The organism is Achromobacter sp. UBA4530, from assembly GCF_002388205.1.
In the GTDB taxonomy this organism is placed as follows: domain Bacteria; phylum Pseudomonadota; class Gammaproteobacteria; order Burkholderiales; family Burkholderiaceae_B; genus Achromobacter; species Achromobacter animicus.
In genome coordinates this window covers 332,702-390,246 of record NZ_DGMA01000025.1, presented here as the reverse complement: position 1 = coordinate 390,246, position 57,545 = coordinate 332,702, and the positions used below count along the sequence as shown (strand labels likewise).

Genomic DNA, 57,545 nt, shown 5'->3' with positions numbered 1-57,545 from the left:
GCTGGATGGCCTGACGTATCCCGAGATCGCCGAACGCCTCGATGTGTCGTTGAGTTCGGTGCAGCAGTACATGGTGCGCGCAATGTCCGCCTGCTATGCGGCGATCCATGCCTGACGCGGCCAACGGCGCGCCTGTGGACGCCCGCCCGTCCGATGCCGTGGTGCGCGAGGCCATCGCGTGGTGGGCGCGCCTGCAATCGGGCATTGACGATGCGCGCGACCACGAATCCTGCCGGGCCTGGTTGGCCCAGGACCCCGCGCACCGCGTGGCGTGGGATCGGCTGCAGGACATCGGCCGCAATGCGCGCCGCGTGCCGGCGGCCCTGGCGCACACGGCGCTGAATGCGCCTGCCTCGCACGGCCGGCGCGCCGCGCTACGCTGTCTGCTGGCCGGCGGGGGCATCGCTGCCACCGGGTGGGCGGGCTACCGCCATGCCCCGTGGCAACGGCTGGTCGCCGACTACAGCACCGGCGTGGGCGAGCGCCGTGCGCTGGCGCTGGCGGACGGGCTGCGCGTCACGCTGAACAGCGATACCGCGGTGCGCGTCAACGTCAGCGGCAGCGCGCGCGACATCGACCTCCTGCGTGGCGAGATGCTGGTGCAGGCCGAGCCGCGCCCGGGCGTGCAGGCGCTGCGTGTGGATACCGGCTACGGCGAACTGCGGGCCGAGCGCGCGCGGTTTGACCTGCGGCGCACGGCGGACGGTTCGCGCGTGGGCGTATATGAAGGCAGCGTCGCGCTGCTGCGCCAGGGCGTGATGACGCAACTGAGCGCCGGTGAACGGCTTGCCTACGCCGACGATGGCGAGGTCCGCCGCGCCGCGTCGGACCCGGATCGCCTGGCGTGGGTGGACGGGATGGTGGTGGCCAAGGAGTGGCGGCTGGACGATTTTGCCGAGCACCTGGCGCGCCAGCGGGTGGGCGTGATCCGCGTCGATCCTGCGGTGGCGGCATTGCGGCTGTCGGGCGTGTTTCCACTGGACGACGCCGAGCGCGCGCTCAAGGCGCTGGAACACACCTTGCCCATCGCGGTGACGCGCCGCACGCAGTACTGGCTGCAGGTTGGCCCCAGCGGCGCCTGAGTTACAAATTTTCTTGCCGGCGCATTGCAGGTTTTGCATCCCCGTACGGAAAGCAGAAAGAAACCACCGTACAGGGAGATGTTTGTGTCCGCTTCAATCCACCCGCGCCTGCGCACACCGATGACGGCCGGCCGTAAAGCTGTGCTGGCCGCGACCTGCGCCGGGGCGCTGTTTGCCGGTGCGCCGGCGGCTTGGGCGCAGCCGGCGCCTGCCGCAGGTGCGCAAGCCACCGCCAATGGCCAGCGCAGCTACCAGATTCCCGCAGGGCCGCTGGCCGACGCGCTGACCCAGTTCGCGCGTAGTGCCGGGGTGGTGCTGTCGTTCGACCCGGCGCTGGTGCGCGGCCGGCGTTCGGATGGGTTGAGTGGTTCTTACACGGTGGGCGCGGGCTTCTCGCGCATCCTGGCGGGCAGCGGCCTGCAGGCCCGCGCGCAGTCCGGCAACACCTGGACGCTGGCGCCCGCGCCGGTCTCCACGGGCGACACGCACACGCTCGCGCCGGTGACGGTGACGGGCATGTCGGACAGCGCCTTTGCGCCCACGGTGGGCTATGTGGCCACCGCCAGCGCCAGCGCCACCAAGACCGACATCCCGTTGATCGAGACGCCGCAGTCGGTGTCCGTCGTCACGCGCGAACAGATCACCGAGCAGGGCGCGCAGACGCTGAACCAGGTGCTGCGCTACACGGCGGGCGTTGCCACCGAGTCCCGCGGCGCCACGGCGACCCGCCTGGACCAGTTCAACGTGCGCGGATTCTCGGCGTCCACCTATCTGGACGGGCTGCGTGTGTTCGGCGGCCGCGATGCGCTGCCGCAGGTCGACGCCTTCCGCCTCGAGCGCGTCGACGTCCTGAAGGGCCCGGCGTCGGTGATGTACGGGCAGGGCGGCCCGGGCGGCGTGGTGAACCAGGTCAGCAAGCGTCCGCTGGAAGAGCCGCTGCGCGAAGTGGAGTTGCAGGTCGGCAACTACGACTTCCGCCGCGCCAACTTCGACTTCGGCGGCCCCATCGACGAAGAGGGCAAATACCTGTACCGCCTGGTGGGCTCGGGCTACATGTCTGACGGCCAGGTTCAGGACACCAAGGAGCGCCGCTACTTTGTGTCGCCGGCGTTCGCGTACAAACCCAATGCGGACACGTCGCTGACCATCCTGACCAACTTCCAGCACGATCCCGACATGGGCTCGTACGGCGCCGTGCCGGCGATGCGCACGCTGCTGCGCGCGCCCGACGGTTTCCGTCTGCCGGCCGATTACTACGATGGCGACGCCAATTTCGAAAAGAGCGACCGCAAGAGCTATTCGCTGGGCTACATCCTGGACCATCGCTTCAACGACACCTTCAAGGCGTCGCAAAGCCTGCGCTGGACGCATTCGGACGCCAAGTACCGTAGCGTCTACGGCGCGATGACCAACTATTACGGATACACCGACCCGACCTACCTGTATCACCAGCGCGCCTCCATCGCGACGGACGTGGACGTTGGCGCGCTGACGATCGACAACAACCTGCAGGCGCGGTTCAACACGGGCAAGATTGGCCACAACGTGCTGGTGGGCTTTGACTATCAGCACGTCAAGACCGACACGCTTTCGGGCTTTGGCTCGGCGCCCCCGCTGTACGTGAAGAACCCAGACAATTTCCAGAACATTCCGGTGCCGGCGTTCTCCAGCGACGCGTCCACCACGCAGTACCAGACGGGCGTGTACTTTCAGGACCAGATCAAAATCGACCGTCTGTCGTTCCTCTTGGGCGGGCGCTACGACTGGTCGCGCAACGTGGGTGAAACGACCACCATCGCTTCCGGCCGTGTCACCCCGTCCAAGCTGAAAGCGGAAGCCTTTTCGGGCCGGATCGGCGCCATCTACAACTTCGACAATGGCGTGGCGCCGTACTTCAGCTATTCGGAATCCTTCGAGCCGCAGTCGGGCACGGGCTGGAACAACACGCCGTTCAAGCCGATCGAAGGCAAGCAGTACGAGGTGGGCATCAAGTACCAGCCGCCGGGTTCGGCCACGTTGCTCACGTTCGCGGCGTTCGACATCCGCCGCGAGAACATGACGACCACCGATCCGGATCCGACGCACGTGTGCGGCACGGCCGGCGGCCGCTGCTCGATCCAGGCGGGCGAGCTGCGCACGCAGGGCATCGAGCTCGAAGCCAAGACCGAGCCGATGCGCGGACTGTCGCTGATTGCCGCGTACTCGATCATGAACAACGAGTACACCAAGGCCTATCCCAATGCGGCCGGCTTCGACTTGACCGGCAAGACCCCGGCCGCGCTGCCGTCGCAACAGGCGTCGGCGTGGGCGCGCTACCAGCTTCAGGAAGGGCCGCTGGCCGGCCTGGGCGTTGGTGGTGGCGTGCGCTACATCGGATCGTCCTATGCGAACGAAGCCAACACGCTGAAGGTGCCGAAGGTCACGCTGGTGGACCTGATGCTGGACTACGACCTGGGCCGCGCCTCGCCCGCGCTCAAGGGCATGCAGGTGGCGCTGAACGTGCAGAACCTGTTCGACAAGGAGTACATCGCGTCGTGCTCCGGCGAATCGTGGTGCTGGTTCGGCTACCAGCGCTCCATCAAGGCCAGCTTGCGGTATCGCTGGTAAGCAGCGCCAAAAGGCGGCTCCCCGGCGAGCCGCCTTTTCTTTGGTCCGAGACTGCCGTTCCTGACTTAACGAGAATCGTTATAATTCAGGCCTTATACAGGGAAAGGCGGATAAGCTCGGAAACCCCGTCCCCACCCCGGGTCCGCCACGGACCCGCCACCACCTAGAACTCCCGTGAAAGCTCCCGCAGCCGGCGCAGGCATGATGCGCTACAGAATGGCCGTTTTCTCTCGCGCGACGGCCGCCATCCTGGGCGGCTACGCCCTGGCTTCGGCGGCGGCTGCCTGTCTGGCGGTCTGGCTGCCCATGGGGCGCGCCGACGCCGTGACCGCGGCGCAGATGCTGTCCTTCGTGGTCTACGCCTGCGGCGTGATCTGGGTGTTCGCCACGCGCAGCGCCTGGCGCGCCTGGGCTGGCATCCTGGGCCCGGCCGCGCTGCTGGGCGGTTTATTCCTGGCGCATCGGCTGGTGGCGGCATGAAGGCGGCCAAGCACAAGCATCCCGGCGAAGAGGGCATTCGTCAGTCCATGTCCTGGCTGCACACGTGGGCAGGCCTGATCTTCGGCTGGGTGCTGTTCGCCATGTTCCTGACGGGCTCGCTGGCCTTCTTCCGGCCCGAGATCACGCGCTGGATGCAACCTGAGGTTCAAGCGCAGCCGGCGCCGGCAGTGCAGGCCGTTGCCACGGCGCAGCGCTATCTGGCGGAACACGCGCCGGACGCCAAGCGCTGGTTCATCACGCCGCCCTCGGATCGCGAGCCCCTCATCCAGCTGCTGTACCAGACGCCCAAGCCCAAGCCGGGTGAACGCGGGTTCGTGCGCGTCAAGCTGGATGCGGCCACCGGCGAGCCCGTGACGGCGCGCCAGACGCGCGGCGGCGACTTCTTCTACCGCTTCCATTTCGAACTGGAGACCGCGTTTCCGTGGGGGCGCTGGCTGGCCAGCATCGCGGGCATGTTCATGCTGGTGGCGATCATCAGCGGCATCATCACGCACAAGAAGATATTCGCGGACTTCTTCACCTTCCGGCCGGGCAAGGGCGGGCAGCGCGCCTGGATGGACGGCCACAACGTGCTGTCCGTGCTGGGTCTGCCGTTTCACCTGATGATCACCTTCAGCGGCCTGGTGCTGTTCATGGTGATGCTGATGCCGGCGGGCATCCAGGCCGTGTACGACAATCCGCGCCAGTTCACGAGCGAGGTCTTCAAGGCCAACAAGATTACGCCGCCGCAGAACCAGCCGGCGCCGCTGGTCGACATCGCGCCGCTGGTGGAACAGGCCCAGCAGCATTGGCAGGGCCGCCTCGGGCGGGTGACCGTCAACAACCCCGGCGATGCGGGCGCCACCATCACGCTGGTGCGCAACGTGGGTGACGGCGTGTCGTACGGGCTGCTGGCGCCCTTCATGCGCTTTGACGGGGTGACGGGCGCGCTGCAGGAGGCCGAGGACGATCACAGCGCCACCGTCGTGACCACGGGCGTCATCACCGGCCTGCACCTGGGCCTGTTCGCCGAACCGCTGCTGCGCTGGTTCTATTTCATCGTCAGCCTGGCCGGCACGGCCATGGTGGCCACAGGCCTCGTGCTGTGGATCGCCAAGCGCCGTCAGAAGGCGCGGCAGGGCGACGCGCGGGAAGCCTTCTCGCTGCGTCTGGTCGATGGCCTGAATGCGGGCACCATCGCGGGCGTCGTGTTCGGCGTGGCGGCTGTGTTCCTGGCCAACCGGCTCCTTCCGGCCGACATGCCCGGCCGCCAGGTCTGGGAAGTGCGCGCCTTCTTCATGGCATGGGGGCTGTCGCTGGTCTACGCGTTTCTGTTCCAGCGGCGCAAGTGGCAGGACCTGCTTGCCATCGCCGCCGTCGCGCTGGCGCTGGTGCCCGTGGTCAATGCGCTGACCACCGACCGGCACCTGGGCGTTTCCCTGCCGCAGGGCGACTGGGTGATGGCGGGCTTTGACCTGACGTGCCTGGCCAGCGCCGTGTTCTTTGCCTGGATGGCGGTGAAGGCCGCCCGCGCCCGCAAGGCGCCCGCCAGAACGGCGGGCAAGCCGCGCGCCGCGCGCAACGAAGCGGTCAAGGCCGCCGTCGCCGCCACTGCCCATATCCCGACAACCGCCCCAGCCCCCGCCCACGAACCCGCCGTCCCGGCCGCCGTGCACCGGACCGCTTTTGAACCGCGAGGTGATACGCCATGACGCTTGCCGCCTTCTGCCTGGCCTATGCAGGGTTTTCCGCCCTGTGCCTGGGCATGGACCGTCACTACGAAGACCTGTTCGACCGCGCCCTGCCGCGCCGCCATCGGCTGCCGCTGCGGCTGTTCGGCTGGGCGTCGCTGGCGCTGTCGTTGTGGGCCTCGGCGGCGGTCTGGGGCTGGAGTTACGGCACGGTCGAATGGATCGGCATCCTCAGCATCGCCGGTCTGCTGCTGATCTGGTTCCTGACCTTCCGGCCGCGCGCCGCGCTGACCGCGGGCGGCCTGTGCGCGCTGGCGGCGCCAGTGCTGGCGGTGCTGTAAACACGGGGCCTCGAGTCTTTCCGGGGCGGGGCCGGGCTGCGGCACGTTACACTCAGGGCTTCCCCTAGCAACCGCCTTCTCGCCTCATGAACACCCGCGTCCTTACCGGCATCACCACGACTGGAACTCCCCATCTCGGCAACTACGCGGGCGCGATCCGTCCGGCGGTGCAGGCCAGCACGCAGCCTGGCGTGGACGCATTCTTCTTCCTGGCGGACTACCACGCGCTCATCAAATGCGACGATCCGGCGCGCGTGGCGCGCTCCCGTCTTGAGATCGCCGCCACGTGGCTGGCGGTGGGCCTGGACCCCGAGCGCGTGACGTTCTACCGCCAGTCGGACATCCCTGAGATCCCCGAACTGAGCTGGCTGCTGACCTGCGTGACCGCCAAGGGCCTGATGAACCGGGCGCATGCCTACAAGGCCTCGGTGGACCAGAACGTGGCCAAGAACGTGGATCCGGACGACGGCATCACCATGGGGCTGTTTTCGTACCCGATCCTGATGGCTGCGGACATCGTCATGTTCAACGCCAACAAGGTGCCCGTGGGCCGCGACCAGATTCAGCATCTGGAAATGGCGCGCGACATCGCGCAGCGCTTCAATCATCTGTATGGCCGCGAGTATTTCTCGCTGCCGGAGGTGGTCATCGAAGAAGATGTGGCGACGCTGCCCGGGCTGGACGGCCGCAAGATGTCCAAGAGCTACAACAACACGATTCCGCTTTTCGAAGGCGGCAAAAGCGCATTGCGCGCCTCGGTGATGCGCATCGTGACTGACTCGCGCGAGCCGGGCCAACCCAAGGACGCCGAATCGTCCCATTTGTACACGCTGTACCGCGCATTTGCGACGTCCGAGCAATCGACGGCGTTCCGCCAGCAGCTCGAGGCCGGCATGGGCTGGGGCGATGCCAAGCAGGCGCTGTTCGAGCACCTGGAAAACCTGCTGGCCCCGATGCGCGAAAAGTACGTGGACCTGATGGCCAACCCGGGCCGCATCGAAGACATCCTGCAGGCGGGCGCCGCCAAGGCGCGCAAGCTTGCCGTGCCGTTCATGCAGGAACTGCGCGAGGCCGTGGGCCTGCGCACGTTGGGCGCCGCCGCTACGGCGGGCAAGAGCGCCCAGGGCAAGAAGGAAAAGTCCAAGGGCGCGCGTTTCGTCAGCTTCCGCGACGAGGACGGCGGCTTCCGCTTCCGCCTGCTGGCGGCCGATGGCGAGGAACTGTTGCTGTCGCAGCGCTTTGCCGATCCCAAGGAAGCGGGCGCGCTGATGCGCCGCTTGCAGTCCGAACCCGCCGACAGCGTCCTGCAGGCACATGCCCAGGGCTATGCGGTGGTGATCGACGGTGTGACGGTCGCCACCGCGCCCGAAGGCGTGCAAGGCGAACCGGCTGCGGGCATCGCGCGCACGCGCGAAGCGCTGCTGTCGCTGGCGCAGGAATAACCGGTAGCGGGTAGCGGATGGACAAAGACGGCGCGGGCAATCCGCGCCGTTTTGCATTCAGTTCAGGCGTGCGCTGGCGACGATGCGCCCGTCGCGCACCTGAAAGCGCTGCACGCGGCCTTGCCCCGCGATTTCAAGCTGGTCGCCGTCCGAATAGCCCGTGACGTGGGGACAGTCCAGCCATTGCGGATTGATGAACGGAAAATACTTCAGCGTGCCGCTGCCCTCGCTGGCGAAATCGAACGTGGTGTTGGCCACGACTTCGGGATCCCATTGGCTGGCGTCGTAGGTGATCACGCAGCCGATGCCGATGCGGTAGACGATGCTGGCGCCCATGCTGGCAAATCCCAGCGCGCCCACATGCAGTTGCGCGCCATTGCGCAGTTCGATGACCCGGCTGCCCAGGCGTTCGAGTGTGACGTGCTTGAAGGTGACCGCGGCGCTGTCGACGATCAGATGCGAATACTGACCCAACGTCACGTCGCCGTAGACGCCGCTTGCCGTGGCGTCCTTGTCGGCGATGGTTGCGGTTTCGTTTGCGGCGAGCGTAATGGTGCTGAGCATGACGGAACGGATCTCCGGGCTATCAGGGGGCGCGCTCTTGTTCTGATGCTGCTCCCCGACAGGCGCTTCGCGCAGTAGCTCGCCTGACCGCGGGTGGTTGTGCCGCCGGTGAACGCTTTAGTGAAAGACAGCGTCATGCCGGTTTTTATTATTTAGACACAATTAGATATTTTCACTTATTTCTGTGGTGCCGAATTGCGGGAGCGCAACAAAAGCGCGTGATCTAGGGGTAAGCCCCTAGGTTGCAGGGGCGACCTGAAGGTGATCTGACGGGGCTGCCCAAAAGAAAATCCCGGCGCCTCGGACGCCGGGATTTCGGTAAAGCAGGGATGCCGAGGGATCAGCGGATCAGCGCTTCAACTTGGCAAACGCGTCGGCCATGGCGCTGTTCATCGACGCTGCTGCGCCGCCGCCTGCGTTGCGGCCGCCATCGCCCTGGCGGCGCGGGCGATCACCGCCCTTGGGCGCATCGGCGCTGCGGCGGGCGGGCGCGGCGGTGTCGTTCAAGCGCATGGTGAGCGCCACGCGCTTGCGCGCGGCGTCCACTTCCAGCACCTTGACGCTGACCGTCTGGCCGACGCGCACCACGTCGCGCGGATCCTTCACGAACTTCTCGGCCAGCGCCGAGATGTGGACCAGTCCGTCCTGGTGCACGCCGATGTCGACGAACGCGCCGAAGTTGGCCACGTTGGTCACCACGCCTTCCAGCACCATGCCCGGGTACAGGTCGTTCAGCGTTTCCACGCCTTCCTTGAACTGCGCCGTCTTGAACTCCGGGCGCGGATCGCGGCCGGGCTTTTCGAGTTCGGCGAAGATGTCCTTGACGGTCGGCAGGCCGAAGCGCTCATCGGTAAAGTCCGACGGCGACACGCCCTTCAGGGCTTCGCGCTGGCCGATGATCTGCTTCACTTCTGCCTTGATCTTGGCCACGATGCGCTCGACCACCGGGTAGGCTTCGGGGTGGACCGACGACGCGTCCAGCGGGTTGTCGCCGTTGGGGATACGCAGGAAGCCGGCAGCCTGTTCGAATGCCTTCTCGCCAAAGCGCGGAACCTTGCGCAGGACCTCGCGCGTGGGGAACGCGCCGTTTTCGTCGCGGAAAGAGACGATGTTCTTGGCCAGCAGCGAGTTCAGGCCGGACACGCGGGCCAGCAGCGCGGCCGACGCCGTGTTCACGTCCACGCCCACCGCGTTCACGCAGTCTTCGACCACGGCGTCCAGCGAGCGCGCCAGTTCGCGCTGGTTGACGTCGTGCTGGTACTGGCCCACGCCGATGGCCTTGGGATCGATCTTGACCAGTTCGGCCAGCGGATCCTGCAGGCGGCGGGCAATGGACACGGCGCCGCGCAGCGTCACGTCGAGGTCGGGGAATTCCTGGGCGGCGATTTCGGAGGCCGAATACACCGACGCGCCCGCTTCGGAAACGACGACGCGGGTGACCTTCAGGTCGGGGAAGCGCTCCATCATGTCGCCGACGAGCTTTTCGCTTTCACGCGAAGCCGTGCCGTTGCCGATGGCGATCAGGTCCACGTTGTGGCGCGCCACCAGCGCGGCCAGCGTGTTGATCGTGCCTTCGCGGTCGCGGCGCGGTTCGAACGGGTACACGGTGGTGGTGTCGACGACCTTGCCGGTCTTGTCGATGACGGCGACCTTGCAGCCCGTGCGGATGCCGGGGTCCAGACCCAGCACGGCCTTGGGGCCGGCCGGCGCGGCCAGCAGCAGGTCTTTCAGGTTGGCGGCGAACACGCGAATGGCCTCGGCTTCGCCGCTTTCGCGCAGGCGGCCGATCAGTTCGCTTTCGAATGCGGTCAGGAGCTTGACGCGCCAGGTCCAGCGGCAGACTTCGCCCAGCCAGCGCGCGCGCGGCGTGGCGTCCAGTGCGAACAGGCCGTTGCCGAGCTTCAGGAAGTTGGCGATACGGGCCACGCACGGATGCGGCGTCTGGGCTTCGAGGTCGGCTTCCAGGCCAAGGCGCAGCTCGAGCACGCCTTGCTGGCGGCCGCGCAGCAGCGCCAGGATGCGGTGCGAGGGCAGGGTGCGCAGCGGCTCGTTGAAGTCGAACCAGTCGCGGAAGTTGGCGCCTTCGGTTTCCTTGCCCTCGATCATCTTGGAGTACACCAGGCCGGTGGACCACAGGTGCTCGCGCATGTCGGCCAGCAGGTCGGCGTTTTCGGCGTAGCGTTCGGCCAGGATGTCGCGCGCGCCATCGAGCGCCGCCTTGGCGTCGTTGATGGCGGCTTCGGGATTGAGGTATTGCGCGGCCAGCGCGGCGGGATCGCAGGCGGGATCGGCCAGGATGGCGTCGGCCAGCGGTTCGAGGCCGGCTTCGCGGGCGATCTGGGCGCGCGTGCGGCGCTTTGGTTTGTAGGGCGCGTACAGGTCTTCCAGGCGCTGCTTGGTGTCGGCCGTGGCGATTTCCTGCTGCAGCTCGGGCGTCAGCTTGCCTTGCTGCGAAATGGATTCCAGGATGGCGCCGCGGCGTTCTTCGAGCTCGCGCAGGTAGCCCAGACGGACTTCCAGGTTGCGCAGCACGGTGTCGTCCAGGCCGCCGGTCGCTTCCTTGCGGTAGCGGGCGATGAAGGGCACGGTGGCGCCGTCATCCAGCAGTTCCACCGCCGCAGCGATCTGGGAGGCGCGGGCGCCCAACTCGGTGGCGAGCTGAGCGACGATGCGGGCGTTGTCGACGCCGGTGGCGACGTTCGTGATAGTGGAAGTTTCAGACATCTCTATACGACGGCAAAAAGGGAAAACGAGGGGCGGATTGTGCCATAAGCCGTTGTTACGGAACGTGGCCGAAGTGTCTGATCCGTCCCTCTGCCAAGGGCATTGCGGCAGGCCGCAAGCAGGAAACCGGCGCGCCAGCGGGTATCATTTGGGGCCCTACATTAGGCTGCTGTAATGCTGGACCTGGACATATCCGAATTCTTTGACGAGGACGGGCCGCTGGCCACGGCCTTGCCCGGCTACAAGCCGCGTCCATCGCAGGTGGAACTGTCGCAGGCCATTGGCCAGGCCATCCAGGACCGCGCCACGCTCGTGGCCGAAGCCGGCACCGGCATCGGCAAGACCTGGGCCTATCTTGTACCCGCCTTCATCCAGGGCGGCAAGGTGCTCATTTCCACCGGCACACGCACGCTGCAAGACCAGCTTTTCGCGCGCGATCTGCCGCGCGTGCGCGCCGCGCTGGCTGCACCCGTCACGGCCGCGCTGCTCAAGGGCCGCGGCAACTACGTGTGCCATTACCACCTCGAACGCCTTCAGGGCGACGAGCGCGCGCTCAAGTCCCGCTCCGAAATCCAGCAGCTGCGCCAGATCCAGGTGTTCGCAGGCATCTCCAAAACGGGCGACCGCAGCGACCTCGCGCAGGTGCCCGAAGACGCCGACATCTGGCAACGCGTCACGTCCACCCGCGAGAACTGCCTGGGCCAGGAATGCCCGCGCATCCGCGATTGCTTTGTCGTCAAGGCGCGCCGCCAGGCGCAGGAAGCCGACGTCGTCGTCGTCAACCATGCGCTCTTCATGGCGGACTTGATGCTGCGCGAAGAGGGCGTCACGGACCTCCTGCCTGAAGCCGACACCGTCATCTTCGACGAAGCCCATCAATTGCCGGACACCGCCACGCGCTTTCTGGGCAGCAGCGTATCCACGCACCAGTTGATGGACTTCGGCCGCGCGCTGGAAGTCGCGGGGCTGGCCTATGCGCGCGAAGCCGCTAAATGGAGCGACGTCAGCCGTCACATCGAAACCGCCGCGCGCGAGTTGCGGCTGGTCTGTGCGCCGCTCGACAAGATGCCGGGGCGCAAGGCCACGTTCGAGGCCATCCCCAATCCCGAGGAATTCGACGAGGCGCTGCTGTCGCTGCGCGAAGCCATCGACAGCGCCACCAAGGCGCTGGGCGCCGTCGCCGAAAAGCATCCGGATCTGCTCGCCGCTGCCCGCATGGGTGCGGAAATTTCGGTCAAGCTCAAGCGCTGGGCCACGCCCGGGCGCAGCAGCGGCGCGCACGACGACGAAGGCTGGGGCCGCGACGATCAGGCCCCCGTGCAGAGCCCGCTGGGCGACGGTCCGTCCACGCCCGCGGCATTGCTTGAAGGCGCCGCGCAGGCCGAACAATGGACGGGCCCGGCCGTGCGCTGGGTCGAACACGGCCTGCATCACGTGCGGCTGCATTCGGCGCCGCTGTCCGTGGCGCAGGCGTTCTCCAAGTTCCGCAAGCCCGGCCAGGCCTGGATCATGACCTCGGCCACGCTGTCGATCAACGGCGAATTCACGCACTTCACCAGCCAGCTCGGCCTGGATACCGCCCGCACCGGCAAATGGGAGTCGCCGTTCGACTACCCCGAGCAGGCGCTGCTGTTCGTGCCGCGCGGCATGCCTGAACCGCAATCGCCCCAATTCCTGGATCGGTTCGTCCAGACGCTGATGCCGCTGCTTGAGGCCAGCCCGGGCGGCACCCTGGTGCTCTGTACGACGCTGCGCGCCGTCGACAAGGTTGCCAACTTGCTGGCCGACGCCTTCGACGACGCGGGTCATGACTGGCCGTTGCTCAAGCAGGGCGAGGGCACTCGCCGCGATCTGCTGGACCGCTTCTGCAAGCTCAAGCATCCGGTGCTGGTCGGCAGCGCCAGCTTCTGGGAAGGCATCGACCTGCCGGGCGACGTGCTGACGCTGGTGGCGATCGACAAGCTGCCGTTCGCGCCGCCCGACGATCCCGTCATCGAGGCCCGCCTGCGCGCCTGCCGGGCGCAGGGCGGCAATCCGTTTGCCGAATACCAGTTGCCCGAAGCCGCGATCTCGCTCAAGCAGGGCGCGGGCCGGCTTATCCGTACCGAATCCGATTGGGGCGTGCTGATGGTGGGCGACGCGCGGCTGGTGGAAAAGCCGTACGGCAAGCGCCTGTGGCGCGGCCTGCCGCCGTTTGCGCGCACACGCGAGCTGGAAGAGGTGCTGGCGTTCTACCGGCGTAAACGCGGACCGGACGACGCGTAGCACGGCCCCTCGCGCGCCCAGCAGGCGAAAAAAAGCCCTTCAGAAATCTGAAGGGCTTTTCGCTTCCCATGCAGGCGGAATCAGTTGAAGGGATTCCACCAGCTCCTGTCGGCCTTCAGGCCCTGGGTCCGGAACGCGCTGTTCGGGAAGTTCTTGTCGTAGACGCGCTGGGCATCGTTCTTCAGGTCGGTCATGTTCAGTTTGTCGTACGACTGAACCATCAGGTAGAGGGCCTCTTCGGTGGCGGGGGCGCCTTCGAAGTCGGTGATGACGGTCTGCGCGCGATTGGCGGCGGCCACGTAGGCGCCGCGTTCGTAGTAATAGCGGGCGACGTGGACTTCGTTCATGGCGATGGTGTTGACCAGCCACGCCACGCGCTTTTCGGCGTCGACGCTGTACTTGCTTTCGGGGTAGCGCTTGATCAGCTCGGTGAAGGCGTCATAGGACGCGCGCAGACCCTTGGGGTCGCGCTCGGCCGGATCCTGGCCGGTGATGTTGCTCATGAAGGCGCTGGCCGGCGTGAAGTTGACCAGGCCCTTCAGGTAGAGCGCGTAATCGGTGCCGGGGTGATTGGGATAAAGCTGCTGGAAGCGGTCGATGGCGGCGAGCGCCTGCTCGTTTTCGCCGTCTTTCCAGTTGACGTAGGCCAGTTCAAGCAGCGCCTGCTGCGCGTAGACGCCGAACGGGTAGCGGCTTTCGATGGCGGTCAGGCGCTCGCGCGCTTCCTTCCAGCCGCCCGACGCCATTTCGGCCTTGGCGTCCGCGTAGAGTTGTTCTGCGCTCCAGTTGGTGGTCTTGTCGTATTTGCTGTCCGCCCCGCTGCAACCGGCGATGACGATGACGGCAAAAAGCGCGATGACCACGCGCAAAACCGACCCGCTGCGGGATGCGGGGTTCGAGGGAGCTGCAGGGTGGTGAATCACGAGAATCGTATCCTTGGTGTTAGCATGGCAGGCTGATTATATGATTTGTCTCCATGTCTGATACAGCCGCCCGCGCAGATCTTGTTTCCGACGATAGCGCCGACGAAAATCTCGACGAATCCGGCCGCGGGGAGCCGCAACTTGTAACCGTGCCGTCCGCCACGCGCGCCGACCGGCTCGACAAGATTCTGGCCGGCCTCCTGCCCGACCATTCCCGCAACCGCCTGCAAGGCTGGATCGAATCCGGCAACGTCCTGGTCAACGGGGCGCCAGGCAAGATCCGCCAGACGGTCGGCCCCGGCGACGAACTCACCATCTGGGCCCAACCCGCGCCCGACGCGCTGGCCTTCACGCCCGAACCCGTCGAGTTCGGCGTGGTCGCCGAAAGCCCCGACTGGATTGTCGTCAACAAGCCGGCGGGCCTGGTCACCCACCCCGGGGCCGGCAACTGGAGCGGCACGCTGCTCAACGGCCTGCTGCATCGCTACCCGGAGCTTGCGCAGGTTGCCCGCGCGGGCATCGTGCACCGCCTGGACAAGGACACCTCCGGCCTGATGGTCGTGGCCCGCAACGACATCGCCCAGACCCATCTCGTGCGCCAGCTTCAAGCGCGCAGCATGGGCCGCGAATACGTGGCCCTGGCGCACGGCTGGGTTGCCGCTGCGGGCAAGGTCGACCGCGCCATCGGCCGCGATCCGCGTGTGCCGGTGCGCATGAGCGTCGAACGGCCCGTCGCGCCCAAGCCGGCCATCACCAATTACGCGCCGGCCCGGCGCGGCTCGGTGGAACCCGGCGGCCGTGTCACCGAAGTGGTATGCCGCCTGGAGACGGGCCGAACCCACCAGATCCGAGTGCACATGGCCAGCCTGGGGCATCCGCTGCTGGCCGACACGATCTACGGCGGCAAGAACATTGCCGGGGCAGAGCGCCAGATGCTGCACGCCCGCGCGCTCCATTTCGACGATCCCGGCGGCAAGGGCGACGTCCACTTCGACGCGCCGGTGCCTGCCGACATGGCGCAGGTCCAGGAGAGCATTGCATGGAACGCCTGATTGCAGACCTGCCCGTCGTGACGGGACCCGACTGGAATGGCGTCAGCTACTTCTGCACGACCCGCGCAGGGGGCGTCGGCGTGGCGCCGCATGACACCCTCAATCTTGGCCTGCGGGCCGAAGACAACCCCGAGGCCGTGGCCGAGAATCGCCGCCGCGTGCGCGCGGCAGTGCCGGCCGCCCCCCTGTGGCTGCGTCAGGTGCATGGCAGCGAGGTCGTGGATGCGGACGCGATCGACGTGCCGGCCGAGCCTGCCGTGGACGCCAGCGTCACGGCGCAGCCCGGGCGCGTCCTGGCCATCATGGTGGCCGATTGCCTGCCGGTGCTCATCGCCGACACGGAAGGCAAGGTGCTGGGCGCGGCGCATGCCGGCTGGCGCGGCCTGGCGGGCGGGGTCCTGGAACATACGCTGGACGCCATGCGCGCCAAGGCGCCGCAGGCGGCCGGTTGGCGCGCCTGGGTCGGGCCCGGCATCGGCCCGCAGCATTTCGAAGTGGGGCAGGACGTGCTGGACGCCTTCACGGCGGACGACCCGGCCACGGCGCGCTTTTTCGCGCCACGTGCCGGCGCGGCCGGCAAGTGGCTGGCCGACCTCGCCGGATTGGCGGATTTCCGGCTGCGGCGCGCCGGGGTACAAGAGGTGTCCCTCAGCGGCGAATGCACGGTGACGCGCAAGGACCGGTACTTTTCCTACCGCCGCGACGGGGTGACGGGACGCATGGCAATGCTGGCCTGGTTGCATCCGGTTTGACGCCGCGCAAAGGCCGGCGCCGGCCTTGAGTCCCGCGGCAGCAGCCTCCTTGTATACCCGCATTGACAGCCCTGGACCCGGAATGCAACATCAATCGCGAAGTCTCGATAACAAGGTGTCGAAGTGAATGCCAATCTCTCCGCAGGTCCCATTCCGGTGAGCGTGGCACCGGAAGTCCTGGCTGACATCCAGGCAGAGTTCGCGCGCGAATGGCAACGCCTTTGCGACGATGCCCAGCGCGGCACGCTGGCGCCGCCGTCCGATCGCCGGTTCTCGGGCGATGCCTGGGCGGCGAACGCGTCGCATCTGTTGCTGGCGCATACCTATCTGCTGTCCGCCCGCGCCATGCAGCGCATGGTCGATGCCGCGCAGGTCAGCGAGCCCATGCGCGACCGCCTTCGATTCTCCATCATGCAGTGGGTCGACGCGCTGTCGCCCAGCAACTTCCTGGCATTGAATCCCGACGCGCAGCAATCCATCGTAGAAAGCGCGGGACGCGCGTTGAACGAAGGCCTTGCAAATCTGCTGGGCGACGTCCAGAAAGGCCGCATCACACAGACCGACGAGTCCCAATTCGAGATCGGCCGCAACGTGGCCACCACGCCCGGCGACGTGGTGTTCGAGAACAAGCTGTTCCAGCTCATCCAGTACGCGCCGTCGACCGGCACCGTGCACGAACGGCCACTGGTCATCGTGCCGCCGAACATCAACAAGTTCTACATCCTGGATCTGCAGCCCGAGAACTCGTTCGTGCGTCACGCGGTCGGGGAGGGCTTCACGGTCTTCCTGATTTCCTGGCGCAATCCGGTGGCGGCCGATACCGACGGCGTGGACCGCGCCACCTGGTCCGACTACCTTGACGACGCGGTGCTGCAGGCGCTGCGCGTGGCCAGCGACATCACGAAGCAGCCGCAGGTCAATGCGCTGGGCTTCTGCGTGGGCGGCACGATGCTGGGTGCGGCGCTGGCGCTGGCCGAAGCGCGCGGCGAGCATCCCGTGGCTGCGCTGACGCTGCTCACCTCGATGCTCGATTTTCACGACACCGGCGTCCTGAACGTCTTTGTCGACGAAACCCACGCGCTCATGCGCGACCATCAACTGGGCAACGGCGGCCTGATGGCGGGCCGCGACCTCGCCACCACCTTCTCGTTCCTGCGCCCCAATGAGCTGGTCTGGAACTACGTGGTCGGCAATTACCTGAAGGGTCAGAAGCCCCCGGCCTTCGATCTGCTGTTCTGGAACGGCGACAGCACGAACCTGCCGGGGCCTTTCTTTTCCTGGTATTTCCGCAATACCTACCTTGAGAACAACCTCAAGGTGCCGGGCCGCGCGCAGGCCGCTGGCCTGCCGCTGGACCTGACGCGGTTGCGCATGCCGGTCTATATCTTCGGTTCGCGCGAAGACCACATCGTGCCGTGGGTTTCGGCTTATGCATCCACGCAGGTCCTGCGCGGACCGCAGCGTTTCGTGCTGGGCGCATCCGGCCACATCGCGGGCGTGGTGAATCCGCCCGCCAAGAAGCGCCGCAGCTACTGGGTGGCCGATGCGCTGGAACAGGAAAGCCAACCGCTTCCCGGCGACCCCAACACGTGGTTTTCGCAGGCCGTGGAGCAACCCGGAAGCTGGTGGCCGGACTGGTCGGGCTGGCTGGCCGAGCATTCCGGCAAACAGGTCAAAGCAAGGACAAAGGCAGGCAATGCCAAGTACCGGCCGATCGAGCCGGCCCCTGGCAGATATGTAAAGATCCGGGCGGCCTGATACCGCGTATCGCGGTCCGATCCCCCGGGCAGGAAGATGTTTAATCAACGAGGCGTCCGTCGCACACAGGAGGAAGTCCAATGAGCGGAAAACTGGCTTACGTAACAGGCGGGATGGGCGGGATCGGCACCTCTATTTGCCAGCGCTTGGCCAAGGATGGCTTTCGCGTCGTGGCAGGTTGCGGCCCCAGCCGCAATTACCAGCAATGGCTGGATGAGCAAGCCGCGCAGGGTTTCACGTTCTACGCGTCGGTGGGCAACGTGTCCGATTGGGACTCCACCGTAGCCGCCTTCGAAAGGGTCACGGCTGACCTCGGGCCGGTGGACGTGCTGGTCAACAACGCGGGCATCACCCGCGACGGGCTGTTCCGCAAGATGACGGCCGACGATTGGCGCGCGGTCATCGACACGAACCTGAACAGCCTGTTCAACGTGACCAAGCAGGTCATCGACGGCATGGTCGAGCGCCAGTGGGGGCGCATCATCAACATCAGTTCGGTCAATGGCCAGAAGGGTCAGTTTGGCCAGACCAACTACTCCACGGCAAAGGCCGGCATCCACGGTTTCACGATGGCGCTGGCTCAGGAAGTGGCCAGCAAGGGCGTGACCGTCAACACGATCTCGCCGGGATACATCGGCACCGACATGGTCCGCGCCATCCGGCCGGACGTGCTGGAAAAAATCGTCGCCACGATTCCGGTGCGCCGCCTTGGCACGCCCGAGGAAATCGCGTCCATGACGTCGTGGCTGGCCTCGGATGAATCCGGCTTTTCGACCGGCGCGGACTTCTCGCTGAACGGCGGCCTGCACATGGGTTGACGTGACATGGGCCGCCCCGCGGCGGCCCACTGGCGCTGTACGGCTTCGGGCAGAGGGCCGTACGGCATTACACTCACATTATTCGAAGCCTAAAGAGATCGCCCGATCCGGGGACAACCATGACGCAAGCACAAACCGGCGCCAGCCTGCGCCTGATTAAAAAATACCCCAACCGTCGCTTATACGACACCCGGACCAGCACCTACATCACCCTGGCAGATGTCAAGCAACTGGTCCTGGCGAACGAGGAATTCCAGGTTGTCGATGCCAAGAGCAGCGAAGACCTGACGCGCAGCATCCTCCTGCAGATCATTCTTGAAGAGGAGAGCGGCGGCATGCCCATGTTCTCCTCGAACATGCTGTCGCAGATCATCCGTTTCTACGGCCACGCCATGCAAGGCATCATGGGCTCGTACCTGGAAAAGAACATCCAGGCCTTCATGGAGATCCAGCAGCGCATGGCCGAGCAGTCCAAGGGCCTGTACGGCAGCCAGTTCGGGCCGGAAGCCTGGACGCAATTCATGAACGTGCAGACGCCGATGCTGCAGAACATGATGAACAACTACATCGACCAGAGCAAAAACCTGTTCGTGCAGATGCAGGACCAGATGCAGGATCAGACGCGCGCGATGTTCTCGACCTTCCCGTTCACGCCGGGCAGCACCCCGGGCGCGGGCCGCAAGTAACCACCGCCGGACGCAGGGCCTGACCGGTCCGCGTCAATGCAAAAAAGCCGTCTTGGCGCATGCCAAGGCGGCTTTTTGCTGATTGAGCCAACGCAATGATCCGGCACTTTTAGTGCGGCCAGGTTCAGGGTTGTGTCAGCAAAATCCACTAAATTAATGAAAACGGTTCTTGTTTGTGTTTTGAGAGCCGCTATTTTCATTTGTGTCTCAAGGATTATGCACATGATCAAGAAAGCCTTGGCGCTGGCCATTGTCGCGTTGAGCGTGTCCGCCGCCCATGCGGCCGAATACCCCATCGGCAAGCCTGTCGAAAAGGGCGGCATGGAAATCGGCGCGGTGTATCTGCAGCCGATCGAAATGGACCCGCCCGGCATGATGCGTCCGGCCAAGGATTCCGACGTGCACCTGGAGGCCGACATCCACGCCACGGCCGGCAACAAGACTGGTTTTCCTGAAGGCGAGTGGGTGCCGTATCTGGTCGTGAATTACGAGATCCAGAAGGTCGGCAGCCAGAACGTGCAGAAGGGCACGTTCATGCCGATGGTCGCCAACGATGGCCCGCACTATGGCGAAAACGTGAAGCTCGAGGGCCCGGGCAAATACAAGCTCAAGTACACCATCCTGCCGCCGACGGCGAACAAGATGAGCCACTTCGGCCGTCACGTCGACAAGGAAACGGGTGTGGGCGAATGGTTCGAGCCGTTCGACCTGGAATATGAATTCGTCTACGCCGGCACCGGCAAGAAGGGCGGTTACTGATCGTGCGCCGCCTGCTTCGCGTACTTGCCGCAATGCTCATCGGCCTGTCCGGCGTAGCCGGCATGGCGCCTGCGCAGGCGGACGAACTGCCCACGTTCACCTTGCGGTTCAAGCCGGACGGCACGTTTGAGCCGGCCACGCTGGAAGTGCCCGCGGGCCGTTTCAAGATTGAACTCATCAACGAGAGCAACGAGCCGGTGGAATTCGAAAGCATTCCGCTGCGCAAGGAAAAAGTCCTGGGACCGGGGGTGAAGTCCTTCGTGGTCATCACCATTTCGCGTCCCGGCGAGTATCCCTTTTTTGACGACTTTCACCAGAGCGTGAAAGGCACCTTGGTCGTCAAGCCCAAGGAATAACGCGGCACCAAAGCATGGAACAGGTACTTTTCATCGTCTGGCGCGAAAGCGTCGAAGCCCTGCTCGTGGTGGGCATTCTGTATACGTGGTTGCGCGCCACGCCGGAAGGCAAGCGCGGGCTGCCGTACCTGTGGGGCGGCGTGGCGGCGGGCCTGGCGTTGGCCGTGGCGCTGGCGCTGGTGCTGCTGGGCGTGTCGTCCTGGCTCAGCGATGAAGGCCAGGAATGGTTCCAGGCCATCATGTCGCTGGCCGCTTGCGCGCTGGTCGTGCAGATGGTCGTGTGGATGAAGAAGCACGGCCGCACGCTCAAGGGCGAACTCGAAAGCGGGGCGCGCGCCTCCGTGGCAAGCGACAACTGGTGGGGCCTGCTCGTGCTGGTCGCCATCGCCGTCGCCCGCGAAGGCAGCGAGACCGTCGTGTTCCTGTACGGCACGGTGTCGGCGGGCGAGGGCGGCAGCGACATGCTGATGCTGGCCGTCGCAGGCGTGGCCGGTTTCGCGGTGGCGCTGCTGACGTTCTGGCTGCTGCAACTGGGCGGCAAGCTCATCACGTGGCGCCGCTTCTTCTTCGTGACCGAAATCCTGTTGCTGCTCCTGGCCGGCTCGTTGCTGGTGGGCGGCCTGGACCACCTGATTTCGCTGGATGTCCTGCCGACCATCGTGGACCCGGTCTGGGACAGCTCCTGGCTGCTGAGCGACAGCACGGGCATTGGCAAGGTGCTGGCCGACTTCGCGGGATACCGCGCATTGCCTGCGTTGTCCTCGCTGCTGTTGTGGGTGGCTTACTGGATCATCGTCTGGGCGCTGCTGCGCTGGGCGGGCGGACGGCCTGCGCCCGTGGCCGCTGCCCGCGGAGCATCCTGATTCCGGTGTTTTCTCCGGACTGATTTTCTTAAGGTTTGACCATGGCTGCTGCACTCGGGAGGGCAACCTCCCGCATCGCCGACTTCCTCCGTGACCATGCCCCGCTGTTGCGCAAGCTGCAGTGGGGCATTGTCGCGTTGTACGCGTTCCTCCTCATCGTGCCGGCGTTGCTGCCGCTGCCCGACAACGCGGCCTCGGTGTTCAACAACCTGACCGTCGTGGCGCAGTTTGCGTTCTGGGGCGTGTGGTGGCCGTTCGTCCTGATCTCGATGCCAATCCTGGGGCGCGCATGGTGCGGCTGGCTGTGTCCCGAAGGGATGCTGACCGAATGGGCCAGCGAGCGCGGCCAGGGCCGCGCCATTCCGAAGTGGATGCGCTGGGGCGGCTGGCCGTTCGTGGCCTTCGCGCTGACGACCATCTACGGTCAGCTGGTCAGCGTCTATCAGTACCCATTGGCGGTGCTGGCCGTCCTGGGCGGCTCCACGGTGGCGGCCATGATCGTCGGCTGGCGCTATGGGCGCAGCAAGCGCGTGTGGTGCAAGTACCTGTGCCCGGTCAATGGCGTGTTCAACCTGCTGGCCAAGCTGGCGCCCTGGCACTTCAAGGTCGACGAGGAAAAGTGGCGCCATCCCGTCATCCGCATCGAGCCCATCAACTGTGCGCCGCTGGTGCCGCTGCGCCACATGAAGGGCGCGGGCGATTGCCACGTCTGTGGACGGTGCAGTGGCTATCGCGGCGCCATTGCACTGACACCCCGCTCGCCTGAAGAAGAGATCGTGCACGTGGCCGATGGCGATCCGTGGCAGACGGCATTGCTGTGTTTCGGCCTGATGGGCATTGCGATCGGCGCGTTTCTCTGGAGCGCCAGTCCGTGGTTCGTGACGGCCAAGCAATGGGCCGCGACCTGGCTGGTCGAGCACGACATCCTATGGCCGCTGATGGACAACGCGCCGTGGTTCATCCTGACGCACTACCCGGACGTGAACGACAGCTTCTCGTGGCTGGACGGCGCCGGCATTCTGCTCTTTGTCGTCGGCGCCACGATATGCGTGGGCGGCGCGGCCTTCCTGTCGTTGTGGCTCGCCGACCGCATTGCGCCCGCCGCACCCGTGCCGCCGGCGCCCCTCAATTCCCATGCTGCCCATGCGCCCGTGTCGCGCTGGGGGCGGGCCGGCCTGCACAAGCTGGCGCAGGCGCTGATTCCGTCGGCTGGCATTGGCGTGTTTTTGGGCCTGTCCGCCACGACGATCACGCTGCTCAAGCATGAAGGCGTGCAGGCGGCATGGGCGACGCCGGTCCGGTTCACGCTGCTGACCCTGGCGGTGCTGTGGACCCTGCGTCTTTACGCGCGCCTCCTGAATGCGCGTCCGGTCGGCATGGCGCGCAAGGTTGGCGCAGGTCTTGTGCTGGCCGCGGGCCTCGCGCCATTCTGCATGGCGTGGGTGCTGTTCTTCGCGGTCTGGTAAGCGTTTGACGGGGCCGCTGCGATACAGTGGGGGCTTGTCCGGCGCCGCCGGCATTTTCCTCACTGCTATCCGCCATGGCTTCCTACGCTTTTCGCCTACTCAACGTTTTCGCCTCTTCCACCTTCAGCGGCAATCAGCTCTGTGTGTTTGAAGATGCACGCGGCATGGATGATGCCACCATGCTCAGTCTTGCGGCGCAATTCAATCTGTCCGAGACCACGTTCATCCTGCCTTCGGATCAGGCCGACGCGCGGGTGCGCGTCTTTACACCGGGCTTTGAAATGAAGTTCGCCGGGCATCCGGCCATTGGCACCGCGCAGGTCGTGCGCGACCTGCGGCAGACCGGCGACGCGTTGACGCTGGAATTTCAGGCGGGTGTCGTGCCGCTTACTGCCATTGGCGACGCGTGGACCTTCACCGCGCCGTGTCCGGGCGGGGTGCGCACCGCCGCACCCAAGTTGGATCCCGCCGGCATCGCCGGGCTGGTGGGCCTGGGCGAAAACGACCTGCTGGCCGACCCGATCTGGGTGGATACCGGCGCGGACCAGTTGCTCGTGCCGCTTGCCAGCGTGGACGCAGTGCGCCGGGCCAAGCCGGACGCGTCGCTGCTCAGCCGCTGGCAGACCAGCAGCCTCGAACGCAAGTCGCTCTATCTGTTTGCGTTTGACGAAGGCAATGTCCAGGCGGGCCGACAGGTCGTCGTGGCCCGCTACTTTTACGCCACGCCGGGCGGTGCGATCAACGAAGATCCCGGCACCGGTTCGGCTTGCGCCAATCTCGGCGGCTGGCTCCTGCATCGCAAGGCCGCGCTGCCCGCCAGCGTGCTGGTGGAGCAGGGCGACCAGACCGGCCGCCCCTGCCGCCTGCAGCTGGATGTGTCGACCGATGGCCGCATCCAGGTGGGCGGACGCGCGCTGGAAATCGGCCGCGGCGCCGTCACGCTATAGCAGAACGCAAATCCCAAAGCGAGCATGTAAAAGCCAGACGTGAAAACGGCGCCTGTTTGCACAGGCGCCGTTTTCAAATCAGGCGTCAACTACATCGATGCCTTGATTACTTGCGGTTCTTGGCCGGATCAACCTTGATGTTGTTCTTGACCTGCTTCACGCCTTCAACGCCACGGGCGACCTTGGCGGCGTGATCCGCTTCGGCAGCGGTGCCGACGGTGCCGGTCAGCGTGGCTTCGCCGTTGTTGGTTTCGACGGCGATTTCCAGGGCGCTCAGCTGCTTGTCGGCAACAAAGGCGGCCTTGACCTTCGTGGTCACGGTGGCGTCGGACGCGTACTCACCCACGGACTGTTTCGGCTTGCCGTCATCGGCGGCAAAAGCCATGGAAGTGAAGACAGCGCCCGTACCCAGTGCGGCGGCGGCGATCAGCTTGCGAATTTCCATAGTAATGCTCCTTTTTATTGGTGTTCAGCGCGTTCGTGACGCTATGACGATCTACTAAAGCTCAGATGCGGGTTCTATTTCTTGCGGAAGGCGCCGCCCAGAATGGACAGGAGAGCCAGGACCAGAAAGACGAAGAACAGGATCTTGGCAATCCCCGCGGCGCCGGCGGCGATGCCGCCGAACCCCAGGACAGCCGCGATGATCGCGATAACGAAGAAAACTACGGCGTAATGCAACATGTCAGCTTCTCCTGGTGGTTATGGGAATCAGGGATTGCGGTCGAAGAAGTCGCGGACTTCCTTTTGCGCCTCATCCTTGGTCTTGCCGTAGCGTTCCTGGATCAGACCAGCCAGACGCTCGGCGTTGCCTTCGGTGCGGGTCAGTTCGTCGTCGGTGAGTTCACCCCAAGCCGCCTTGGCCTTGCCCGTCAGTTGCTTCCACTTTCCGGCGATGATGTCGTTGTTCATGGTGACCTCTCTCTGGTTTCGTGCGGCGGCAGGTTCATGGCCTATGAAGCTGCCGGAACGCGGTGTGTTGGGAACTGATCAGCTAGGTTCTAAGCTACGAGTCGCCCCCTGGGGCTGTCAAACCACGCTGTGGAGAAATGTAACTGCGCCGCCTCTGAAAATGCCCCGGGTTTGAGACGAGAAAACGCGTTCCGGGCGCACGAAGGTCGAGTTACATTTGAGCAACCATTTGACCCCTTTTGTGCGTGGCTAGTAACCGATCCGCTCTCGAAACCCACTGCTGGCGCGGCTGGCCGGGCAGGGCGCATGCCGGTATAGTCCACACGGAACCGGCTGGCGGTTCGCCACGTAAAGGGAGAAAAGCTCGCATGACGAAACGACTTTGCAGCGCCATCTTGCTGGCGCTTGGCGCCATGGCGGCCGTGGGGTGCACGCACGTGACGGACCGGTATCAGGCCTCGGCGCCCATCGCATCCCCGCACGGCTGATGGCATCGCAAGACGAAAAAAAACGGGGCGCCTGAGCGCCCCGTCCGCATTTGCGCCGAGCCGTTCAGGGCTGGGCGATGCGCTTGGCGATGTGGTCCAGCGCTTCTTCCACCTGATCGACCAGGATCAGGCACAGATCGCCCGAATTCAGGCGCGCCAGCGCCGTGTCGATGGCCACGAACTCACCATGGATCTCGTCGATCTGCGTGGTGCGGCTGGCGCCCACCAGACCCTGCTGCAACAGGGCCAGCACTTCGCCGTCCGCGCGGCCGCGTTGGCACTGGTCCTGGTAGAGCAGCACGTCGTCGAAGGCGGCGCCCAGGATCTCGGTCTGCATGCGGATGTCTTCGTCGCGGCGGTCGCCCGCGCCACTGATGACGACCGAGCGGCGCTTGGCCGGCATGGCGTCCACGGCACGCACCAGCGCCTGGATGGCGTCGGGGTTGTGGCCATAGTCGGCGATCACCGTGGCGCCGCGGTAGTCGAACACGTTGAAGCGGCCAGGAGCCGTCTGCGCGTCGTTGACGAACGTGGCCAGGCCGCGGCGCACGACATCCCAGCCCAGGTCCAGCGCCCACGCCGCAGCAATGGAAGCCATCGCGTTCTCGACCTGGAAGGTGATCGTGCCGTTGCGCGTGAGGGGGATCTCGGCCAGCGGGAAACGCACCTCGTCGGCGCCTTGTGCCGCCACGATGGCATCGCCATCGCGGTAGACCGAACGCAGGCCCTGCGCGCGATGCGTGGCCAGCACGGGATGGTTGCGGTCTTCGGCAAAGTAGGTGATCGAGCCCGGGCAGCTTGCAGCCATCTCGGCCACGATGGGATCGGCCGCGTTCAGCACGGCCATGCCCGACGGATGCACGTGCTGCACGATGACGCGCTTGACGACGGCCAGGTCCTCGACCGTGCTGATGTAGCCGAGCCCCAGGTGGTCGCCCATGCCGATGTTGGTGACGATGGCGACGTTGCAGCGGTCGAACGCCAGGCCTTCGCGCAGGATGCCGCCGCGCGCGGTTTCAAACACCGCGGCGTCCACGTCCGGGTGCATCAGCACGCTGCGCGCGCTGCGCGGGCCGCTGCAGTCGCCGGTGTCGATGCGCAGATTGTCGACGTACACGCCGTCGGAGTTCGTCATGCCCACGCGGTTGCCGGCCGCGCCCAGCAGGTGCGCTGTCAGGCGGACCGTGGTGGTCTTGCCGTTGGTGCCCGCGACGGCCACGACCGGAATGCGGCCGTCGTCGCCGTCCGCGAACATGTTGGCGATGATGGCTTCGCCCACCGCGCGGCCCTTGCCGAACGAGGGGTTCAGGTGCATGCGCAGGCCAGGCGCGGCGTTGACTTCCACGACGCCACCGTGCTGCTCTTCAAGCGGGTATTGCACCGTTTCGGCCACCACGTCCACGCCGCAGATGTCCAGGCCGATCATGCGGGCCGCGGACACCGCGCGCGCCGCCATTTCGGGGTGGACCTCGTCGGTCACGTCGGTTGCGGACCCGCCGGTGCTCAGGTTGGCGTTGTTGCGCAGGAAGATCAGCGTGCCGGCGGGCGGTACGGAATCGGCGTCAAAGCCCTGTTTTTTCAGCGTCGCCAGGGCGATGTCGTCGAAACGGATCTTCGTCAGCGAGGTGGCATGGCCGTCGCCGCGCAACGGGTCGGCGTTGACCTGCTCCACCAGTTGGCGGATGGTCTGCTGCCCGTCGCCCGTGACTTGCGGCGGATCGCGTCGCGACGCCGCGACCATCGCGCCGCCCACCACCAGCAGGCGGAAATCGTGGCCCGGGATGTAGCGTTCGACGATGACCTCGGAGCTGATCTCTTCGGCCACTTCAAAGGCCTGGATCACGCGCTCGCGGGTTTCGATGTTGACCGCGACGCCACGGCCCTGGCTGCCGTCGCGCGGCTTGACCACGACCGGACCGCCCAGTTCCTGCGCCGCTTCCCAGGCCTCTTCGGCGGTGGTCACCGAACGGCCCATCGGCACCGGCACGCCCGCGGCGTCCAGCAGCATCTTGGTCAGGTCCTTGTCCTGCGCGATGGATTCGGAGATGGCGCTGGTCAGGTCGGTTTCGGCGGCCTGGATGCGGCGCTGTTTGCTGCCCCAGCCAAACTGGACCATGCTGCCTTGCGTGAGGCGGCGGTAGGGGATGTTGCGCGCGGTGGCGGCGTTCACGATGGAGCCGGTGCTCGGCCCCAGACGCACGTCTTCGTCCAGCTCGCGCAGACGCTTCAGGGCGTCGGCAATGTCGAACGGCGTGTCATCGAGCGCGGCGCGCACGAGGTCCTGCGCCAGTTCCATCGCCAGCTTGCCGACTTCTTCTTCGCTGTACTCGACCACGACCTGGAACACGCCCGGTTCGATGGTGGAGGCGGTGCGGCCGAACGTGACGGGGCAGCCGGCGTGCGCCTGCATCGTCAGCGCAACGATCTGCAGCACGTGGGCGATGGACACCGCGCCCTGGTGACCTTCGGGGCGCAGCAGGCCGGTTTGCGGCAGCCGCGCGCGCAGGCGGGCTTCGAACTCGGGCAGGTTGTCGATGGAGCATTCGGCATCGCCGCAGGACACGATGGCCTCGATGGCGGTGTTCTTGCTCCACAGATTGGGGCCGCGCAATGCTCGGATTCGGGAGACTTCCATGGCAGGGTTTCCTGTCGTCTGGCGCGCGTCCACCGGGGGCGGCCGCGCGCCTAATAAGGTCAGTTTTGTTGGATCCAGCGGCGGACCAGATCGATGGTCGGGCCGGAGAACGCCTCGTCGGACTGCAGCAGCGCGAAGTCGCCGGCGCCGATGCCGTCCAGCACGCTGGCAATGGCCTTGCCGTGGTCGGGCTCGTCCTTGATGTCCTTGACGCGGCTGCCTTGCCCCAGGCCCTGGCGGAGCAGCGCGCGCGCTTCGCCGTCGGGGCGCTTGCTGCGCACGGTCGCGTCGTCATATAGAACCACGCGGTCGAACGCGTCGCCAAGGAGCTTGCCCTGTTCGATCAGGTCCGCGTCGCGGCGGTCCGCGCCGGCCGAGTAGACGGCGGCGCGCTTGGCGGACGGAAACTGATCGATGGCCGTGATCAGCGGGCGCAGCGCGGACGCGTTGTGCACGTCGTCTACGACCACCGTGGCGCCATTGCGCTCGAACAGCGTGAACTGCCACGGCGCGTCGGCCTGGTCGATGTCGAAGGTCTCGATGCCGGCGCGGATCAGTTCCACCGGGATGTCCAGCGCCCACGCCGAACCCACGGCTGCCAGCACATTTTCAACCTGGAAGGCCACGCGGCCGCCATGTGTCAGCGGGATGGCCGCGACGTCGGCCAGGCGTTCTTCTTGGCTGCCCTGTGCCAGCACGATGCTGCCGTCGCGCACGAACACCGCGCGTCCGTCCTGGGCCAGGTGCTGGACGATGGCGGGCAGGGCGGGATCGATGCCGAAGAAGATCACGCCGCCGTCGCAGAGCTCGGCCATTTCGACCACGCGCGGATCGCGCGCGTTCAGCACGGCCACGCCATCGGGCAGGACTACGTCCACCTGCGTGCGGAACACGTTGAACAGGCGTTCCGTTTCGTTGATGTCGAAGTCGCCGAGATGATCGCCGTCGTCGATGTTGGTGACCACGCCGACCTGGCAGCGGTCGTAGGCCAGGCCCTGGCCGAGGATCACGCCGCTGTCGTTCTCGATGACGGCGGCGTCCACGTTGCGGTTCATGAGCAGGCGCGTGCCCGACGCGAAGTCGGCGCGGTCGCCCTTTTGCACGAGACGGCGGTCCAGGTAAAGGCCTTCGCTGCACGCGAGGCCGGTGCGCTTGCCTGACAGGTGCAGCAAGCGCGCCACCAGGCGGGCGACGACGGTCTTGCCGTTGGTGCCGGTCACGCCGACGATGGGAATGCGGCCCGCGTCGCCCTCGGGGAAGAGGTGGTCGACGATCGCGCGGCCCACGGGACGCGGCGTGCCGTCGGCGGGCTTCAGGTGCATCAGCAGGCCAGGTCCGGCGTTGACTTCGACGATGGCGCCGCGCTGTTCATCCAGCGGGCGTGTGATGTCTTCGGCCACGAGGTCCACGCCGGCGATGTCCAGGCCGACGATGCGCGCGGCCAGCGTCACGGTGGCGGCCACGCTGGGGTGGACGCGATCGGTCACGTCGAACGCGACGTTGCCGCTGCGCTGCACCAGCACGCGCTGGCCTTCGGGCGGCACGCTGTCTTCCGACAGGCCCTGGCGCGCGATCTCCAGCCGGGCGGCGGAATCCAGGCGCACGGGATTGAGCGGATGGTTTTCGGTACGGCCGCGGCGCGGGTCGGTATTGATCTGGCTGTCGATGAGTTCGGTGATGGTCGACTTGCCGTCGCCCGTCACCCACGCCGGTTCGCCGGCGGCCGCCGCGACCATGCGGTTGCCCACCACCAGCAGGCGGTGTTCGTTGCCCAGCACGAAGCGTTCGACGATGACGCCGCTGCCTTCGTCCACCGCGACGCGATAGGCCGAGACCACTTCCTCGCGCGTCGTCAGATTGGTGAAGACGCCGCGGCCATGGTTGCCGTCGTAGGGCTTGACCACCACGGGCAGGCCGATATCCTCGGCGGCGTCCCACGCGTCTTCCTCGCTTTCAACGAGGCGCCCCTCGGGCACCGGCACGCCGCAGGTCGACAGCAGTTCCTTGGTCAGGTCCTTGTCGCGTGAAATGCCTTCGGCGATGGCGCTGGTGCGATCGGTTTCGGCCGTCCAGATGCGGCGCTGCGCCGAGCCGTAGCCGAATTGGACGAGGTTGCCCTCAAAAAGACGGATATACGGAATATCGCGATCATCGGCCGCATCGACGATGCAGGCCGTGCTGGGGCCGAGGCAGTGGCGGTCGACCAGGCTGCGCAGCTTGGCCACGGTGGCGGGCACGTCGAACGGCCGGTCCTCGATGGCGGCCATGACGAGGTCGCGCGCTTCGTTCAATGCAGTTCGGGTGACCTGTTCCTGCCAGGCGCGCACGACGACCTTGTAGACGCCGCGCTTGGAGGTTTCGCGAGCCTTGCCGAAGCCGCCGCGCAAGCCGGCCAGGTTCTGCAATTCAAGCGTGACGTGTTCAAGAATGTGGCCGGGCCACGTGCCTTCTTTCAGGCGGGCAAGAAAACCGCCCCGCACGCCGGGGCTGCATCGATGTTCGATCAGCGTCGGCAGCCATTCCGTCAGGCGCTCATAAAATCCGGGAATCGTGTTGGAGGGGTAATCCTCCAGTTCACCGATATCCACCCATGCTTCAAGGACCGGACGATACGTCCAAATGTTCGGGCCGCGCAAAGCCACGACATCGATAAATTCAATGTCTTTCTTTTTCATGTTTTAATTCGCTCGAGAAGCAGGTTGGCACGCGCGGACGCCCCTATGCAAGACCGCGATTTTATTGGGGTTGCGCCTTAAGAATAATGCCAACGAGTGGGGGATCCCAGATGTTCCTAATTAGAAAAATCGGCTGATACTATACGACGCCTTCATGGCGTGAACTCGTTGTGTTGTAAGGAAGGGACACGTTTGCCGCCGATGGCGTCAAACCGGTTGCCGCCTAGTAGGGCAGAGTCCTGGCCCGGTATGCGTTCCAATGAAAAAACCACACCTGCTTTCCGGCCTTGCCGACGCATTTCCTGCCCGCTGGCGGGATGAAATCCGCACCGAAGTGGCGGATGACGAAACCCTTCTGGCCTGGGTTGAAATAGACCTCGATCAGCGTTTGAAATTCCAGCCGGGTCTGGTCGCCGTGACCGATAAACGGCTGATCGCCCGCCTTCCCGACGATTCCGGTTGGGAATCCTGGCCATACGGCCCTCAATTGAAGCTATCCCTCAGCGATCATGCCGGCGCCGCCGTGCTGGAGCTGCACGACGACACCGGCCGTCTGGGCGTCTGGCGATTCACGCTGGCTTGCAATCCCGCGGCGCTGCGGCTGTTGGCCCAGTTTGAGACGCAGCAGTCGATTCGTCTGTCGGGCAAGCCGGCCGAAGCCCTGGAAGAACGCACCTGCACGATCTGTAATAACGTCATTCCCGCGGGCGAGGAAGAATGCCCGACTTGCAATCAGGAACAGGCCGCGCCGTCGACCACCTGGGCGCTCTTGCGGCTGTGGCGTTTTGCGCGGCCCTACCGCGGCCCGCTGTTTGCCGGGTTTCTGCTGACATTGCTCGGCACCGCGGCCACGCTGGTGCCGCCGTACCTGACGATGCCGCTGATGGACGATGTGCTGATTCCGTTCCAGAACGGCGCGCCCATTGATTACAGCCTCGTGCGGCTTTATCTGGGTGGCCTGTTGGGATCGGCCATTCTGGCGTGGGGGCTGGGTTGGGCGCGCACGTATATTCTGGCGTGGGTCAGCGAACGCATCGGCGCGGATCTGCGCACCACCACTTACGCGCACCTGCAGCAACTGTCGCTTGAGTATTTCGGCGGCAAGCGCACCGGCGATCTGATTTCGCGCATTGGTAGCGAAACCGACCGCATCTGCGTATTCCTGTCGCTGCACCTGCTGGACTTCGCCACCGACATTCTGATGATCGCCATGACGGCGGTCATTCTGATCAGCATCAATCCGTGGCTTGCGCTGGTCACGCTGGTGCCGCTGCCGTTCATCATCTGGATGATCCACGCGGTGCGCGACCGCTTGCGGCACGGCTTCGAAAAGGTCGACCGCATCTGGTCCGAGATCACGAACGTGCTGGCCGACACCATTCCCGGCATCCGCGTGGTCAAGGCATTTGCGCAGGAAAAGCGCGAGGTCGCGCGTTTCCGCGAAGCCAACAACCGCAACCTGGAAGTGAACGATCGCGTCAACACGACGTGGTCGTTGTTTTCGCCGACGGTCACGCTGCTGACTGAAGTTGGCCTGTTGGTGGTGTGGATCTTCGGCATCTGGCAGGTGTCGCAAAAGCAGATCACCGTGGGTGTGCTGGCTGCGTTCCTGGCGTATATCGGGCGCTTCTACATGCGCCTGGATTCCATGAGCCGTATCGTGTCGGTCACGCAAAAGGCCGCGGCCGGCGCCAAGCGCATCTTCGACATCCTGGACCACGTGTCCAGCGTGCCGGAACCCCAAAACCCCGCCAAGCTGCCGCATATCAACGGCCGCATCGAGCTGCGCGACGTGGGCTTTCGCTACGGCAACCGCCAGGTCATCCGCGGGTTGAATCTGACGATCGCCCCGGGCGAAATGATCGGGCTCGTGGGCCACAGCGGTTCGGGCAAGAGCACGCTGATCAACCTGATCTGCCGTTTCTACGACGTATCCGAAGGCGCCGTGATGGTGGATGGCGCGGACATCCGTTCGGTCCGCGTGGCCGACTACCGGCGCAATATCGGGCTGGTGCTGCAGGAACCGTTCCTGTTCTTTGGCACCATTGCCGAGAACATTGCTTACGGCAGGCCGGACGCCACTCGCGACGAGATCGTGGCTGCGGCGCGCGCCGCGCATGCGCACGAATTCATCCTGCGCCTGCCGCACGGCTACGACTCGCTGGTGGGCGAGCGCGGCCAGGCCTTGTCCGGCGGCGAACGCCAGCGCATCTCGATTGCGCGCGCCCTGTTGATCGACCCGCGCATCCTGATTCTTGATGAAGCGACGTCGTCGGTGGACACCACGACCGAGAAAGAAATTCAGAAGGCGCTGGACAACCTGGTCCGCGGCCGCACCACCATTGCGATTGCGCACCGCCTGAGCACCCTGCGCAAGGCCGACCGGCTGGTGGTCCTGGACCGCGGCCAGATCGTGGAGCAGGGGCCGCACGAAGAACTGATGGCCCGCGAGGGCGCCTACTATCGCCTGTATCAGGCGCAGGCGCGCCAGGCGGAAGCCGACGCGCAGGCGTCGGGCAGCGAAGACATGGCCGCCGTGGCCTGACGCGGAAACGGAACTCTCGCCATGACCTTGCCGTTCTTTCAATTGCGCCGCAACGCCTTCGGCCGCCTGGAGTTCCAGTCGGCCGACGGCGAATCGCATGAAGGTGTCATCCCGGTGCGCGCCTTCCCGATCAGCGAGGCCGGGCGCGGACTGTCGCTGGTGACCAGCGACGGGCACGAGCTGCTGTGGATCGAACATCTGTCCGACGTCCCCGCCGAGCCGCGTGCGCTGATCGAAGAAGAACTCGCCAGCCGCGAGTTCATGCCCGAAATCCGCAAGCTGTCCAGCGTGTCCACCTACGCCACGCCCAGCGTTTGGAAGGTGGATACCGACCGCGGTCCAACGTCGTTCACGCTACGCGGCGAAGAAGACATCCGCCGCCTGTCCGCCCAGACGCTGCTTATTGCCGACAACCACGGCATCTTCTATCTGGTGCGCGACATCCAGTCGCTGGATAAGCACAGCCGCAAGCTGCTGGACCGCTTTCTCTGACGGCAAGGCGGTCGTACAACGCCGGTGTCAGACACCCCGCCCCTTGAACGGCGTGTGCGATTCCAGTTCCCCCAGATAGTCCGTCACCGCGGCGGTTTCCTCATCCAGGAAATTCTGGATCGCCTCGGCGAACCCCGGGTGCGCCACCCAGTGCGCTGACCACGTCGGCGTGGGCAGCAGGCCGCGCGCCATCTTGTGTTCGCCCTGCGCGCCGCCCTCGAAGCGCGCAATGCCATGCGCGATGCAATAGGCGATGGACTGCATGTAGCAGGTCTCGAAGTGCAGCCCCGGTACGTATTCCGTCGCGCCCCAATACCGGCCATATAACGCGTCGCCGCCCGCCAGGTTGAGCGCCGACGCGACCGGCACGCCGTCGCGTTCGGCCAGGATCAACACGAAGGCATCGGGCTGGTCGCGGTATGCCTGTTCGAAGAACTCGCGGCTCAGATAGGGCGGGTTGCCGTGGTCGAAGTAAGTGCGGCAATAGCAGCCGTAGAAGAATTCCAGTTCCTCCGCGCCGATCTCGGCGCCGCGCAGCCAGCGGAAGGTGAGGCCTGCGGCGGCGACCTTCTTGCGGTCCTGGCGGATCTTCTTGCGCTTGTCATGGCTCATGGTGGCCAGGAACGTGTCGAAGTCGGCGTAGCCCGCGTTGGTCCAGTGGAACTGCACGCTCTCGCGGATCATGAAGCCCGCCTCGCGCAGCGCGCGCACGTCTGCGTCGGCCGGAAACAGCAGGTGCAACGACGACACGTTGACCTCTTCGGCAAACGCGACCAGGCCGCGCACCAGCGTTGCGCGGTCTTCGTCGTTGGCGGCCAGCAGCCGCGGGCCGGTGACCGGCGTGAACGGAATGGCCGACAACAGCTTGGGGTAGTAGCGCATGCCGTGCCGCTGGAAGGCGTCGGCCCACGCGTAATCGAACACGTACTCGCCGCGCGAATGCGACTTCAGGTAAAGCGGCACCGCGCCTGCCAGCACGTCGTCGCGCCACAGCGCCATGAAATGCGGCGCCCAACCCGTCTGTCGCGACGCGCAGCCCGTGTCGTGCAGGGCAAGCAGAAAGGCGTGCCGCAGAAAGGGTTGGTCTCCGGCCAGCGCGTCCCATTGCCGGGCGTCGATGCGGGACAGATCGGTTTCCAAGGTAAGGCGCAGGGGATCCATCCGCGAATGATAAAGTCTTCGGCAGCGCATGGCGTGCAAGCCATGGCAACGACAGGGATTTGAGGCGTCCACGCGGCGCCCGGGAACGACGGCAATATGGACAGCAGCAAGACTGCCCCCGGCGGGCAGGATGACGATGCGCACGGCATGCGCGAGCAGGCGCTGGCGGCGCTTGCCGCCACGGCATGGCCCGACAAGCTGGCGCGCGTGCGCGCCATTGCCGACGACGCCCGGCTGGATTGCGAGCGCGTTCTTGCGCCCGTTGCGGGACTGCCCGGCCGCCCCGCAACGCCCGAACTGGTCGCGCCGGGCGAGGTCAGACAGCGGTCCATGGCCACGCCGGAAGGCAGGGCAGCGCTCCTGCACGCGCTGGCCCACATCGAATTCAACGCCGTGAACCTTGCGCTGGACATCATGTGGCGGTTCGCAGGCATGCCCGAGGCGTTCTACCGCGACTGGCTGCGCGTGGCGCGCGAAGAAGCGCTGCATTTCGACCTGCTGCGTCAGCGCCTGGACACGTTGGGCTATGCCTACGGCGACTTCCCCGCGCACAACGGATTGTGGGATATGGCCGAGCGCACGCAGGACGACCTGCTGGCGCGCCTGGCCCTCGTGCCGCGCACGCTGGAAGCGCGCGGCCTGGATGCGTCGCCGATGATCCGCAACAAGCTGGCGGGCGCGGGGGACGCGCAAAGCGCCGCCATCGTCGACATCATCCTGCGCGACGAGATCGGCCACGTCGCCATCGGCAACCATTGGTACAAGCAGCAGTGCGCGCAGGCGGGCAAGGAGCCGGTGGCCTGCTATGCCGAACTGGCGGCGCGCTATCAGGCGCCGCGCCTGCGCGGCCCCTTCAACCTGGAGGCGCGGCGCGCCGCCGGATTCGACGACGACGAGCTTGCCGCGCTGCAGGCCGGCTGAATGGACGACGGGAAAATGGACATCACAATCGACGCGCTGCTGACGGGCGCCGTGCGGCCGCTGGGCGATTCGGGGCGCGACAGCGGCATCGACAAGCACCCGGTCGCCGAGCGGCGCTGGCTCGGTCTGGAAGGACTGGACGGCGACGCGCAGGCGGACCGGCGCTTTCACGGCGGGCCGGAGAAGGCGCTGCACCACTACGCGCGCGACCACTATCCCGCCTGGCTGCAGACGCTGGGCGAACGCGCGGTGCTGCGCGCGCCCGGCGCGTTCGGCGAAAACCTTTCCACCACCGGTCTGACCGAAAGCGACGTGTGCGTGGGCGACGTCTATCGCGCGGGCACCGCGTTGATCCAGGTGTCGCAGGCGCGCCAGCCGTGCTGGAAGCTGGATCACCGTTTCCAGCACAAGGGCATGGCCGCGCAGGTGCAGGCCAGCGGCATGACGGGCTGGTATTACCGCGTGCTGCAAACCGGCTGGCTGGCGCCCGGCGACTCGCTGACGCTGCAAAAGCGGCTGCATCCGCAGTGGTCGCTGGCGCGGGTGCAGGACATCCTGAACCGCCGCGTGCTGGACCCGGACGTGCTGCACGCGCTGGCCGCGCTGCCCGAGCTGTCGCCGAACTGGCGCGCGCTCTTTGAAAAGCGCGCGCGCGCCGGCGAAGTCGAAGACTGGACGCGGCGCCTGCAAGGCGATGCGGCCATCGCACCTCCCAAGGAATCCCAAGCATGAAATCCCTGTTGCGCCGCTCGCGGTCAAACACTGCTGTAACTCGCGCGTTGACCGCCGCCGCGATCACGACCGCCGCGCTGATTGTGCCGGCGCCGGCGGCGCTGGCCGCCGGCGATTTTGCCGCCTGCCTGTCGCAGTTGCGCGCGCCCGCCTTGAAGGCCGGCGTGTCGGCGGCGACGTTCGACACGCACACCGCAAACCTCTCACCCGACATGGCGGTGATCGACCTGCTGGACGCGCAGCCGGAGTTCAAGACGCCCATCTGGGACTACATGGCGGGCCTGGTGGACGACGAGCGCGTGGCAGATGGAAAGGCCGGCATGGCGCGGTGGCAGGCCGAACTGGACCGGGCGTCGCAGCGTTACGGCGTGGACCCGGCCACGATTGCCGCGGTGTGGGGCGTGGAAAGCAACTTTGGCCGCACGCTGGGCGGACGGCCGCTGTTGACGTCCTTGTCGACGCTGTCGTGCTATGGCCGGCGCCAGGCGTATTTCCGGGGCGAATTCTTCTCCACGCTGAAGATCATCCAGGACGAACACATCGCGCCCGAGCGCCTGGTTGGCTCGTGGGCCGGCGCGTTTGGCCAGACGCAGTTCATGCCGTCGACCTATCTGCGGCTGGCGGTGGACTTTGACGGCGATGGCAGGCGCGATCCGGTCGACAGCGTGCCGGACGCGCTGGCATCCACGGCGAATTTCCTGAAGCGCGCGGGCTGGAACCCGGCGCTGGCCTGGGGCTACGAGGTCAGGTTGCCCGCGAAACTGGACACGTCCGGCGCGGGCCGCAAGAACAAGCGGCCCATGTCGTCGTGGGTGAAACAGGGCGTGACGCGCGTGGATGGAGAGGCGCTGCCAGGCGGCGATATGCCGGCGGGTCTGCTGCTGCCGGCGGGCCGCAACGGTCCGGCGTTTCTGGTGACGCGCAATTTCGATGCCCTGTATTCCTACAACGCTGCCGAAAGCTATGCGCTGGCCATTGCGCATCTGTCCGACCGCCTGCGCGGCGGCGGCCCGCTGACCCAGGCCTGGCCCACGGACGATCCCGGGCTGTCGCGCGCCGAAAGGCGCGAACTGCAGCGCCTGCTGATCGCGCGGGGCTATGAGCTGGGCGAGCCCGACGGCATGATCGGCGCTCGCACGCGCCAGGCCTTGCAGGCCGCCCAACGCGAACTCGGCCTGCCGCCAGACGGACGCGCCGGCCAGAAGGCACTTAAGACGCTCAGGACGTCGGCAGCCACGCCGAAGGGATGAACCGAAAGACCTATCCAAAAGCATGAGCCGCCCGCGCGATTTACAACTTTTGCAAAGTCGTCGCGGGCGGCAACAGCATTGCCGCACACCGCGCTTTTCATCGGCCTATACTGATTTCCCGACTTTTTCAGGAGCGCGGCAATGAGTCTATTGGACACTTTGGCCTCGATGGCCGGCGGTGGTCAGCAGGGCGGTTCGGCCTCGCTGCTGCCCGCGCTGATCGAGCAACTGAACAAGTATCCGGGCGGTCTGACCGGTCTGATCGCCAGCTTTCAGAAGGGCGGGCTGGGCGAAGTGGTGGCGTCCTGGGTGGGCACGGGGCAGAATCTGCCCGTCAGCCCTGACCAGCTCGGTTCCGTGCTGGATCCCGGCGTCGTGAACGAACTGGCGGCCAAGACGGGGCAGGACACCACTTCGGTGCTGGATTCGCTGTCGGCCCTGCTGCCGCAACTGGTCGACAAGGCCACGCCGGAAGGCGCGGTGCAGCCCGGCCAGCCATTCAACCCCGCCGATCTGCTGGGCTCGCTGTCCGGCATGTTCGGCAACCGCGGATAAAGGCTGGGCAGTCCCCTGATACCCCCGCAGCTCAAATCCCCCCTGCGCCGGCGCCTCTTTCAGGCGCTGGCGTTAAGCGCCCTGGCGCCGCTGGCGGCATGTTCGCCGCCGCTTTCCCTGAACGCCACCTTCCTGCAGCTCTGGCGCAGCCACGCGGACCTGACGCCCGAAGACTGGCGCCAGCGGCTGCGCAGCTTCCGGCGGCTGGGCTGCCGCGAGATCTTCCTGCAATGGACCGGACTGGAAGGCGGGCGGCCGGACGACTGGATGGCCCCCGGGGCGCTTCTTGCGAACCTGTTCGACGAAGCCGCGCACCAGGGCATTGGCATCCACGTGGGCCTGCCGTACGACCAGCGCTGGTGGGACGTGCTGGCCCGCGCCGACACGCCCGCGCTGGCCGCCTTTCTGGACCAGACGCGCGAACGCGGCGCCGCGTACATGCGGGAGTCCGGCTGGAATCAGCGCCGCGCGTTTCGCGGATGGTATCTGCCGTACGAGCTGGAACAGTACAACTGGGCGCCCGCCGATCGGCAGGCGCTGCTGGTGCCATGGCTGGACGCGTTGTCGCGCGAGGCGCAAGAGACCAGCAGCAGCGTGCCGTGCATCTCGACGTATCACAGCCGCCTGCCGGGCGACGGATCATTGGTGAAGTTGTGGAGCCATGTTCTGGACCACGTGGGCATACACCCCATGATCCAGGACGGCGTCGGCGTGGCCGGCTTGGAGAACCTGCGGGCGCTGGAACCGCTGCACGACATGCTGCTGGCGCGCCACGCGTCTTTCGACCTGATCCTGGAACTGTTCGAGGAACTGCCGTCGGGCGCCACCGATGGCTCGACCTTCAAGGCGCGGTCCGCCGATTTTGAGCGGGTGCGTGAGCAGTGGGAGGTGGCGCGCGGCTACGGCGCCAAGCGCATCGTGGCCTTTGCGCTGGACCCGTGGGTCATCGACGACACGCCGGAGGCTCGCGCGCTGATGCAGGCCTGGATGGACGCCCGGCTCTGAAGTTCGCTTTGGCTGCGCGGCCCCGCAGTGCGCCTCTGGAATGCGCGGCGTCAGGCGCGCCGCGTCAGTTGAAGCTGCGGCCGATGATTTCCAGCATGACCTCGTTGGTGCCGCCGAAGATGCGCAATGCCCGCGCGTCGGCCCACGCGCGGCCGATGCCGTATTCCGCCATGTAGCCGTAGCCGCCGTAAAGCTGCAGCAGATCGTCCAGAATGCGCCCCTGCATCTCCGTCGCATTCAGCTTGGCGATGGCTGCCGTCGTCGCGTCCAGCTCGCCTTCCATCATGCGCGCCAGACAATCGTCCAGGAAGACGCGCAGCATGGCGCTCTGCGCGCGCGCATTCGCCAGCTTGAAGCGCGTGTTCTGGTAGTCGATCACGCGGCGCCCGAACACCTTGCGATCGCGCGTGTACTGCGCCGCCTGGTCCAGCATGCCCTCCTGCGACGCCGCTGCGCGCAGCGCGATTGCCAGTCGTTCGCGCGCCAGCTCGCGCGTCATGATCTCGAACGCATTGTTCAGCGGACCCAGCAGGCAGTCGGCGGGCAGGCGCACGTCGTTGAAAAACAGTTCGCAGGTGTCCTGGCTGTGCTGGCCGATCTTGTGCAGGGGGGCGCCCTTCGTGTAACCCGGCAGGTTTTCCTCGACGCAGAACAGCGACAGCCCGCGCGCACCCAGATCGGGATCGGTGCTGGCCAGTACGATGGCCAGGCCCGCGTTCACGCCGTTGGTGATGAAGGTCTTCTGACCATTGAGCACGAAGTGTTCGCCATCGCGCCGCGCGCGCGTGCGCACGGCCTTCAGATCACTGCCCGCATCCGGCTCGGTCAGCGCGATGGCGCCGATGGTCTCGCCGCGCGCCATGTCGGGCAGCCAGCGCTGTTTCTGCGCGTCGGTGCCGACGTTCAGCAGATACGGCGCGACCATGTCGGAGTGGATCGAAAAGCCGATGCCCAGGAAATTGGCGCGCGCCAGCTCCTCGATCACCACGGCCGAATGCCCGAAGTCGCCGCCCGCGCCATACGGATCCGGCAGCGCGCAATTGAGCAGCCCCTCGTCGCCGGCCCGCCGCCACAGCGCGCGCGGGGTCACGCCGGCGTCTTCCCATTCGGCATAGCGGGGCGCGATCTCGCTCTCGATGAAGCGCTTGACCTGGTCGCGGAAGAGTTCGTGGTCGTCCCGGAAAACGCGGCGCATGATGGCCTCCCTATTTCTTGTACGCGTCCGTGCCGCTGGTCTGGCCACGCAGCACGGGGGCCTCGGGCGTCCCGGTCAGGAACAGGCTGTAGTGGTCGCCCGGCTGCAAGGCCGGCAGCGGCAGCGCCTGCGACGCGGCCGTGCCGCAGCCGGCGGCCAGCGTCGCGCTGACCGGGTTGATCGCGCGCGCGGCGGACGCGCCGGGCTCGACGTCCTTGAACAGGACCGGGCCGGACGGACTGACGGACAACTGCCCGGCGGGGCAATCCGTCGCCAGGTTGTAGAAGCGCAGCTCGGCCTTCAGCGCGTCCTGCGCGCCGGCGTTGTCGTCGATGACGCTGAACGACAGCCTGCCGCCGTCACGCCGCGGCACCAGCGTGCTGAACGTGTCGGGCGCCACCTGCAGCGTGCCGGCAAGCTTGCCGTCGATGCGCACGTCGAAGGGCTGATTGCCCTTCACGATGGCGTAGGTGGTGGCCTGCCGGTCCGGTCCGATCTCCTGGACCGGCCCTTGAGCGACCTGCGCCTGCAGCGGGTTCACGTGCGGATTGACCACCCGCACGAACGAGGAACCCGCCGGCGGGCGGGCGGCATACAGTTGCGCCAGCACGCCTTCGGCGGCGGCGCTGGCGGAGCAGGCCGCCAGCGTCAGGGCGAGGGCGAGACGAAAGGTTGTGCGAGTCATGTTTGCGGCTCCGGTTTCTTGCTGAGGCGCGTTTCAAGATACAGGCGTTCGAGCTGCTTGCGGTCCGCCTTGTCCGTGCTGGTCGTGGGAAAGTGCGGGCACGCCACCAGTTCTGACGGAATCATGTACGGCGGCAAACGCCGGCCCAGCGTGACCTTCCAGTCTGTCAGATCAGCGGGCAGCGGTTGCAGGCCGACGGCAGGGGAGTGCGTACGCTGGCCGTTTGCGGCGGGTTCGACAAAGCCGATCAGCCTGACGATAGCGCCATCGGGCCGCCGCAGCGCCACCGTGGCGCCGGCACGCACGCCAGGCAGGGCGGCGATGGCCGCGTCGATCTCCGCCAGTTCGATGCGGTACCCATGCAGCTTTATCTGATCGTCGATGCGGCCGCGGAAGGTGACGAGTCCCTGCGCGTCGATCTCGCCCAGGTCGCCGCTGCGATACCCGCGCTTGCCGTGGCGCGTGAACATGCGCGTGGCGTTCAGGTCGGGGCGGTTCAGGTAGCCGCGCATGACGTGGTCGCCCGCGATGCTGATCTCGCCGTTTTCGATGAAGACCCCGGCATAGGGCTTGGCGCGGCCAATGGGAAATGGATTGGGCGCCGCCGCGCGCAACGCCGGGTCGATCTCAACCCAGGTGGTCGAGCACGTCGCTTCGGTCGGGCCGTAGGAGTTGACGATGCGCACCTGCGGAAAGCGCTGCCACAGTTCCTCGGCCAATGCGGGCGTCAGCGATTCGGCACCGAACACGAAGACGCGCAGATCGGGCAGGTGGGCGTGGTTGAACTCAGGGTTGAACAATTGCTGCCGCACGAACGAGGGCGTGGAGGCCCAGACGCTGATGCGGCTGCAGGCCAGATACTGCACAAAGGCGTCGCGCTGCGCGATGGTCTCGCGCGGGCACAGCACGCAGGTGCCGCCCAGCGTCAGCGCGCCCACCCAGTTGAACAGCGAAAAGTCGAAGCTGAACAGCATCTGGTCCATGAAGACCGGCGCCGCGCCCAGCGCGAGGCAGTCGCGGATCCATCCGGCAAAGAGGCCGATGCTTTCGCGGCCGATCTGCACGCCTTTCGGATCGCCGGTGCTGCCCGACGTGAACATGATGTAGGCCAGACTTTTCTCTTCCAGCGGCACGGCCTTACCGCCCGTGGAAACGAATTGCGCGGCCTGCGCGTCGTAGCGCAGATCCGCGCGCACCAGCTCGCCGATGCGTGCAATGCGTTCGGGCGGGTTGATGACATCCACCGGCACGAAGGGCACGCCCAACCGCAGGCAGCCCAGTATCGCCACCAGAAACGCCGTCTCCTTGTGGCCGGAAATCACCAGCGGCGTATCGGGTCGCGCGCCCGCGTCCCGCGCTTCCTGTACCCAGGCCTCGGTGGCGGCACGCAGCGCGCGCCACGACGTGGCCCCGCGCGCGTCCACGACCGCGATCGCGTCGGCGTCAGTCTGCGTGTCCGCGAAATCGAATGTGGTGAAGTCGAAGCGCATGGTCCTGCCCTCCCGTGGCTGCGCGTCAGGCGCCGCGCCGTTCCGCGATGAAGGCGGCCAGCGTATGCACCGATTCCAGATGCACGTCGATCTCGGTGGGCGGGATCTTGCAGCCGAATTCGCGCTCGACCGCCAGCGCCACGTCGACGGCCGCCAACGAGTCGACCAGCCCCGATTCGATCAGCAGCGTGTCGGGATCCACCTGCGTGAGGATGATGTCTTCGACGAGTTGCGCCACTTTGGCTTCGATAGCGTTGATGTCCATGTCTTGCTCCGCGACCCCGTGGGATCAGAATTGGAAATAGAGAAACCGGGCTTCCTTGTGCAGGTTCACCAGGCAGAAAGCCAGCAGCACGAGCATGACCGCCAGCCACGCGACATTGGGACGCCAGCGCATGAACGTCTGTGGGGCCTCGCTCGGCTTGAACAGGGCGGGCGACCAGCGGCCCAGGATCTGGTGCGAGTTGGGCGCGAACCATGCGATGCCCAGCAGCACGACGGCATAGATGAGCTGCATGTGGTGGCCGGCGATGACGCGCCAGGCGTCGCCAAAGGCCAGACCCGCGACATGCGCGGACATGTCCAGCGGCTCGATGCCGCGCGCGCCCGTCATGCCCTGCACCAGCAGCATCGCGTCGCCCACGCCGTGGGCGCGGAAGAACGCCTGCGCCACCAGCACCGCGACAAACGTGATCAGCACGCACAGCGCGCGCGTGGCGGCAAGCGTGTTGCGCGCAGCGGCGGGCTTGCGGCCCACGACGAAGATGCGCCAGGCATGGTTCACCGACAAATACATGGCGTGCAGCAGTCCGAACACCACGAACTGAAAGCCCGCGCCGTGCCACACGCCCGCCAGCGTCATCGTGAACAGCGTGGGCAGCGCGATGCTGCCGGCAAAGCCGCCGAGCGTCTTCAGCCCGGCCGAGCCCACCGGCAGGTTGCGGTTCGTGCGCCACTTGTTCACCGCCACCGCCACGGGGTAATACAGATACGCGGTGATGTAGCGCGTCAGCGTCATGTGCCAGCGCGCCCAGAATTCGATGATGTTGCCCGCCTTGTAGGGCGAGTTGAAATTCAGCGGGAAGCGGATGCCGAACATCTTCGCCAGGCCCAGCGCCATGTCCGAATAGCCCGAGAAATCAAAGTAAAGCTGGAGCGCATAGCAAAGGCTGGCGCCCCACGATCCAAAGAACTGCAGCTCGCCCGGCGCTGCGAACCCCGCGTCGGCGTACGGCGCGATGCCATCGGCCAGCAGCACCTTCTTGGCCAGGCCGATCACGAACAGGATCGCGCCCACCGACAGGTTCTCGGCCTTGAAGCGGTAATTCTCCGGCTGCGCGAACTGCGGCATCATTTCCTTGTGATGCAGGATCGGGCCGGCGATCAGGTGCGGAAAGAACGTCACGAACAGCACGTAGCTCAGCAGGCTGCGCTCTTTCACGACGCCCGCCTTGCAGTCCAGCAGATAACCGATCTGCGTGAACGTGAAGAACGAAATGCCCAGCGGCAGGATGATGTCGTCCGCGGTTGCCGCCGTCATGCCCAAGTCATTCAGGAAGTTCAGCAGCGTCACGAAATACTTGTAGTGAAACAGCAGCGCCAGGTCTGCGCCCACGCCCAGTCCCACGATCAGGCCCTGCAGCCGGGGGCGTGCAGCGTTGTGCAGGATCAACTGGCTGACCAGGTAGTTGAAGGCGATGGAGCCGGCCAGCAGCACGACGAACTGCGGATTCCACCAGCCGTAGAACACCAGCGAGGTCAGGCACAGCCACAGCGCCGCCAGCCGCACGTTCAGCGGTCCCAGCGCGTAGTACACCGCCAGCGTCACGGGCAGGAAGATGAACAGGAACAGGTAGGAGTTGAATAGCATCTTGGTTCGCTACGGGATGCGCGCCAGCAGGGCTTGTTCGTCTGCGGTCAGCGGCAGCGACAGGGCGTTCTCCGAGAACTCCCAGATCACGAGCTTCAGGCTGGCGGGCCATTGCGCGCGCTGTCCCAGCGCCATCGTCAGCGCGCCCGAGAACTGTCCGCCGTCCAGACTCATGTTCCAGACTTCGCGCCCCAGGTCCATGCCCAGGCGCTCCCCGAACTGGCTGCGGCGGCCGTTGGAGGTGCCCGCCAGCAGCACTTCTACCGGGGGCGGTTCGTCCAGGAGGCCGCCGCTGCGCACGGGTTCGATTTTCTCCTCCGACACCTGCTCCAGATCCGGCCGCCATCCGGCGGGCGCCTGCTCCAGGCCCGCCAGCACGATCAGGTCGCCCATGCGCGGCTGCGGCGCAGAGGCCGGTTCCGTCTTGAACGCCTGCGTCCCCTTGCCGTTCAAAAGCGGCAACGCCGCTTCGGCCACGCGCGAGGCTGCCGCCTGCGCACCTTGCGCATTCATGTGCACATCCGTACGGAAAAAGCGGGGCGCGGGGGCCGCCATCAGCGCGTCGCGCAGGTCCACGAAGGGCACGCCGTCCGCGCGCAGCGCGGCCTGCCAGGTGTCCAGCGTCTGGCGTATCGGTTGCGACACGGGCAGGCCGCAAAGCTGGGCGGACTCGATGCGCGACTTGTCCGGCACCGCGACCACCAGCACCTGCACCTGCTTGGCGCGCAGTTCGCGCACCCAATGCCGCATCAGGCGCAGGCGTTCGTCGAAGACGTGCACGCCGGGCGGCGGCCGCAATCCGTCGCGGTAGAACAGCCAGCCAGGGCAGCCCATCGCGACCTGCTCGCCCAGGTCGCCGAACAATCGATAGCGCAGCGCGGCATTCCAGGTGTCGACGTCGGCCTGGCGCGGCAACGCCAGCGCCTTGTTCAGCGCGGCGCCCGCCGAGCCATCCAGCCACGCTGACGGCGACATCGCGACGGCGCCGACGCGCGCCTGCATCAACCGCCACCCGCCCCAGCCCAGACCGACGGCCAGCAGCACGGCGACCACCCAGGCGGTCAGCCGATGGTTGGCGTCCGGGCGGCCGGCGCCGGGACTTCCGGTGCCCCGGCCTCCGGCGGCGTGCGTCGTGTCCGGCGTACTCACGTGCCTACTTCCCGATAGCCGCTTTCATGCGCGAACGCCAGGTGTCGGCGCTCATGATGGAGGCGTTGTCCCACAGGCCGCGGGCCTCCGGTCCCTGCGCGTAGGTGGGTTCGAACATCTGCCAGACCAGCACCTGCGGCTTGTTCTGCTTGAAGGCGGGCGATTCCAGATACTCCAGCAGCATCACCCAGTGGCCCACGTTGCCGGGCTTCCAGTTGACGGAAACGGGACGGTCCAGCGCGTTGGACAGCTTCTGCGGAAACCCGAAGTAGGGCTGCACCATGCTGTGGCCGGTGACGTGCACGGGCGCCGGCGTGTCGTCCACGAGGCTCTGGCTATCGGATTGGCGCCGCACCGTGAAGGTCTCGCGGCCCGCCTGCTTGCGCTGGTCCGGCGTGAGGAAAAGCTCGGCCAGGTCGCCATATCGGCGCTCGTTGACCACGCTGCCCAGCGCCATGCCGGTGCCGGGCTTGCCGGCCAGCGTCTTTACGTCCTGCTTGATGCGCTGCGCCAGCGCATCGGCGGTGGCGTCTGCGGCGGCCTGCGTCCAGTGCTGGTCGGTGCGGTAAAAGACTTCCTGGCCGCTGCTCTTGACCCGCTGCAGCACGGCCTCGTCGTCGATGGTCGCGACGCCGGCCTGCTTGAGCTTGTCCTGGATGGTCTGATAACGCTTCTTAACGTCGGCGCTGAGCGCTTTGCCGTCCGGCAGCCTGTCCTGATAGAAAAGCGTCTTGTCGGGCAGCACGAGCACCTCAAGCTGAATGCCCTTGGCCGCCAGCGCGTCACGCGTCTCGCGCACCAACTGCGTGGATGCGTCGATGCCACGCATATCCACCTGCGTCAGGCTGCCCCAGCCGGGAAAGAGCCAGTTGTCCTTGCCCTGAATCACGATGGACGAGGCCTGTTGCGCCTGCGCCGCAGTGGCGCACGCCGCCATCAGGGCGGCCGATGCCAGCGCGCGGGCCAGCGGGCCGGAAAGGCCCGGCAGGGTGCGCTTCGGAAGACGGGTTGAGGTGTGCATGGGTGAACTCCTTGTATTGCGGATCGGGTGCCGTCAGTACGACAGGGTCAGGTTGATGAACAGGCCCTTGGCCCGATCGGCCTGCCCGCCGCCGATGTTGAAGCGGTATTGCGTCGTCAGATCCAGGTAGGACATGGGTGCGGTGTAATGGCCTTCGCGGAACCAGTAGCGCAGGTTGAAGCCGGGACCGGCGCCCATGGACCACGACGTGGTGTCGCCCAGCAGCCGGTAGGAATCCGAACCATCGATGTCAAAGCCGGTGACACGGTTCTTGTTCCACAGCCAGTCCGCGCCGATGACCGCATAGGGAAAGAACACCAGCCGTTCGCTGATGGCGTCCACGCGATAGCTGCGGCCCACGCGCAGTTCGCCGGCGCCGAACGCCTGGTCGCGTTTCAGGCGGCCCGACGACTTCTCGCCGTCGACGCCCGTCGCGTTGTCGCGCAGCCAGAACTTGGCCGGCATGTCCTGCCAGGAATAGCCGGCCTGCACATAGCCTTCCATCGTGAACCAGTCGGGGCGGTCGATGCGCAGCGTCGTGCCTTCGTACAGGCCGTAGGTCACGTAGGCAAGCCAGCCGCCGCTGCCGGCGTCCGTCTGGTAGTGCGCGGTCTTGTCGCGGAGGTCGTCTCCGCAGCGCAGCGCCGCCGGTTCAGGGCTGAATGTGCCCCGGCGCGTAGCGCTGCCCAGGTTGAACTGACGCTCCAGGCCGAACGTCAGACCCACTTCGGTGGACGGCGTGAATCGCATGCCGAGCGACCCGATGGTGGTGGGAAGGCCTGAAATGCCCGGATTGGATGATCCAGCGATATCGATGGTGGATGGTTGGGAATTGTCGCCCGTCCTCTGGCAAGGGTTCGACACCGTCTGGCTCGCGGTCCGGCTACCCTTGTCGTACAGCGTGTTCGACAGGCGTCCGTACAGTTCAAAGGTCCGCGTCGACGAATTCAGGAAGTCCGACGGCCGCCAGAAGATCTCGGCGGTGCTGAACACGGCGTCGCCTGGCACGGTGATGGCCGCGCCGCCTAATCCCGAGGATGCAGGCCGCGCCCCGCGGTAGCCCGCGGAAAAGTACCCGCCCCATTCGCGCGACAGCCCGCCGACCGCGTTGCGCGTGTCAAAGCGCTGCTGCGGCGTGAGCTCAAGTTTGCCGGCGTCGTTCTCGTCGATCGCCTCCTTCAGGCGATCCACCGCGCCGCGCTTGTCCCCGACGCCGGCCAGCGCATAGCCTTCATCCAGGATCACGGTCGGCGGCGCCTTGCCGGTGGCGCGCGCCGCCTGGAAGTCCTCCAGCGCCAGCTTGGGCTGACGCATGCGCTGGTGCAGGTAGCCGCGCTGCATCAGGAGCGTTGGATCGTCGGGCTGCGCCGCTAGCGCGGCGCTCATGCGCGTGTTGGCCTCGGCCAGTTGCGCGGCGTTGCCGGCCGCCAGCGTGGTGGTCAGCAGGCGCTGGTACTCCTTGTTGGCGGGATCCTGCTCGGCAGCCTTGCGCGCCTGGCTGATGGCTTCCTGGTAATCCTCGCGCGCGTACGCGGCATAGGCCAGTGACGCAGGGCCGCCGCTGCCTGCGGCATCGGACGGCAGCAGTTCGCACGAGGTGCCGTAGGGCGTGTCGCGGCAGTCCTGCACCGGCGCGGGATAGTTCGCCAGCGTCAGCGTGGCGGGGATGGCCGGGCGCGCGCTCGCGCGCTTGATGCGCTGCGCGGCCGCCTCATCCTTGCCGCCCAGCGGTTCGACCAGCGCCAGCGCGCGTGCGTTTTCGCCCGCGGCCAGGGCGGCGTCGGCCGCGATCAGGCGCACGTTGCGCCGCTGTTCGTCGTCCAGCCAGTCCTGCTTGAGCGCCGCATCGAAGTCCGCGTCTGCTTCTTGCGTCCGGCCCTGGCGCTGGCGCAGGTAGCCGCGCATCAGTAGCGCAACGGTGTTCTCATCGTCCTGCCGCATGGCGTCCGTGGCGGCTTCCTCGGCGGCGGCGAGCTGGTTGTCCAGCATGAGGGCCGTGATGAGGAGCAGGCGATGGCTGGGACTTTCGGGCGCCAGCGCGACGGCCTGCCGCGCCAGAGGCACGGCGTCGCCGGGGCGGTTGGCGATCAGCGCCTGATAGCCTTCCTCGGCCGGCTTGACTGCCATCCGGCGCTTGAGCGTCTGCTGCCGCGCGGCCAGGTCGTTGCCGTTTGGCGCGCCCAGCGACACGGCCTTGGCCGCGGCAGCTTCGGCCTCGGCGTACTTGCCCTGCGCTTCCAGCGCATCGAGCCACAGCATGGCCCATGCGCCCTGTTTGGGATCGATCCGGAACGCGCGTTCGGCGCCGCGCTCGGCTGCGGGATAGTCCGCGCGGTTGTAATCGGCATAGGCGCGGGTGGCGATGGGAAAGCCGCGCTGGTAGGCACTGCTGGTCCGGGGCGCGGCCGGCGAGGCGGCGGGCTGGGTGCCAGGCCGGGTGGCGGCGGCAGGGCGCAGGTTGGCGCGCGCCTGGCGCAGGGCCGGCGAGTCCAGCCCGCTGGCGATGGCGTCGGCTGCGGCCTTGTCGGCTTCGGCAAGCTTGCCCTGCTTTTGCAGCGCGTAGATCAGCAAGAGGCGCAGGCGCTCCACGTCCGGGCGCAGCACGATGGCTGATTCCGCCTGCTGCTGCGCCAGCGCATAGTTGCCGGCGTCGTAGTTCTTGTAGCCCTCGTCGGCAAACTGCCACGCCGCGCCTTCCAACGGCGCTTCGGCCCCAGGCTGCGTTTGCGCTCCAACAGGCGCCGCAGCCCAGGCACAGGCGAGGGCCGCGGACAGAACGAGCGAGCGAGGAAAGGACATCATGGGGGTGAAGGTTTGGTGGCGGGCGCGGCCGGGGGCTCGCCTTGTCCGGCCTGTTGGAATTGGATGGCTTCGGTCAGCGTGCCTTCGTCCAGCCAGCCCTGTTCCGTCAGGATCTGGCCCAGCGGCTTTTTCTCGCGCGCCTGGATTTCCAGGGCCTGCTCCAGCGTGGTCTGGTCGATGGCCTGCCACGACAGCAGCAGCTCGCCCAGGCGCTGGCGCTGCTGCGCCAACTGATCCGTGGACGGGAAGTCGTGCATGGTCTTGTCCCACGCCAGCCGCTTGCCCGTAATCAGATGGCCGATGAACAGACGCCACGCCCGGGCCGCCGCCATGGCGTTGATGAAATTGCCGACGATCATCCGCGGAATCGACAGCAGCGCGTGCTCCCAGCCATACATGCGGCCGACGAAGTACGCGCGCTGCACCACGCGCAGCAGCAGGGCGACGGCATTGGCCCACATCAGCGTCACCAGCCAGCCGCCGGGCCGGAAGTACGACGGGTAGTACACCGTCCACCAGCCAAACAGGTCGGCCAGATAGAAGACGAAGAAATTGGCCAGCAGCACATAGGCCAGGATGGCGATGAAGGACGTCACCAGGCCCTTGCGATCGCGAAAGAGCAGGTATTTGGTCGCGAGTGACCCCGTCCAACCCACCTGCTGCCAGCCCTGCAGCCCGATGCCCAGCGTCCAGCGCGCCTTTTGCCGGTACGCGGTGCGGAAGGTGTTGGGAAAGTACTCTCGCACGCCCAGCGGCATGCGCAGATGTGCGACCTGTTCCTTGCCCAGGCCGAACCACGATTGGCGCCGCGTCACGTACTCGACCGGGAACTTGCCGAAGATCTGGCGCATGCCGCGCTGGGCCAGGCGCGCGCCGATGTCGTAGTCCTCGGTCAGCGTGTCGGTGTTGAACGGCTGATTGTTCGTCTCGGCCGCCAGCTCCACCAAGGCGCGGCGCGAAAAGCACGTGCCCACGCCCGCCGACGGCACCATCTTCGACAGGCTCTCGCGCACCACCAGGTCCTTGGTGTGCCATTCGGCAAACTCGTCCATGTAGGTGCCCGCCACCAGCTCGTACCAATGGCGCTCCAACGAGGTCACCGGCAGCTGGATGAAGTCGATGCGCGGCAGCAGGTAGTTGTAGTACTTCAGCTCCAGCGGATGCAGCACGTCTTCGCTGTCATGCAGGATCACGCCGGCAAAGGGCACGGGCTGCTTGGCGTCCTGCGCGAAGATCGCCTGCACGATCCAGTTCAGGCAATCGGCCTTGCAGGTCGGGCCATCATGCGGCACCTCCACACGGACCAGCTGCCGGTAGCGGCGCCGCATCCGTTCCACTTCGTTGATCGTGCGCTCGTCGTTCTGGTAGGTGCCGGCGAAGATCATGTAGTTCTTGTATTCCAGCGTCGACACCATCGTCTCGAGCATGGACGCGATCACGTCGTACTCCAGCCAGGCCGGCACCATGATCGCAAGCGGCTGCTCTTCCTTGGCGCGAAGCTGCGCGGCGGTCAGCGGCGTGTAGCGGCGCTTGATGGTCAGTGACCGCCACAGCTCGCGCACCCAGTACCAGCCGTCGATGAACAGGTCATCCAGGCTGGACAGGAGGATGATCACGCCGACGACGGCGGTCACAACCTCCAGTCCGCGGTAGTAATCCGCGATCAGGTAGGGCCAGTAGAGCGAGGACATGACGCCGTGGCCTTAATGGGGATCCTTGCGATTCCTGCGGGCGACGCGCATGGCGAAGATCAGGAACAGAAGCAGCACCAGCAGGCTGATGCTGATGGCCGGCACGCTCCACGAGATGTAGCGCCGCCATTCGAAGAAGGCGCTTTCCCCCGCGCCCGGCGGGTGGCTCGCGTCGGGGTTGGCGCTGTCGATCCACGCGACGGGCCCCGCCGCGCCGATGATCGCGATGTTGCCGCGATTCAGCACAAACGGCGCATCGGTCATGCCGGGCTGCTCGCCCAGCGTGTGCCACAGCACGCCCTCCTGGCCGCCCGCGCTGACGACTTCCGCGGTGCTCAGTTGCGTCAGCCCCGAGATGTCCAGCAACGTCGTGTCCTTGCCGGCCACCTTGAGCTGCTTGCGTTCATTGACCTGAACGGCGGGCTTGGCGCCGTCGACCGGCAACTCCATCGCCAGGAACGCGCGGGCCGGCTTGACGGCCTGGCCGGCGGGCGACACCGACAGCTCGGCACGCGAGGCCGACACGCCGCTGGCTGCGGCGATGCCGATGACGCGCTTGATGTTGTCGGGCGCATCGGCCAGATAGCTGTCCGGAATCAGCAACTGCGGCGACCCCGCCATCAGCGGCAAGAGGCCCACGAACGTGCCGTCGGGCTGCGCCTTGCCGGGCTTCACGTAGCTGGTCGGCAGCACGTTCACGGGATAGCCCTGCGGAATCTCATTGCAGTCCACCGACACGGGCTGGCGCTGGAAGGTCACGCGCACCGCGTTCGTCACGCCCAGTGCATAGCCGGGCACCCGCGCCGTCAGCCGTTCGGGCCGTCCGTCGGCTTCCAACTGCTTGGCGCCCAACAGGATGCCGTTCCAGAAGACGGATGCAACAGGGCGCGTGGACGAGGCCCCGGGCGCCGCTGCCACGTCCATGATCAGTTCATCCGGCACGCGGCCGTCGGTAGTCACGGCGGCCAGCGGAAACGACGCGTTCCAGTCCCCGCGCGCCACCACGTCAAAGCTCGCCGACGAGCCGCCCAGCGTCGACAGGCGCACGCCGCCATCCTGCATGGACTGCGGGGGGAGGGCGGTCTGCACCTGCACCTGGCGGCTTGCCAGGATGCGGCGCCAGGCCGTGTCGAAAACGCCGGCGCCTTGCGCGCCCGCGTCGGCTGCGACGGCGATCACCGCCTGGCGGCCCAGCGACACCAGGCGGATCTCCTTGGACGCCAGACCGGCGCCCGCCAGCGGCATGCGCTGCTGGCGCCACGCCTTGAAGGCGTCCGCCGCATCGGGATCGGACGCAAGCTGCGCCTGCAACGCGTCCAGCGCTTCGTTGTACTTCGTGCTGAGCGCGGCATCGGCAATCACCACGTCTCCGGCGACGGCCGGCGCGCCCATCACCAGCAGGGCGCCGATCTCGGCGGGGTTGGCGAGCTTGTGCGTTTCCTTGCCGGTCAGCGCGGCAAACGCCGGCACCTGTCCCAGTCCCGCCGGGGCCTGCAGACCGCGCGTGTCGACCGCTTCGCCCACCGCCGGGAAGGCCCGGACCGCCACGCGCTTGCCGCTGCGCTCCATTGCCACGCCCAGGCGCCAGGCGCTGTCGAAGGCCTGCTGGTCCAGCTTGCGGCTGGCGACCATCAACACGGGCTTGCCCGGCAGCGAGCCCCAGGCGTCGTCAAGGCTGTTGATTGCCGACGCGTCATAGCGGTAGCTCAGCCGCGTCTGCGGCGAGATCGTCAGGGCATTGCCCGTGGCGCGGTTGCTTTCGCAGTGGCGCAGCGCGATGTCGGACTGCCAGTCCACGCCCAAGCGCAAGAAACCCGACTCTCGCGTGCGGCGTTCGACGGCGAGCGTCCGGCTGGCCGAGCCTTCGCCATCGGCGACGCGCTGCGCCGTTTGCGGCACGCCGTCCAGCCACAGCACCATGCTGGTCCGGCCCGGCTCGCCCTTGGTGTAGCGCGCGTCGAAATCCAGCCGCGCGTCCGTGACCGGCACACCGCGCGGCACCGGCAGATAGAACTCCTGCCGCGCATCGCTGTTGGACAGGACGACGGGCTCGGTGATGCCCAGGTCTTCCAGCGTGGTGCTGCGCGTCACCATGTCGTCGCTCTGCAGCCGGCGCAGCGCGTCGCCGGCCGGACTGGCCAGCGCGGCCAGCGGCGCCAGCAGCCCCGCCGCGACCAGGGCGCGGCACAACGTACGGACATCGGTGGCTTGTAAGGAGGAGGGCATGAAAGCTCCAGGCAAGATAGGCATCGCGGCAGATAGTCAGAGAGAGGAGGGGGCGCCGTGGGGAGAAAATTCTGATACGGCGCGGCCGCAGAGCGCATCGACAATGCGCTGGCTGGCCTTGCCGTCGCCGTATGGATTGATCCGCCGCGAGAAGGCGCTGTGCAGCCCCGGGTCATCAAGCAGTCGGTTGACCTCGGTGACGATGCGCCGCGTATCGGTGCCGACCAGCGCCACCGTGCCCGCCCGCACCGCTTCCGGACGCTCCGTGACGTCGCGCATCACCAGCACCGGCTTGCCCAGATAGGGCGCCTCTTCCTGCACCCCGCCCGAGTCGGTCAGGATCAGGTGCGCGCGCTGCATGAACCACACGAAATCCAGGTAATCCAGCGGGTCGATCAAGTGCACGTTGGCAAGGCCGGACAGCTCGGCCATCACGACGCCGCGCACCTGGGGATTCAGGTGGACCGGGTACACGATCTGCAGGTCCGCGCGCCGGGCCAGATCGGCCAGCGCGGCGCAGATGTTGCGAAAGCCCTCGCCAAAGCTCTCGCGCCGGTGGCCCGTGACCAACAGCAGCCGGCGGTTCGGGTCCAGCCATGCGTATCGGGTCTGCAACATGCGGGTCAGGGCGCTACCGGCGGTCAGCTTGGCGCAGGTCATGGCCAGGGCGTCGATCACCGTATTGCCGGTTACCGTGATGCTGCCCGCCAGGTTTTCGCGCAATAGATTCCCGCGCGACTCCTCGGTGGGCGCAAACAGCAGGTCGCCGATCGCGTCGACCACGCGGCGGTTCATTTCCTCGGGAAACGGCATCGCCAGGTTACCGGTGCGCAGCCCGGCCTCGACGTGACCGATGCGCACGCGCCGGTGGAACGAGGCCAGCGCACACGCCGATGCCGTGCTCGTGTCGCCATGCACCAGCACGCAGTCCGGCTTCTCCGCTTCCAGCACGCCATCCACGCGGCTGATCAACCGGGCGTACAGGCCATTCAACGTCTGGTTGGGCACCATGATGTCCAGGTCGTGCTGCGCCTTCAATTCGAAGAGCGCAAGCACCTGATCCAGCATTTCCCGGTGCTGCCCGGTTACGCAGACCACGCTCTGGATCTGTGGCTCGTTCTGCAACGCGGTGACCAGCGGAGCCATCTTGATGGCTTCGGGACGCGTGCCGAAAATCGACAGGACTTTCATGACGGTGTGGCCCCCAGCGCCGGTGGCATTTTCTTGCGGCTATTTTGTCTTGAAAGCATTCGTAATATGTGTCGGAATATGTCGAGCTTTCCTGGCATCAGGCGCGTGGTAAAGCCTCGCTTCGCGCGATCGCATCACAGGGGAGATGCAGGTTTCATCCGGAATTTGGGGTCAATTCACCTGTGGCTGTTACAACGGCCAAGATAAAGCACGAAACAATAAATTTCCGTTATGAACGCCGGGCTTTAAACGCGCCGATTCGCGCCAACGGAAATGCCGCGTTGCAAAACGGGGCCGTTGTGCGCATAATCACGAGTAATTCTTATTTAGATTTCCGGGCGTTCCATGATGGCCCGAGGTCCTTCTACCGCCGTGGCCAGCGACGCGCCGTCCTCACAAATCGAATTCCTGTACACCCACCATCACGGATGGCTTCATGGGTGGTTGCGCCGGCGCCTGGGCAATTCGTGTGACGCGGCCGACCTGGCGCACGACGCTTTTGTGCGCCTTATCCAGAAGCCGCGCCGCTTCGACAGCGCTCCCGAGGCTCGGGCGTATTTGCGCGCCATGGCCAACGGCATGTGCGTGGACCTGTGGCGGCGCCGCCAGATCGAGCAGATGTGGCTGGAAGAGCTGGCCGCGCGGCCCGAGGCCGTGGCCCCGTCGGCTGAACATCAGGTGATCGTCATCCAGGCGCTGCTGGAAATTGACGGCATGCTGCGCAGCATGCCGGTCAAAGCCGCCAATGCTTTCGTCATGGCGGTCGCGTGCGAGATGTCCGACAAGGAAGTGGCGCAGGAGCTGGGTGTGTCCACCCGAATGGTTCGCAAGTACGTCGCCCAGGCCATGCTGCACTGCCTGATGCTGGAGGCGCGGTCGGTGGCCATCGAACCGCCGATCCATGTGAATTCGGCCGCGCCCGTGGGGACCGGTTCGGCATGACAGGCTGGGATTTCCGCGTTCGAGGCGCAACATGACCTCTGTGCAATCCGCCGCCGAGCCCACGCACCAGGCGCTTGAGCAGGCTGCCGAATGGTTTGCGCTGCTGCGCTCCGGCGAGGCCACGCCCGACGAGCGCCGGCGCTGGCAGTCCTGGCTTGAACGCGCGCAGGAAAACCGGACCGCCTGGGGCTACGTCGAGCGCATCAGCAGCCAGTTCCAACCCGTCCAGTCCAGCCCCGGCCGCGACGCCGTCGCCAAGGGCTATTGCATGGCCAACAGCCGCATGGCGCGCCGGCGTCAGATGTTGTTCGGCCTGGCGGCGCTGGCCGGCACGGGCCTGTCCGGGCTGGCGGCGTGGCGCCTCACGCCTCTGCCCGGCGTGGTGCTGGCCTGGGCGGCCGATCACCGCAGCGCCACCGGCGAGGTCCGGCAGATCGAACTGGCTGACGGTTCCGTTGTCTGGCTCGGCACCGGCAGCGCCTTCGACGAGGATTACAGCGGCGGCCTGCGCCGGCTTCGCCTCTTGGCAGGCGAAATACTGATACAGACCGCGGCCGATCCCGCACGCCCGTTTGTCGTCGATACCCCGCAGGGCAGGGTGCGCGCCCTCGGCACGCGATTCACGGTGCGGCTCGACGGCGACGAGACGCTGGTGGCGGTCTACAAGGGCGCCGTCGAAGCGCGCACCGCCGTCACGGGCAGCACGCGCGTTATCCAGACGGGCGAGCAGACGCGCTTCACGGATGCAATGCTGGCCGTCACGCAATCCGCCGACCCCGCGCGCGAGGCCTGGTCGCGCGGCATCCTGGTCACCAACAACACGCCGCTGGCGGATGTCGCCAGCGAGCTGCAGCGCTATCGCGGCGGCGTGCTGCGCGTGGCGCCCGAGATCGCCAACCTGCCGGTCATCGGCAGCTATCCGGCCACCGACCCCGATCGGGCGCTGGCCATGCTGGAAGGCGTTCTGCCCATCCGCATCCAGCGGACCTTGCCGTGGTGGGTCAGCATCCAGCCGCGAGGCGGTCCGGTCGGCAGCCGCTGACGCGATCCTCACCCTTTCTCGCCACCTGCCCGTCCGCGATTCATCGCGATTCGCACGGCATCGCAACAATTTTTCTCCCGCCCGGTTCCGCTTTTGAGGTTCTCGTTCGATTCCCCTAATGAGAGCGAATTCAATCGCACGGCTCGTCGATAAACCTCATCGGAACCCAGTTCGTCATGCCCCGTCATTCAGTCCTTGCCGCTAAGCGGCCGCCCCACTCATTCCGCCGCCTCGCGGGCAGTTCCCGCCTGACCTGCTCGGCGCGTGTCGTGCAATTGGCGATCGCGGGTGGCGTGGCGGTCCTGGCGGTCAACGCGCCGGACGCTGCCGCGCAGTCCGCGGCAGCTCAACGACCCGCCGCGACCGCGACGCGGCATTACGACATTCCCGCCGGCCCGTTGAGCACGGTGCTCGCCCGCTTTGCCAGCGAGTCAGGCGTGCTGGTCGCCGGCGCCGGCGAACTCGCGCAGGGCAAGCAAAGCCCGGGCGTGTCGGGCGACCTGGACCCGCGCGCCGCGTTGAATGCCTTGCTGGCGGGCACCGGCCTGGCCGCATCGCCGGCAGAGGGCGGCAGTTATGTGCTGCACCGCGCGGCACCCGCTGGCGTCGCCACGCTGGCGCCCGTCACTGTCCAAGCCGACGGCTTTGGCGCCACGGAGGGTTCGAACAGCTACGCCATGACCGGCCCCTTGTCCTTCGCCACCGGCCTGCCGCTCACCCAGCGCGAGACGCCGCAGACCATCAGCGTCATGACGCGCCAGCGCATCGAGGACGAGGGCGTCGACAGCATCGAGGCACTGCTGGACCGCACGCCGGGCATCTCGGTGCAGAACATCGGCACAGGACGGTTCTCGATTCTTTCGCGCGGCTACAACATCGATAACTATCAGTTTGATGGCGTCCTGACCGCGACCGACATCGTGTCGCAGAACATCCCGCAGAGCCAAACGGACCTGGCCATCTATGATCGCGTCGAGGTCCTGCGCGGCGCAACGGGGCTGATGACGGGGGCGGGCGATCCCTCGGGCACCGTCAACCTCATCCGCAAGAAGCCCACGCGCGAATTCCAGGGCTATGCCAGCGTGGCCGCAGGCACCTGGGGCCGTGGCCGCGGCGAACTGGACGTGGGCGGGCCCATCAACGACGCCGGCACCTTGCGCGGCCGCTTCGTCGCTGCGCACGAGCAGGGCAACACGCATATCGACTATTACAAGGAAAACAAGTCGGTTTTCTACGGCGTGCTGGAGGCCGACCTTACGCCGAACACAATGCTCACGGCGGGCATCGACTACCA

48 protein-coding genes (2 of these 48 running past the window's edge) are annotated in these 57,545 nt (G+C 66.5%); 28 read left to right on the top strand and 20 right to left on the bottom strand.

All coding sequences use genetic code 11. The annotated features are described in order from the left end of the window. From B2W22_RS18755 to B2W22_RS18725, 7 genes are all read left to right on the top strand, one after another. Nucleotides 1–115, top strand: the 3' portion of a protein-coding gene (locus B2W22_RS18755) for a sigma-70 family RNA polymerase sigma factor (RefSeq protein ID WP_286939137.1). It extends 419 nt beyond the left edge of the window; 115 of the gene's 534 nt are visible here — the last part of the coding sequence; its start codon lies beyond the left edge, outside the window; it ends in the stop codon at nt 113–115. Then, the gene (locus B2W22_RS18750) at nt 108–1,082 is read left to right on the top strand and encodes a FecR domain-containing protein (protein ID WP_286939136.1); all 975 of its coding nucleotides are present in this window, start codon (nt 108–110) and stop codon (nt 1,080–1,082) included. Before B2W22_RS18755 ends, B2W22_RS18750 begins: the two co-directional genes overlap by 8 nt. 78 nt (nt 1,083–1,160) lie before the next feature. Next, the gene (locus B2W22_RS18745; RefSeq protein ID WP_286939134.1) at nt 1,161–3,689 is read left to right on the top strand and encodes a TonB-dependent siderophore receptor; all 2,529 of its coding nucleotides are present in this window, start codon (nt 1,161–1,163) and stop codon (nt 3,687–3,689) included. A 201-nt stretch (nt 3,690–3,890) separates the two neighbouring features. Further along, on the top strand, nt 3,891–4,169 hold the full coding sequence (locus B2W22_RS18740; RefSeq protein ID WP_175122875.1) for a DUF3649 domain-containing protein: 279 nt from the start codon (nt 3,891–3,893) through the stop codon (nt 4,167–4,169). Then, nucleotides 4,166–5,881: a PepSY-associated TM helix domain-containing protein gene (locus tag B2W22_RS18735; RefSeq protein ID WP_175122874.1), complete on the top strand. Its 1,716-nt coding sequence runs from the start codon at nt 4,166–4,168 to the stop codon at nt 5,879–5,881. Before B2W22_RS18740 ends, B2W22_RS18735 begins: the two co-directional genes overlap by 4 nt. Further along, nucleotides 5,878–6,201, top strand: coding sequence for a DUF3325 domain-containing protein (locus tag B2W22_RS18730; RefSeq protein WP_056567777.1), 324 nt, complete (start codon nt 5,878–5,880; stop codon nt 6,199–6,201). The genes B2W22_RS18735 and B2W22_RS18730 overlap by 4 nt, the downstream gene beginning before the upstream one ends. A gap of 86 nt (nt 6,202–6,287) precedes the next feature. Continuing rightward, nucleotides 6,288–7,643, top strand: coding sequence for a tryptophan--tRNA ligase (locus tag B2W22_RS18725; RefSeq protein WP_175122873.1), 1,356 nt, complete (start codon nt 6,288–6,290; stop codon nt 7,641–7,643). A gap of 57 nt (nt 7,644–7,700) precedes the next feature. Here B2W22_RS18725 and B2W22_RS18720 read toward each other — a convergent pair whose 3' ends face one another. Together B2W22_RS18720 and tex are read right to left on the bottom strand one after the other, a co-directional pair. Next, nucleotides 7,701–8,207, bottom strand: coding sequence for a hypothetical protein (locus B2W22_RS18720; protein WP_175122872.1), 507 nt, complete (start codon nt 8,205–8,207; stop codon nt 7,701–7,703). Nucleotides 8,208–8,555: 348 nt separating this feature from the next. Continuing rightward, nucleotides 8,556–10,931, bottom strand: coding sequence for an RNA-binding transcriptional accessory protein Tex (gene tex / locus B2W22_RS18715; RefSeq protein ID WP_175184290.1), 2,376 nt, complete (start codon nt 10,929–10,931; stop codon nt 8,556–8,558). Between the two features lie 174 nt (nt 10,932–11,105). Here tex and B2W22_RS18710 point away from each other — a divergent pair, with 174 nt between their 5' ends. Next, nucleotides 11,106–13,196: an ATP-dependent DNA helicase gene (locus B2W22_RS18710; protein ID WP_175184291.1), complete on the top strand. Its 2,091-nt coding sequence runs from the start codon at nt 11,106–11,108 to the stop codon at nt 13,194–13,196. Between the two features lie 80 nt (nt 13,197–13,276). Here B2W22_RS18710 and B2W22_RS18705 read toward each other — a convergent pair whose 3' ends face one another. After that, nucleotides 13,277–14,065 carry an outer membrane protein assembly factor BamD gene (locus B2W22_RS18705; protein WP_175123345.1) on the bottom strand — a complete coding sequence of 263 codons (789 nt, stop codon included), beginning with the start codon at nt 14,063–14,065 and terminating at the stop codon, nt 13,277–13,279. Between the two features lie 107 nt (nt 14,066–14,172). Here B2W22_RS18705 and B2W22_RS18700 point away from each other — a divergent pair, with 107 nt between their 5' ends. From B2W22_RS18700 to B2W22_RS18655, 10 genes are all read left to right on the top strand, one after another. Further along, nucleotides 14,173–15,171, top strand: a complete 999-nt coding sequence (locus B2W22_RS18700) for an RluA family pseudouridine synthase (RefSeq protein WP_175122870.1) — start codon at nt 14,173–14,175, stop codon at nt 15,169–15,171. Beyond that, on the top strand, nt 15,159–15,923 hold the full coding sequence (gene pgeF / locus B2W22_RS18695) for a peptidoglycan editing factor PgeF (RefSeq protein WP_286939129.1): 765 nt from the start codon (nt 15,159–15,161) through the stop codon (nt 15,921–15,923). Before B2W22_RS18700 ends, pgeF begins: the two co-directional genes overlap by 13 nt. Before the next feature lie 123 nt (nt 15,924–16,046). Next, complete coding sequence (locus tag B2W22_RS18690) at nt 16,047–17,681, top strand: PHA/PHB synthase family protein (RefSeq protein ID WP_286939127.1); 1,635 nt, start codon at nt 16,047–16,049, stop codon at nt 17,679–17,681. An 80-nt stretch (nt 17,682–17,761) separates the two neighbouring features. Next, entirely contained in the window at nt 17,762–18,499 is a 738-nt protein-coding gene (locus tag B2W22_RS18685; protein ID WP_056567753.1) for a 3-ketoacyl-ACP reductase, read from the top strand. A 119-nt stretch (nt 18,500–18,618) separates the two neighbouring features. Next, complete coding sequence (phaR, locus tag B2W22_RS18680) at nt 18,619–19,185, top strand: polyhydroxyalkanoate synthesis repressor PhaR (RefSeq protein WP_175122867.1); 567 nt, start codon at nt 18,619–18,621, stop codon at nt 19,183–19,185. A gap of 222 nt (nt 19,186–19,407) precedes the next feature. After that, entirely contained in the window at nt 19,408–19,944 is a 537-nt protein-coding gene (locus B2W22_RS18675; protein WP_056569437.1) for an iron transporter, read from the top strand. A gap of 32 nt (nt 19,945–19,976) precedes the next feature. Continuing rightward, complete coding sequence (locus B2W22_RS18670; RefSeq protein ID WP_175123344.1) at nt 19,977–20,300, top strand: cupredoxin domain-containing protein; 324 nt, start codon at nt 19,977–19,979, stop codon at nt 20,298–20,300. Nucleotides 20,301–20,314: 14 nt separating this feature from the next. After that, nucleotides 20,315–21,163, top strand: coding sequence for an FTR1 family iron permease (locus tag B2W22_RS18665; RefSeq protein ID WP_175122866.1), 849 nt, complete (start codon nt 20,315–20,317; stop codon nt 21,161–21,163). 41 nt (nt 21,164–21,204) lie between these two features. Then, complete coding sequence (locus B2W22_RS18660; RefSeq protein WP_286939126.1) at nt 21,205–22,629, top strand: 4Fe-4S binding protein; 1,425 nt, start codon at nt 21,205–21,207, stop codon at nt 22,627–22,629. A 74-nt stretch (nt 22,630–22,703) separates the two neighbouring features. Next, nucleotides 22,704–23,576: a PhzF family phenazine biosynthesis protein gene (locus B2W22_RS18655; RefSeq protein WP_286939125.1), complete on the top strand. Its 873-nt coding sequence runs from the start codon at nt 22,704–22,706 to the stop codon at nt 23,574–23,576. A 106-nt stretch (nt 23,577–23,682) separates the two neighbouring features. Here the strand turns inward: B2W22_RS18655 and B2W22_RS18650 are convergent, their stop codons facing one another. The 5 genes from B2W22_RS18650 to cphA (B2W22_RS18630) all read right to left on the bottom strand — a co-directional run bounded on the left by B2W22_RS18650 (nt 23,683) and on the right by cphA (B2W22_RS18630) (nt 30,286). Continuing rightward, on the bottom strand, nt 23,683–24,021 hold the full coding sequence (locus B2W22_RS18650; protein WP_056567736.1) for a BON domain-containing protein: 339 nt from the start codon (nt 24,019–24,021) through the stop codon (nt 23,683–23,685). Nucleotides 24,022–24,095: 74 nt separating this feature from the next. Beyond that, nucleotides 24,096–24,260, bottom strand: coding sequence for a DUF1328 domain-containing protein (locus tag B2W22_RS18645; RefSeq protein ID WP_006389411.1), 165 nt, complete (start codon nt 24,258–24,260; stop codon nt 24,096–24,098). Between the two features lie 27 nt (nt 24,261–24,287). Further along, nucleotides 24,288–24,488: a CsbD family protein gene (locus B2W22_RS18640; RefSeq protein WP_006218180.1), complete on the bottom strand. Its 201-nt coding sequence runs from the start codon at nt 24,486–24,488 to the stop codon at nt 24,288–24,290. Nucleotides 24,489–25,040: 552 nt separating this feature from the next. Continuing rightward, a complete protein-coding gene (gene cphA, locus B2W22_RS18635) occupies nt 25,041–27,611 on the bottom strand; it encodes a cyanophycin synthetase (protein WP_286939123.1) in 2,571 nt (856 codons plus the stop codon). Between the two features lie 59 nt (nt 27,612–27,670). Then, nucleotides 27,671–30,286 carry a cyanophycin synthetase gene (gene cphA, locus B2W22_RS18630; protein WP_286939121.1) on the bottom strand — a complete coding sequence of 872 codons (2,616 nt, stop codon included), beginning with the start codon at nt 30,284–30,286 and terminating at the stop codon, nt 27,671–27,673. Between the two features lie 259 nt (nt 30,287–30,545). On the opposite strand from cphA (B2W22_RS18630), the gene B2W22_RS18625 reads away from it, so the two are divergent. Together B2W22_RS18625 and B2W22_RS18620 are read left to right on the top strand one after the other, a co-directional pair. After that, entirely contained in the window at nt 30,546–32,831 is a 2,286-nt protein-coding gene (locus B2W22_RS18625; RefSeq protein WP_175122861.1) for an ABC transporter ATP-binding protein, read from the top strand. A gap of 21 nt (nt 32,832–32,852) precedes the next feature. Continuing rightward, a complete protein-coding gene (locus tag B2W22_RS18620; RefSeq protein WP_175122860.1) occupies nt 32,853–33,323 on the top strand; it encodes a DUF1854 domain-containing protein in 471 nt (156 codons plus the stop codon). Nucleotides 33,324–33,350: 27 nt separating this feature from the next. On the opposite strand, the gene B2W22_RS18615 is transcribed toward B2W22_RS18620, so the two are convergent. Next, a complete protein-coding gene (locus tag B2W22_RS18615; RefSeq protein WP_175122859.1) occupies nt 33,351–34,484 on the bottom strand; it encodes a GNAT family N-acetyltransferase in 1,134 nt (377 codons plus the stop codon). Between the two features lie 96 nt (nt 34,485–34,580). Between B2W22_RS18615 and B2W22_RS18610 the strand changes: the two genes are divergently transcribed. From B2W22_RS18610 to B2W22_RS18590, 5 genes are all read left to right on the top strand, one after another. Next, entirely contained in the window at nt 34,581–35,405 is an 825-nt protein-coding gene (locus B2W22_RS18610) for a ferritin-like domain-containing protein (protein ID WP_175122858.1), read from the top strand. A gap of 15 nt (nt 35,406–35,420) precedes the next feature. Beyond that, nucleotides 35,421–36,137 (top strand): MOSC domain-containing protein, encoded by a 717-nt coding sequence (locus B2W22_RS18605; RefSeq protein ID WP_175122857.1) that lies wholly within the window; start codon nt 35,421–35,423, stop codon nt 36,135–36,137. A gap of 5 nt (nt 36,138–36,142) precedes the next feature. Beyond that, complete coding sequence (locus tag B2W22_RS18600) at nt 36,143–37,387, top strand: lytic murein transglycosylase (RefSeq protein WP_414631986.1); 1,245 nt, start codon at nt 36,143–36,145, stop codon at nt 37,385–37,387. 141 nt (nt 37,388–37,528) lie between these two features. Continuing rightward, complete coding sequence (locus tag B2W22_RS18595; protein ID WP_175122855.1) at nt 37,529–37,942, top strand: YidB family protein; 414 nt, start codon at nt 37,529–37,531, stop codon at nt 37,940–37,942. 3 nt (nt 37,943–37,945) lie between these two features. Then, entirely contained in the window at nt 37,946–38,947 is a 1,002-nt protein-coding gene (locus B2W22_RS18590) for a DUF4434 domain-containing protein (RefSeq protein ID WP_175123343.1), read from the top strand. A gap of 64 nt (nt 38,948–39,011) precedes the next feature. On the opposite strand, the gene B2W22_RS18585 is transcribed toward B2W22_RS18590, so the two are convergent. From B2W22_RS18585 to wecB, 11 genes are all read right to left on the bottom strand, one after another. Beyond that, entirely contained in the window at nt 39,012–40,142 is a 1,131-nt protein-coding gene (locus B2W22_RS18585) for an acyl-CoA dehydrogenase family protein (protein WP_175122854.1), read from the bottom strand. A 10-nt stretch (nt 40,143–40,152) separates the two neighbouring features. After that, nucleotides 40,153–40,827, bottom strand: a complete 675-nt coding sequence (locus B2W22_RS18580) for an alginate O-acetyltransferase AlgF (protein ID WP_175122853.1) — start codon at nt 40,825–40,827, stop codon at nt 40,153–40,155. Further along, a complete protein-coding gene (locus tag B2W22_RS18575; protein ID WP_175122852.1) occupies nt 40,824–42,317 on the bottom strand; it encodes an AMP-binding protein in 1,494 nt (497 codons plus the stop codon). The genes B2W22_RS18580 and B2W22_RS18575 overlap by 4 nt, the downstream gene beginning before the upstream one ends. A 25-nt stretch (nt 42,318–42,342) precedes the next feature. Further along, nucleotides 42,343–42,582 carry an acyl carrier protein gene (locus tag B2W22_RS18570; RefSeq protein WP_175122851.1) on the bottom strand — a complete coding sequence of 80 codons (240 nt, stop codon included), beginning with the start codon at nt 42,580–42,582 and terminating at the stop codon, nt 42,343–42,345. Between the two features lie 24 nt (nt 42,583–42,606). Further along, nucleotides 42,607–44,187, bottom strand: coding sequence for an MBOAT family O-acyltransferase (locus tag B2W22_RS18565; RefSeq protein ID WP_175122850.1), 1,581 nt, complete (start codon nt 44,185–44,187; stop codon nt 42,607–42,609). A 9-nt stretch (nt 44,188–44,196) separates the two neighbouring features. Then, a complete protein-coding gene (locus tag B2W22_RS18560) occupies nt 44,197–45,252 on the bottom strand; it encodes an alginate O-acetyltransferase AlgX-related protein (protein WP_254594950.1) in 1,056 nt (351 codons plus the stop codon). 88 nt (nt 45,253–45,340) lie between these two features. Next, a complete protein-coding gene (locus B2W22_RS18555; RefSeq protein WP_286939113.1) occupies nt 45,341–46,357 on the bottom strand; it encodes an alginate O-acetyltransferase AlgX-related protein in 1,017 nt (338 codons plus the stop codon). Between the two features lie 33 nt (nt 46,358–46,390). After that, nucleotides 46,391–49,159: an NfrA family protein gene (locus B2W22_RS18550; protein ID WP_175122848.1), complete on the bottom strand. Its 2,769-nt coding sequence runs from the start codon at nt 49,157–49,159 to the stop codon at nt 46,391–46,393. Continuing rightward, nucleotides 49,156–50,850 (bottom strand): glycosyl transferase family protein, encoded by a 1,695-nt coding sequence (locus B2W22_RS18545; RefSeq protein WP_175122847.1) that lies wholly within the window; start codon nt 50,848–50,850, stop codon nt 49,156–49,158. The genes B2W22_RS18550 and B2W22_RS18545 overlap by 4 nt, the downstream gene beginning before the upstream one ends. 12 nt (nt 50,851–50,862) lie before the next feature. After that, nucleotides 50,863–53,076 (bottom strand): cellulose biosynthesis cyclic di-GMP-binding regulatory protein BcsB, encoded by a 2,214-nt coding sequence (locus B2W22_RS18540; protein ID WP_175122846.1) that lies wholly within the window; start codon nt 53,074–53,076, stop codon nt 50,863–50,865. 36 nt (nt 53,077–53,112) lie between these two features. Then, entirely contained in the window at nt 53,113–54,267 is a 1,155-nt protein-coding gene (wecB, locus tag B2W22_RS18535; RefSeq protein WP_175122845.1) for a non-hydrolyzing UDP-N-acetylglucosamine 2-epimerase, read from the bottom strand. Between the two features lie 345 nt (nt 54,268–54,612). On the opposite strand from wecB, the gene B2W22_RS18530 reads away from it, so the two are divergent. The 3 genes from B2W22_RS18530 to B2W22_RS18520 all read left to right on the top strand — a co-directional run. Next, nucleotides 54,613–55,209: a sigma-70 family RNA polymerase sigma factor gene (locus B2W22_RS18530; RefSeq protein WP_414631981.1), complete on the top strand. Its 597-nt coding sequence runs from the start codon at nt 54,613–54,615 to the stop codon at nt 55,207–55,209. A 31-nt stretch (nt 55,210–55,240) separates the two neighbouring features. Then, on the top strand, nt 55,241–56,251 hold the full coding sequence (locus B2W22_RS18525; protein ID WP_286939111.1) for a FecR domain-containing protein: 1,011 nt from the start codon (nt 55,241–55,243) through the stop codon (nt 56,249–56,251). Between the two features lie 269 nt (nt 56,252–56,520). Then, nucleotides 56,521–57,545, top strand: the start of a protein-coding gene (locus tag B2W22_RS18520) for a TonB-dependent siderophore receptor (RefSeq protein WP_286939109.1). The gene runs 1,426 nt beyond the window's last position; 1,025 of the gene's 2,451 nt are visible here — the first part of the coding sequence; its start codon is at nt 56,521–56,523; its stop codon lies off the right edge, out of view.

What these genes read in the sequence shown, in the direction of transcription:
- tex (WP_175184290.1), bottom strand. Translation starts at nt 10,931, where the DNA reads ATGTCTGAAACTTCCACTATCACGAACGTCGCCACCGGCGTCGACAAC.
- B2W22_RS18620 (WP_175122860.1), top strand. Translation starts at nt 32,853, where the DNA reads ATGACCTTGCCGTTCTTTCAATTGCGCCGCAACGCCTTCGGCCGCCTG.
- cphA (WP_286939121.1), bottom strand. Translation starts at nt 30,286, where the DNA reads ATGAAAAAGAAAGACATTGAATTTATCGATGTCGTGGCTTTGCGCGGC.
- B2W22_RS18550 (WP_175122848.1), bottom strand. Translation starts at nt 49,159, where the DNA reads ATGATGTCCTTTCCTCGCTCGCTCGTTCTGTCCGCGGCCCTCGCCTGT.
- B2W22_RS18525 (WP_286939111.1), top strand. Translation starts at nt 55,241, where the DNA reads ATGACCTCTGTGCAATCCGCCGCCGAGCCCACGCACCAGGCGCTTGAG.
- B2W22_RS18610 (WP_175122858.1), top strand. Translation starts at nt 34,581, where the DNA reads ATGGACAGCAGCAAGACTGCCCCCGGCGGGCAGGATGACGATGCGCAC.
- B2W22_RS18650 (WP_056567736.1), bottom strand. Translation starts at nt 24,021, where the DNA reads ATGGAAATTCGCAAGCTGATCGCCGCCGCCGCACTGGGTACGGGCGCT.
- B2W22_RS18720 (WP_175122872.1), bottom strand. Translation starts at nt 8,207, where the DNA reads ATGCTCAGCACCATTACGCTCGCCGCAAACGAAACCGCAACCATCGCC.
- B2W22_RS18555 (WP_286939113.1), bottom strand. Translation starts at nt 46,357, where the DNA reads ATGCACACCTCAACCCGTCTTCCGAAGCGCACCCTGCCGGGCCTTTCC.
- B2W22_RS18540 (WP_175122846.1), bottom strand. Translation starts at nt 53,076, where the DNA reads ATGCCCTCCTCCTTACAAGCCACCGATGTCCGTACGTTGTGCCGCGCC.
- B2W22_RS18745 (WP_286939134.1), top strand. Translation starts at nt 1,161, where the DNA reads ATGTTTGTGTCCGCTTCAATCCACCCGCGCCTGCGCACACCGATGACG.
- B2W22_RS18575 (WP_175122852.1), bottom strand. Translation starts at nt 42,317, where the DNA reads ATGCGCTTCGACTTCACCACATTCGATTTCGCGGACACGCAGACTGAC.
- B2W22_RS18585 (WP_175122854.1), bottom strand. Translation starts at nt 40,142, where the DNA reads ATGCGCCGCGTTTTCCGGGACGACCACGAACTCTTCCGCGACCAGGTC.
- B2W22_RS18615 (WP_175122859.1), bottom strand. Translation starts at nt 34,484, where the DNA reads ATGGATCCCCTGCGCCTTACCTTGGAAACCGATCTGTCCCGCATCGAC.
- B2W22_RS18565 (WP_175122850.1), bottom strand. Translation starts at nt 44,187, where the DNA reads ATGCTATTCAACTCCTACCTGTTCCTGTTCATCTTCCTGCCCGTGACG.
- B2W22_RS18640 (WP_006218180.1), bottom strand. Translation starts at nt 24,488, where the DNA reads ATGAACAACGACATCATCGCCGGAAAGTGGAAGCAACTGACGGGCAAG.
- B2W22_RS18725 (WP_175122873.1), top strand. Translation starts at nt 6,288, where the DNA reads ATGAACACCCGCGTCCTTACCGGCATCACCACGACTGGAACTCCCCAT.
- B2W22_RS18730 (WP_056567777.1), top strand. Translation starts at nt 5,878, where the DNA reads ATGACGCTTGCCGCCTTCTGCCTGGCCTATGCAGGGTTTTCCGCCCTG.
- B2W22_RS18605 (WP_175122857.1), top strand. Translation starts at nt 35,421, where the DNA reads ATGGACATCACAATCGACGCGCTGCTGACGGGCGCCGTGCGGCCGCTG.
- B2W22_RS18670 (WP_175123344.1), top strand. Translation starts at nt 19,977, where the DNA reads ATGCTCATCGGCCTGTCCGGCGTAGCCGGCATGGCGCCTGCGCAGGCG.
- B2W22_RS18655 (WP_286939125.1), top strand. Translation starts at nt 22,704, where the DNA reads ATGGCTTCCTACGCTTTTCGCCTACTCAACGTTTTCGCCTCTTCCACC.
- phaR (WP_175122867.1), top strand. Translation starts at nt 18,619, where the DNA reads ATGACGCAAGCACAAACCGGCGCCAGCCTGCGCCTGATTAAAAAATAC.
- wecB (WP_175122845.1), bottom strand. Translation starts at nt 54,267, where the DNA reads ATGAAAGTCCTGTCGATTTTCGGCACGCGTCCCGAAGCCATCAAGATG.
- B2W22_RS18570 (WP_175122851.1), bottom strand. Translation starts at nt 42,582, where the DNA reads ATGGACATCAACGCTATCGAAGCCAAAGTGGCGCAACTCGTCGAAGAC.
- B2W22_RS18580 (WP_175122853.1), bottom strand. Translation starts at nt 40,827, where the DNA reads ATGACTCGCACAACCTTTCGTCTCGCCCTCGCCCTGACGCTGGCGGCC.
- B2W22_RS18665 (WP_175122866.1), top strand. Translation starts at nt 20,315, where the DNA reads ATGGAACAGGTACTTTTCATCGTCTGGCGCGAAAGCGTCGAAGCCCTG.
- B2W22_RS18660 (WP_286939126.1), top strand. Translation starts at nt 21,205, where the DNA reads ATGGCTGCTGCACTCGGGAGGGCAACCTCCCGCATCGCCGACTTCCTC.
- B2W22_RS18750 (WP_286939136.1), top strand. Translation starts at nt 108, where the DNA reads ATGCCTGACGCGGCCAACGGCGCGCCTGTGGACGCCCGCCCGTCCGAT.
- pgeF (WP_286939129.1), top strand. Translation starts at nt 15,159, where the DNA reads ATGGAACGCCTGATTGCAGACCTGCCCGTCGTGACGGGACCCGACTGG.
- B2W22_RS18685 (WP_056567753.1), top strand. Translation starts at nt 17,762, where the DNA reads ATGAGCGGAAAACTGGCTTACGTAACAGGCGGGATGGGCGGGATCGGC.
- B2W22_RS18530 (WP_414631981.1), top strand. Translation starts at nt 54,613, where the DNA reads ATGATGGCCCGAGGTCCTTCTACCGCCGTGGCCAGCGACGCGCCGTCC.
- B2W22_RS18545 (WP_175122847.1), bottom strand. Translation starts at nt 50,850, where the DNA reads ATGTCCTCGCTCTACTGGCCCTACCTGATCGCGGATTACTACCGCGGA.
- B2W22_RS18675 (WP_056569437.1), top strand. Translation starts at nt 19,408, where the DNA reads ATGATCAAGAAAGCCTTGGCGCTGGCCATTGTCGCGTTGAGCGTGTCC.
- B2W22_RS18645 (WP_006389411.1), bottom strand. Translation starts at nt 24,260, where the DNA reads ATGTTGCATTACGCCGTAGTTTTCTTCGTTATCGCGATCATCGCGGCT.
- B2W22_RS18735 (WP_175122874.1), top strand. Translation starts at nt 4,166, where the DNA reads ATGAAGGCGGCCAAGCACAAGCATCCCGGCGAAGAGGGCATTCGTCAG.
- B2W22_RS18595 (WP_175122855.1), top strand. Translation starts at nt 37,529, where the DNA reads ATGAGTCTATTGGACACTTTGGCCTCGATGGCCGGCGGTGGTCAGCAG.
- cphA (WP_286939123.1), bottom strand. Translation starts at nt 27,611, where the DNA reads ATGGAAGTCTCCCGAATCCGAGCATTGCGCGGCCCCAATCTGTGGAGC.
- B2W22_RS18710 (WP_175184291.1), top strand. Translation starts at nt 11,106, where the DNA reads ATGCTGGACCTGGACATATCCGAATTCTTTGACGAGGACGGGCCGCTG.
- B2W22_RS18625 (WP_175122861.1), top strand. Translation starts at nt 30,546, where the DNA reads ATGAAAAAACCACACCTGCTTTCCGGCCTTGCCGACGCATTTCCTGCC.
- B2W22_RS18700 (WP_175122870.1), top strand. Translation starts at nt 14,173, where the DNA reads ATGTCTGATACAGCCGCCCGCGCAGATCTTGTTTCCGACGATAGCGCC.
- B2W22_RS18740 (WP_175122875.1), top strand. Translation starts at nt 3,891, where the DNA reads ATGATGCGCTACAGAATGGCCGTTTTCTCTCGCGCGACGGCCGCCATC.